Source organism: Candidatus Accumulibacter phosphatis (genome assembly GCF_012939955.1).
Taxonomy (GTDB): domain Bacteria; phylum Pseudomonadota; class Gammaproteobacteria; order Burkholderiales; family Rhodocyclaceae; genus Accumulibacter; species Accumulibacter delftensis.
Map to the genome: position 1 here is coordinate 115,344 of NZ_SPMY01000025.1, position 56,114 is coordinate 171,457.

The following is a 56,114-nucleotide window of genomic DNA, read 5'->3' on the forward strand; positions in this document are numbered from 1 at the left end:
TCACTGTGTTCTGCTCGCCGGCATGTGGGTCGTGACCATTGGCGAGTTTCGTCCGCGGGAGCTGGTTGCCTTCGATTTCGCCAAACGCGGGGCGATGTTTTCCAGCCTGCTCAGCATCGGTTTCCTCTACAACCTTGGCATCTGGGCCGACAAGTTCATGTTCTGGTTCTTCCCCGACACCTCGGAACCGATCATCGGCGCCCTGCGCGCTTCGCTGATCTACGACCTGCCGGTTTTTCTCGCCTACCTGTCGATCATCCCCGGCATGGCGGTATTCATGTTGCGTATCGAGACCGATTTCGTCGAGTACTACGACAAGTTCTACGGTGCCGTACGCAGCGGCGGTTCGCTGGAATACATCGAGGACATGCGCGACGAAATGGTCTACTCGATCAAGCAGGGGCTGGCCGAAATCGGCAAGATCCAGACCCTCGCCGTGCTCGTGACTTTCGTCGCCGGGCCGCTCCTGCTGAAGGCTCTCGACATTTCCGAGCTTTACTTGCCGTTGCTCTACATTCAGGTCATCGGCGCCAGCCTGCAGGTCGTGCTGCTGTCGGTGCTCAACATCTTCTTCTATCTCGACCAGCGCCGCATCATCCTGCTGCTCTGTGCGGAATTCCTGCTGCTCAACATCCTGCTCACCGGGGTATCACTATGGTGGGGAGCGGCGCTCTACGGCTACGGCTTCGCCCTCTCCGTACTCGTCACCCTGGCCACCGCCCTGGCACTCCTCGACCGCCGCCTGAGCCGGCTGGAGTACGAAACTTTCATGCTGCAATGATTGGTCCCGGCGTGAGGGCATGCGAAGCTTGGCGGGAGTTGGGAGATGGGAGTTGGGAGTTGGCTAGGCGTTTCATGCGTGGGCGAAAGCGTGATGTCTTGTCCGAGCGCCGGATGCGGGAAATCCGCCTGTCCGCTTCGACGAGCAGGATGTGGAAACGGACCGACGGCCAGACTACTTGGGCACCGCCAGACGAAAAGGGGCGGCAACCGACAAGTCGGACCTACCGCTACCGCGCCACATCTCGACCCGCTTTAATCGGCTTTAACGGTCATGACACGTGGAGACACCCCAAATCATGAAAGTCATGACCGTTTCCCTCTTCCCCTGCCCCTTCTCCCGCAAGGGAGAAGGGAGTTTCGTGAGTCGCATACGCGACTTTCACATTAATCCGTTAGGGCTAAGGTTTCCTGCGTAGCTCATCGATAAGGCGATGAACGCCAGCTGAGAACTTATCGACAGGGTTTTGCTGGTAATGGTGGTCCATAGAGGAAATGAACGCTTGGCCTTCACTCTCCTTTTGGTCTGGACCGTAGTAGTCCACAGCTGAAATGTAGCCCAACGTGAAAGCTCAGGGGCGCTGCGCGGCTTTATCGCGCAGCGTTCTCTGGAACGACGGGTTCGGCCACATAGCTATGCGCTACGGGAGTGGCGCGATACGTATTGACGCAGCACACCATCCATGCGTGATTGCCAGCCTTCGCCCGTGGACTTGAAGTAGGCAACGACCTCGGGGCTGTAGCGCACCGATATCAGCAGCTTCTTGTTTTCGGACTTTGGTCGCCCACGCAACGACCTCAAGGGAACCATTGCCTTTAGCTGAGTCGGTGTGAGCGGCTGTGCATCGGGATCGCTTTTTGCTGCCGCAGTAATGGCCTTGTCTTCAGCTGCGGTAGGCATGCGAATGACAGGTCGTTTAGAGACTTTCGACATAGTGCTTTACCTCACGACGATTGGCGCGGCGAAGGCTAATGATTCTTCGCACATTGCCACGATCTACAAAGGCCACGTAGTACAGGATTTCGGTGTTCGGAGCGAGCGCGATCAATCGCATCTCGTTGTACTCGAACCGTTGATCAACCCACATCAGCGCGGCTTCCCAATCGAGTTCGACCGCCATGAGCAAGGACACGCCGTGTTTCGCTTGGTTTGCCTCATCCTTGGCTGGATCGAATTCGATACGCATGCATTACTGTAGCTACAATAATTGTGATTGTCAAACGGGCGGTGGTGCGCGCTTCTATGGGGCCGAACGAATAGCGTTTATCTACCGCCGCAGAAGCGCCCGGTTCGACCGCTGGCGGGTCGCGGCAGATAAACCTTGTTGGACTGAACCGCCGCGCTGGCGGTCGTTATGGGGATTGTAAGGCCGGACGGCCCGAAGGCAATTGTTTGGCATGAAGCCGCCGGGCGGCTAGCTGCCCAACGATAGCCGGCAAAGCTGGCGGAAGATCGACAAGCCGAAGCGCAGCGGGTAAACCCGGGACTCCTGGCACCGATCGGCCGCCAAAAAGGCGAACGACGCTGCGGATGGCAGCGCCACCCGATGGTTTCGGAAGAGAGAAACCGACGCCGATCATCGCGGCGGTCCGCGCGGATTCCGGAGGTTACGTTCTGGCAAGAGGATCGCGACCACGCGAAACTGCCCGATCTTGCAATGCGGGCAGCGCGCGTGCTCGATGTGCGCCACGCGTTGCATGAACTCGTCGACCGACTCGATCACCGCTGCCTGCGGTGGTGGTACAGCGAGCGCGACACGTGCCGCAGCCAATGCGACCTTCTTGCGCGCGGGCGACAGCAAGCCGTAGTGCCGGATACGCTTGAAACCAGCCGGCAGAACATGTTGCAGAAAGCGATCGATAAACTCGGCGCCCGGCACGCGTAGCGTTCGCTTCTTGCCGCTGGCAGAATCGGCGCGGACCCGGAAAAGCACGTCGTTGCCCTCGATACCGACGATCCGCTCGTTGGAAATGGCCACCCGGTGCGTATAGCGCCCGAGGTAATCGAGAACCGCTTCCGGGCCGCCGAGCGGCGGCTTGGCATAGACCACCCAGTCGTGAACGTACAGTCGTTGTCGCAGACGTTGCCAATCGGCCGGCATGGCGACCAGCCCGGGCAAGCGCTCGGCGCTTCGCAAGGCCTCGAGTCCGGCGACGAACTTGCCGCGAAAGACGCGCGACAGCGCGCGCACCGGAAACAGGAAACCCTTCTTCGGCGAGATCCATTCACCGCTTGCCGCCAGCGCCCCGCCGGCTACCAGCGCATGCAGATGGACATGTCGGCCGAGATCCTGCTTCCACGTGTGCAGCACCAGCGAGAACGCCGACACGCCGCCCAGATGTCGCGGGTTGGCGGCGAACTCGGTAAGCGTTGCCGACACCGCGGCGAACAGCGTCTCATAGAGCGGCCGTGGTGCGGCGGCAATCAGGCCATTGAGGTCGTGCGGCAGCGTGAACACCAGGTGAAAGTAAGGCACGGGCAGCACTTCACGCCGTCTTGCGGCGACCCAGGCCTCCTTCGCCCGGGTCTGGCATTGCGGGCAGTGCCGGTTCCTGCACGAATGATAGACGTGCCGGGTCGTCCCGCAGTGGTCACAGGTTTCGACGTGACCGCCGAGGATCGCCGTGCGGCAGGCCAGGATCGCACGCCAGACACGGGCTGCCCCGCGCGCCAAAGGCTTACTGGCGAGGTAAGCCTGGCCGAAGGTGGCCAACACCCCGGCCAGGCCGGCCGCTTTCACCGGCGTCGGTCAGGTGGGCGTGAGCAGTTCGAGTGGTGAGGTGGTACCGGTCAGGCGCGTGCGCGCCAGATGAAAGTAGCGCATCGTCGTGCTGACGTGGCCGTGTCCCAGCAGACGCTGGATGGTGTGGATATCAACGCCGGCTTCGAGCAGGCGGGTGGCGAAAGCGTGCCTCAAGGTGTGGATGCCGCCGCCCTTGGGCAGACAGGCGGCATCGCGGAGCGAGCAGGCGCTGGACGGTCTGGTCGTAAATCCGACCATCGCCTGCCCGGTTCGGGAAAACCCAGCGCTGCGGTCGGAAGGCGCGCCAGTACAGCCGCAACGAGTCGAGCAAGCGCGGCGAGAGCAGCGTGTAGCGATCCTTGCCGCCTTTACCCTGGCGGACCTTAATGCACATTCGGTCCGGTGCGGATTCGATGTCGGACAGTTCCAAAGTACAGACTTCGGAGAGTCGCAATCCGGCGGCGTACACCGTTTCCAGCAGCGTGCTCTCGCGAAGGGTCTTGCAGTGCGCGAAGAGGCGCGTGACTTCGTCGCGTGACAAGACCAGCGGTAGCCGCTTGGGTACCTTGGCCATCGCAATGTCAAAGCTCGCCGTTTCTCGCCGGAGAACGGTGCCAAACAGAAACCGAAAAGCACAGGCCGCCTGATTGACGCTGGCGTACGCCGGCTTCTTGTCGGTGATCAGATGCAGGAGGTAAGCTTGGATCGCCGCAGCATCCGGTTGGTCCGGCGGCCGCCGATCGTATTTGGCCAGCCCAAGAACACACGCGATATACGATTCGCGCGTGCGGTCGGCAAAGCCGCACAACAACATGGCATCGTTCATCCGCTGGCGTAATTCAGTCATCTCGTTCTCCTCATCAGGATCGGGAACATTCCCAATGACGAAGATTGCATCGATGACGATCAGCACAAACAGTTGCGCCTTCTCAGGACTAACGATCATTGCCGAGCGGGCAGCCACCCCGTATCATGAAACATATTGAGGCGCGGTCTCCTCGCCGACCAAAGTTAGAGGCACCAGGGGTGGTGCTTTACAGAGGCATCAGAGCGGGTCCGCCCGGCTCTTTTCCTGGCATCGCGACGTCATCGTCGGCGATGCTTTTTTTGCGCCCGACGGTTGCGTTGTTTCACATTAACGGTCATGACATGTCGAGACACCCCTGATGATGAAAGCCATGACCCGTTTTCCCCTCTTCCCCCTGACCCTTCTCCCGCGAGGGAGAAGGGAGTTTCGTGAGTCGCTTGCGCGACTTTTTACATTAAACACGCGGCAGATTAGGCATGCGCGGGAACGCTGAACGTTGTTACCAGCGGACGCCCTGGCGCAGGGATGGGAAACTGCGACAGATACAGTTCCGTAGCCTCTTGCAGGTTGGCGATAGCCTCTTCAACGGTTTCACCTTGCGTAGTGGTACCAGTCTCAGGATTCAGGGCAACGTAACCGCCTTCTTCGGCAGGAGTAAGTACCGCGGTCAGTTCCATGGTTTGACTCCGGTGGGGATAGCGTAATTGTCGCTCATTCCGGGTAGTGGTGCCCAACGTAGAGGTGATCGGCGCTGCGCGGCCTTATCGCGCAGCGTCCCTTGGAGCGCACAGTTGGGCTATTGATTAGCATTTAATCCGACCCTGGCCCCTTTTCCGCTTTTCTGAGCCTTTTGCTCGCTCGCGCGGCTGCTCAGTCGCCGCGCAGCTTTCGCGACAGATTGAAAAGCCTCCACTTCATCGGCCCGATGGCTTCGGGCGAGGTCGCACCGTACAAGCGCGAATCGCTGACGGCCGCCGTCCGGTGAAAGAGCGTCGCCTGATAGTCGGGATTGGCGAGCATGCGCTCGAAAGCGCCGCGGCTCGGATACTGCATGATCAGCAGCTCGTCCCAGCGCTCTTCGTCGGGTCCGATCAGGTTGGCGGCCAGCGCACCCCGCCACATCGGTACGCCGCCGACCGCGTTCACCAGCGGAATGGCGAGTTCGGTGTAGCGTTCGTACGCCTGTTTGCCGGTCAGCTTCTCGCTGACCGTTCCCGGTGGATAGTCGGCCCATTCCTTGTAGAGCAGCAGGTTGATCAGGGCGAACGGCTGAGCATCGGGTAGCGCGGCCAATTCGTCCATCGCGCCTGCATTCAAATCACCTCCGTCGAAAACATTCTTGGCCATGCTGTGCTCCTCAGATGTGGGTTTGGAACGTCGCCAAAGCGCTCACGGAAGGCAATCGCCCGCGCATCGCGGCAGAGCAAGCGCCTTGGCCCCAACCACCGCTGATCGCTGCGGCTATGGCGATTGTAAGCCCCGATCGCGCACGGTCAATCGCCTTCCCGGTGCCGCCGGGCAAATTGGCGCCCGCAGACCGGCGCTGCTTGATCGGCAGCCTTTGCCGATCGCCTGACGCGTGCTTGACGAACGACTTCAGCACGGCGACGAATGAAAGCAGCGGCCCGCGAAACAGGCGATCGAAAACCGGCGACGTACCACCGTTTTGGCAGCAAACAACTCAGAACAGATCTTCAGGAACCGGGTTGGCGCGCTTGGGCGCTGACCTCGCCTGCGTTCACTTGGTCACCGCTTTCGGGCGGCACGGCGATCGCCGCTGCGAGTTCCTCTGGCGGCGCAGGGTGGGGGGGCGCTTCGACTTGCAGAGCGCACTCGGCCGCGCCCGGCACGGTGCCGACCAGCGCGCCATCGTCTTCGTTCGAGGACGTGCGTCATGCGCGCTGGCCTGCGCTGGCCGCAGCGCTTGCTGCGGCGTCGTGTCGAGCACTTCACGGGCGTGCCGGAGCAAGGCCAGTTCGTCGCGGGGAAGATCGGGAAGGGCGTTGAAGTCTTCCATGCACACGTCCAGCCCATCGACGATGTTGAAATGTGCTTGCGCGAAGAGTTGGCGCATCGCCTGGCGTTTGAGCGCTTCGGGCACTTTGGCGTGCAGAAAGACACTGAAGTCGTCGGCCAGTGAGAGGGTGGCCGGGTCAGGCAGGGGAATTTCTTCAAGCGCTAGCGGCGCCCGAGCCGCCACCGGCTCCCCGCGCTGCGTGATCCAGCGATTGCCCGCGACCGCCTGGCGGGCGAAGCACACCGCCAGGCGCAGGGCCTCGGCTTCGGCGTCGGCTACGATCTCTTCTCTCATTACCTCTTCCATTTCATTCTCCGCCGGCTGTGCGCGGCTATCCGGGCTAACGGTCATGACATGTCGGGATACCCCGGATCATGAAAATCATGACCGTTACCCCCTCTCACTTGCCGTGCGCATTCCGGCTTGCACGCCGGAATCGTTCGCCGGGCAGCGAGCATGCTCCCTGAATTCCCCGCCTCACCCCGGCCCTTCTCCCGCGAGGGGAGAAGGGAGGTTCGTGAGTCGCTGGCGCGACTTTCGCATTAAGATGCCGCTTCTATGTAAAAGCGCCCGCCCATGCGGCGGCGACGCCGTGTTGACCCTACTCCGCCATGCGTGCTGAAAGCGCTGCTGTTTTCGAAATCCCGCTGAGCGATGCGCCGGACGCAGCGCGGCTGTCGCTCACCCGTGCGCAACGCCCGGCCACGGCCAGCGCCATGGTCATCGATCACCAGGGCCAGTCGCGCGTGGTCGAGGTGCCTGGCGAAAACGCCCTGACGGTGTACCTCGACAAGCAGGAAATCGTCACCCTGATGACTCTCGGTCAGGCGCCGGAGGCCTTGATCATGGGCTATCTGCGCAACCAGCGACTGGTCGAATCGCTCGCCGATCTGCTTAGCGTGCACGTCGATTGGGACGTTGGCGCCTGCGCGGTGCACACGCGCCAGGGCCGGGGCAGCGAACTGGCTGCACGCACGGCCACGCGCATGGCCAAACGCACGGTCACCACCGGCTGCGGGCAGGGAACGATGTTCGGCGACTGGCTCGACGAGCTGCAGCCGCTGCACAGCGAGGCGACGCTGGCGGTGAGCACGCTTGATGCCGCACTGGCGCGGGTCCTGGCGCTGGACACCGTCTACAAGCGCGCCGGTTCGGTGCACGCCTGCGCGCTGCTGCGCAACACGCCCGCGGTGCCGCTGGTCTATCACGTCGAGGACGTCGGGCGGCACAACGCGGTCGATGCCATCAGCGGCCTGATGTGGCTGGACGAAGAAGGCGGGGCCGACAAGATTTTCTACACCACTGGCCGGCTGACTTCGGAGATGGTCATGAAAACGGTGCAAATGGGCGTACCTTTCCTGGTCTCGCGCTCCGGTCTGACGCAGATGGGGCTGTCGATGGCGCAGGAAATGGGCATCACCCTGGTCTGTCGTGCGCGCGTCGGTCGCCATCTCGTCTACTCGCATGGCGAACGCATTAGGCGAGGCGGCGCATGAACCTTGCCCCGATCCCCATCCCGACGATCCCGACGATCCCGATCATCGGCCTGATTCTCGCCGGCGGACAAGGCCGGCGCATGGGCGGCGTCGACAAGGGCCTGGTCGAACTCGACGGCCGGCCGATGATCGCGCAGGTCATCGCCCGCCTGCGCCCACAGGTCGATGTGCTGCTGATCAACGCCAACCGCAACGCCGACACCTACGCGGTGCTCGGCGCGCCGGTCGTCGCCGACCGCCACGCCGGCTTCGTCGGCCCGCTGGCCGGGCTCGATGCGGGCCTGCACCACGCTGGCGAAGATGATCGCGAGGCCTGGGTGCTCACCTGCCCCTGCGATTCGCCGGCCCTTCCGCTCGATCTGGTGGCCCGTCTGCACCGTGCCGTCCTGGCCGCCGGGGCCGATGTGGCCATGGCCCGTGCCGACGGGCAGTTGCAGCCGGTCTTCCTGCTGGCGCACACGCGCAGCGCCGCAGCGCTGGCCGCGTACCTGGCCGGCGGCGAGCGCAAGATCGACCGCTGGGTGCTGGCCCAGAAACACGTGCTGGTGGACTTCGACGGCTGCCCAGAGGCCTTCGCCAACATCAACACCGCCAGCGAACTCGCGCAACAGCAGAAAAAGTGAGGCCGCCGGGCCGGGATAGCAGACTTTGATCAACGCCAACTCGCGCCAGGCAAGGCTGCAGAGGACCGTCGAAAAGACCTTGTGGCCAGTGATGCGGGCGGAATTGCACGCCGCCGGAAAGCCGGAAAAGGCACGCAGGGAACTCGCGAAATAGCGGCTGGCGTGGAATGTTGGCGGGCAAAAAACGCTAGTTTTGACTTCCCGCGCGGTGCGTCTTGCCAAAGGCCGATATACTTCGCCTTGGCGGTGTGCTCTTTTTGAGCACTGAAAACATATCCAGCAAGGCAGCCGTGCCCGCGGCGCAGACGGTCGGCGCATCGACTGAGTTTGCACGCTGGCGCGTCGCCATTCACAGAGGGAGGTCTTGGCATGACGGGCATGACGGAACAGACAATGTGGCTGATCGGTGGGGCGGCAGTGTTTGTCGCGGCCTTAATCGGGTTTTTCGTGGGCCGCAGCCCGCTCGGTGGAAAAACCAAACAAGTTGCGCTTCTGGAGGCGGAAGTGTCGCGCCAGCAGGAAGAAATCGCCGGTTACAAGCGTGATGTCGAGTCGCACTTCGACAAGACCGCAACTCTCGTCGCTTCGATGGCCGGCTCTTACAAGGACTTGTTCGAGCACCTGTCTTCAGGTTACGAACAGCTTTCGAGTGGTTCCGCGCGCCAACTTTTCCGCGACCGGGTGGTGGGTCTGCTGGTGGGCAATGCGGGCGCTACGGCGGCCACGGATGTGACTCCTTCGGACAGGGTATCCGCTGCGCTTATCGCCGCTGGCGCGCAACCGCTTGAACGCGCCTCGATGGGGCAGGCTGAGGGTGCAGCAGCCGAATCCGAGCTGGAAAAGGCCATCGCAGCAGCCACTACTGAGGGTGCTCCGGCGCAGGCCGCGGAGAAGAGCAGTAGCGCAGGCTCGGCAACGCCAGCGGCCAATGCGAGCAAGCCCGATGGCGAAGAGAAAGCAGCAGCGGAAGAGCCGGCCGAGTCTGCGGAGAAGGCGGCTGGAGCTGCCGCTGAAGGTGGCCAGAAGGGCGCCGGGAAGGATGCCGGCAAGGGTGACAGCTCCGCCAGGTCGTGAGTTTATTGCGCTCCCGCGCTCGCTCCCGCTCTCGCTCCCGCTCTCGCTCCCGCTCCTGATCCCCGGGACAGGAAGCGCAGCCGCCCGGGAATCGCCATGCGGGTGAATGAGTGAATGGGTGAATGGGTGAATGCGCGAGGAGCGCACAAGCCAGCCGCTCAATGACCACGCCCGGCACGGGCCGGGCGCGTTCGTCACCTGCATGAGGTCGAAGATGCGCTCGCTGCGCCTGCCGCTCAGAGGCTGGAGATGAAAACCACCAGCACGCCGATCGGGGCCACGAAGCGGGTGATCAGATTCCACAGCACGAAGCCGCCGCTGCTCAGGCCGAGTTCTTCGCGCACGCTCTCGGCTTTGAGGCACCAGCCGACGAAGACGATGGCGCCGAGGGCAGTCAGTGGCAGCAGGAACTTGCTGGTCATCTTGTCGAGCAGGTCGAAGATGTTGTTGCCAAAGATCAGCACATCGCTCCACAGGTTGAACGACAACAGCGCGGCGATGCCCAGCGCCCAGGTGGCGACACCGGCCACCAGCGTCGCGCCGATACGGCTCAGGGGGGTGCGTTCTTCAAGCAGCTCGACCGAGGGTTCGAGCAGCGAGATGGCCGAGGTCAGCGCGGCGAAAGTGAGCAGTGCGAAGAACATCACGCCGAGAAGCAGCCCGCCAGTGACCTTGCCGAAGACCAGCGGCAGGGTGACGAAGACCAGGCCCGGTCCGGCTGCCGGGTCGAGTCCGTTGGCAAAGACGATCGGGAAAATCGCCAGCCCGGCAGCCAGGGCAATCACCGTGTCCATGATCGCCACCGTGCGTGCGGCGCGCAGCAGGTCCACCTGCTGCCCGAGGTAGGAACCGTAGGCAATCATGATGCCCATGCCCAGTGACAGCGTGAAGAAGGCGTGGCCCAGCGCCGCGAGGAGGACCGCGCCGGTGAGTTTGGCGAAGTCGGGCGCGAACAGATAGGCGAGTGCCTGCGCAAAGCCGTCGGAGGCTGCGCCGTAACCGACCATCAGCGCCAGCAGGATGCCCAGAGTCGGCATCAGGATGCGCGACGCGCGTTCGAGGCCGCCGGCAACTCCCATCGCCACCACCCCGACGGTCAGCCCCATGAATACCGTGTGCCAGGTCAGCAAAGTGCCGGGATCGGCCAGCATGTTCGAGAAGGCGGCGTCCGCCGTCTCCTTGCCCATGCCGTTGAAGCTACCGCTGCCGGCATCGATCAGGTAGGACAGTGCCCAGCCGCCGATGACGCTGTAGAAGGAGAGGATCAGGAAGCCGGCCAGGGTACCGCTGACGCCGACCATCACCCAGGCCTTGCTGCGGCCGTTGCTGCGTGCCAGGTCGGCCATGGCGTTGATCGGGTTCTCCTGCGCGCGCCGGCCGATCAACCACTCGGCGACGATGATCGGCAGGCCGATCAGCGCAATGCAGACCAGATAGACGGCGACGAAGGCCGCGCCACCACTCTGCCCGACCATGTACGGGAATTTCCAGATATTGCCCAGGCCAACCGCTGAACCCACTGCGGCGAGCACGAAGCCCATGCGCGACGACCACTGTCCGTGGTGTCCTTTCTTCATCACTGACATGTCTCTCCTTCAATGTGAAAGTCGCGTAAGCGACTCGCGAACCTCCCTTCTCCCCCTGCGGGAGAAGGGCCGGGGGTGGGGCGGGGAATTCAGGGAGCATGCTCGCTGCCCGGCGAACGATTCCGGCGTGCAAGCAGGAATGCGCAGTGCAAGTGAGAGAGGGACGGTCATGACTTTCATCATCCCGGCTATCTCGACTGTCATGACCGTTAGCGCTTGAAGCGCTCTTCGGCAAGCGCGTCAGCCACTTCGCCGGTAGGCCGTGCTTCCTTGTCGGCACGTTCGAAAATCTCCAGCAGCGTGGCGTGGATACCTTCCAAATGACGCAGCAGGGCAGGGCGGTCGAAACCGATCCTTTCGTGATAAATGTCGATGATCCCGCCGGCATTGATCACGTAGTCCGGCGCGTAGAGGATGCCGCGGCGCATCAGCTCGCTGCCGTGGCGCACTTCGGCCAGTTGATTGTTGGCGGCGCCGGCGACGATGCTGGCGCGCAGCTGCGGGATCGTCTCGTCGTTGAGAATGGCGCCCATGGCGCAGGGGGCGAAGACGTCCACGTCGGCGGCGTAGATGGCTTCCGGGGCCAGCGCGCGGGCGCCCAGCTCCTCGCGCGCACGCACCAGGTTGTCTTCATGGATGTCGGCGACCCACAGTTGCGCGCCGGCGTCCGTGAGCTGGCGGGCGAGGTCGAAACCGACGTTGCCGACACCCTGGATGGCGACCCGCAGGCCGTCGAGTGAATCACGGCCGAGCTTGCGCTTGACCGCTGCCCTGATGCCGAAAAAAGTGCCGTAGGCGGTGGCCGGCGAGGGGTCGCCGCTGCGCATGCCTTCGGCCTCGTGCGACGGCTTGTCGATGATGCCGGCGACGTGCGGCGTGCGTTCGGCGAGATATTTCATGTCGGCGACGTTGGTGCCCGAGTCCTCGGCGGCGACGTAGCGGCCGTTGAGCTGGTTGAGCGAGCGCGCGAAGGCGTCGAGCAGGGCCGGCGTCTTGTCGGTGCGCGGATTGCCGATGATCACCGACTTGCCGCCGCCGAGCTGGAGGCCGGCCAGGGCCGATTTGTAGGTCATGCCGCGCGACAGGCGCAGGACGTCGCGGATGGCATCGTCTTCGCTGGCGTAGTGCCACATGCGGCAGCCGCCGAGCGCCGGGCCGAGATTGGAGTTGTGCACCGCGATGATGGCTTTCAGGCCGCTGGCGTCGTCGCTGCAGAAAACCACTTGTTCGTGATCGGCAAAATCACGCAGGGAAAAAACGGACATGGCAAATTCCTTCGTTGTTGGTGAGGGATGGCGCAATCCCACCGCGGTCGCTCGTGGCGACGCGGGCGGTGGGGGGCCAGCTGCTGAAGCGACTGTCGATCAGGCCGAGACTTTGCTCGCCGGGAAGTGCGGCATGCGCTGCACGCCCGGCAAGCTCTCGCCATTGAAGCGTGCGAGCAAACTCTTCTGCTGCGCACGGGCGTGCTCGATATAGCGTTCGCGGATGTGGCCGAAGCCACGCACCTGCTCGGGCAGGCTGGCCAGTTCGACGGCCAGTTCGTGCTTGCTGGTCGTCAGTCCGGCGAGCAGGGTTTCGATCAGTGCCTCGTAGTCGGCGATCAACTGACGATCGAGCTTGCGCTCGGCGCTGCGCGCAAAAATGTCGAAGCGGCCGCCGCGCAGGTGCTTGTAGCCGGCCAGGATACGCATCGCCTTGAGCATCCACGGGCCGTAAGTGCGCTTCCTGAGCTGCCCGGTGGCCGGGTCCTTGCTGGCCAGCAGCGGCGGTGCGAGGTGGAAAACCAGCTTGTAGTCGCCTTCGAACTGCGCCTCGACGCTCTTGAGGAAGGCGCTGTTGGTATATAGCCGCGCCACTTCGTACTCGTCCTTGTAGGCGAGCAGCTTGTAGTAGCCGCGGGCGACGGCTTCGCGGAGCAGCGAGATTCCCGGCGTCAGCGCTTCTTCGGCGGCGCGTACGCGCTTGAGCAGCGCCAGGTAACGCTCGGCGTAGGCGGCGTCCTGATATTCGGTGAGTTGCTCCTGGCGGCGGGCAATCAACTCGTCGACGCTGGTCGACAGGCGGTGGTGGTCGGGTATATATGCGGGTTGCGCGGCTTTGACCACCGCCGCCCTATCGACTGCCGCGACGCGGCCCCACTGGAAGGCCGTGCTGTTGGAAGCGACCGCCGCGGCGTTGATCTCGATGGCGCGCAGGATGGCCGCGCGTGACAAGGGCACCAGGCCTTTCTGCCAGGCGAAACCGAGCATGAACAGGTTGGTGGCGATGGCGTCGCCCATGATTGCCGTCGCCAGTTGCGAAGCTTCGAGAAAATCGGCGCTCTCGCTGCCGACGGCGTCGGCAATGCGCGCCTCCATGCCGTCCTGCGGGAACTGCGGGTCCGGGTGGGCGACGACGTCACCGCTGCGCGCCTGTGCCGCAAAGCCGCGCACGAAGTCGCTGGTCGTGCTCTGGTCACGGTTGATGACCACGCGGGTGTGGCCGGCGCGCATCTTGGCGATCGACTCGTCGCTGGCGGCAACGACCAGGTCGCAGGCGATGACCGCGTTGGCTTCGCCAGCGGCGACCCGCGCCGCGTAGAGTTGCTCCTGGCGGTCGGCGATGCGCACATGCGACCATACTGCGCCGCCTTTCTGCGCCAGTCCGGCCATGTCGAGGACCAGCACGCCCTTGCTTTCGAGGTGCGCGGCCATGCCCAGCAGGGCGCCGATGGTCACCACGCCGGTGCCGCCGACGCCGGTGATGAGCATGCTCCACGCTTCGCCGTGGCGGGCAATGCCGGCTCGGGCAGTTGCGCGAAGAGGGCTTCGCTCGGCGTCGCTGCCTGGCCTTTTTTCAGTGCGCCGCCTTCGACGGTCACGAAACTCGGGCAAAAGCCCTTGATGCAGGAGAAATCCTTGTTGCAGGCCGATTGATCGATGGCTCGCTTGCGGCCGAACTCGGTTTCGACGGCGACCACCGACATGCAGTTGGATTTTTCGGAGCAGTCGCCGCAGCCTTCGCAGACCAGATCGTTGATCAGCACCCGCTTCGCCGGATCGGGAAACTTGCCGCGCTTGCGACGGCGGCGCTTCTCGGCGGCACAGGTCTGGTCGTAGATGATTGCCGTCGTGCCCGGCACGCTGCGCAGTTCGCGCTGCACCGTGTCCAGCTCGTCGCGATGGCGCACCGGCGTACCCGACGGCAGCGCCAAGGCACCGCTGTACTTCTGCGGCTCGTCGGTAACCACGACGATGCTCCTGATGCCCTCGGCAGCGATCTGGCGGGCGATGATCGGTACGCTCAGCGGGCCGTCGTGCGGCTGCCCGCCGGTCATGGCGACGGCGTCGTTATAGAGAATCTTGTAGGTGATGTTCACCCCGGCGGCGATTGACTGGCGGATGGCGAGCAGGCCGGAGTGGAAATAGGTGCCGTCGCCGAGGTTGGCAAAGACGTGCTGCGTGCTGGTGAACGGTGACTGACCGACCCAGGCGACGCCTTCACCGCCCATCTGGCAGAAGGTCTGCGTCGATTCCGGCGACAGCCAGGTGGCCATGTAGTGGCAACCGATGCCGGCCAGCGCGCGCGAGCCTTGCGGAACTTTGGTCGAGGTGTTGTGCGGACAGCCCGAGCAGTAGTGCGGAATGCGGGAAATGGCGCGGTTCGGCTTGGCCAGCGCGGCTTCTTTTTCTTCCAGGAAGGCCAGGCGCGCGGCGACGCGCTCGGAGGTGTAGTAGATGGCGATGCGCGCGGCGATGACGCGGGCGATCATCGCCGGCGTCAGCTCGCCGGCCGCGGGGAGCAGCCATTCCGAGTGCGGTAGCGACCATTCCCCTTTCTCGTCGAACTTGCCGATGACACGTGGTCGCGCGGATTCGCTCCAGTTGTAGAGTTCTTCCTTGATCTGGTATTCGAGGAACTGGCGCTTCTCCTCGATGACCAGGATCTCTTCCAGCCCTTCGGCGAAGTGGCGAATCCCTTCGGCCTCCAGCGGCCAGACCATGCTCACCTTGTACAGGCGCAGGCCGATTTTTGCCGCTACGGCGTCGTCGATGCCGAGGTCTTCGAGGGCCTGGCGCACATCGAGATAGCTCTTGCCGCTGGTGACGATGCCCAGGCGCGCGTTCGGGCTGTCGATGATCACCTTGTTCAGCTGGTTGGCACGGCAATAGGCCAGCGCGGCGTAGAGCTTGTGGTGCAGCAGGCGCTTTTCCTGTACCAGCGGCGGATCGGGCCAGCGCAGGTTGAGTCCGCCGGCGGGCAGCTTGAAGTCGGCGGGAATGACGGTTTCGACGGCGAAGGGGTCGACATTCACCGCGGCCGAGGTCTCGACGGTGTCGGCGAGCGCCTTGAAGGCTACCCAGCAGCCCGAGTAGCGCGACAGCGCGAATCCGTGGATGCCCAGGTCCAGGTATTCCTGGATGTCGGCGGGTGCCAGCACCGGCATCATCAGCGCCTTGAAGACGTGCTCGGTCTGGTGCGGCAGCGTCGAGGACTTGGCCGCGTGGTCGTCGCCGGCAATCGCCAGCACGCCGCCGTATCTCGAGCTGCCCGCGGCGTTGGCGTGACGAAAGACGTCGCCGCTGCGATCGACGCCCGGCCCCTTGCCATACCACATGGCGAAAACGCCGTCGCAAGTCGCGTTCTGGTCCAGCGTGACCTGCTGCGTGCCCCACACCGCGGTCGCTGCCAGGTCTTCGTTGAGCCCGGCCTGGAAGTGGATATGCAGGGGTTCGAGAAATTTCTTCGCGCGCCAGAACTCGTGGTCGACGTTGCCCAGCGGCGAGCCGCGGTAGCCACTGACAAAGCCGGCGGTGTTCAGCCCGGCGCGTTCGTCGCGCGCACGTTGCAGCATCGGCAGACGCACCAGCGCTTGTGTTCCGTTGAGGTAGACGCGGCCGCTGGCCAACTGATACTTGTCATCCAGTGCGACGCTGCGCAGTGCGCTGTGTTCGCTGTGTTCGCTATCGTCAGCGTTCTTCGGCGATGCATCCATGTGGCTGTCTCCTCGATGGACGGGTCATTCTGATTTTGAGAGATGATAGGAAATCGTTGTGCTATTGTAAAATCACAAAAACGCACGCGAGATATCAGAAAATCAGATGACAAGCGACGTCACCCTGCGCCAGTTACGCTATTTCGCGGCCGCTGCCGAGAGCGGTCAGTTCTCGATGGCGGCCGCGAGCCTGTTCGTTTCGCAGTCGGCGATCACCAACGCCGTCCTCCTCCTTGAAGACCGGCTGGGGGTCAGATTGTTCGATCGCAAGCCGCACGGCGTCGCGCTCACTGCCGAGGGGCACAGCTTCTATCAGCACGCGCGGCACATTCTCGACTCGCTGCAGGACGCTCTGCGCGAACCGCGCTTTCGCATCAACGATCTGCACGGCGCGATCCGCATCGCCGCCACCTATTCCGTACTCGGCTATTTCCTGCCGCCGCTGTTCGCCCGTTTTCGCGCCAACTACCCGGACATCGATTTCGACCTGCACGACATCGGCCGGCGCAAGGTCGAAGCGGCGGTGCTCTCCGGCGACCTGGAACTGGGAGTGGTGATCCTCTCCAACGTCGAGGATCGTGAGCGTTTCGGCCACCACGTCCTGATGCGTTCACGACGTCAGCTGTGGGCCGCCGCCGGTCACCCGGTGCTGGAAGAGCCTTATCCCGCGCTGGCCGACGTCGCCCGTCAGCCCTACATCCTGCTCACCGTCGACGAGGGCGAGGAATCGAATCGCCGCTACTGGACCGACAACGGCCTCAGCCCGAACATCGCTTTCCGCACCAACGGTATGGAGGCCCTGCGCGGCCTGGTGGCGCACGGTTTCGGGGTGACCATCCTCAGCGACATGGTCTATCGCCCGTGGTCGCTAGAAGGCAAGAAAATCGAAGCGCGCCCGATTCTCGATGCCATCCCGCATCTGGAGGTCGGCTTGATCTGGGCGAAAGACGCGGCGCTCGCCGAGCCGGCCGAAGCACTGCGGCAGTTTCTGATCCAGGCCTGCGGAAACTGATTCGAACGGCTCACCGACCGTCAGCCGGCTCGCAGGGCTGATTCGATCAGGGTTCTGGCCAGCCGCAACTCTGTCGGGCGCGAAATTCGATGAGATTGGCTTGGAGGCGGTCGCAGAGAGCCATCAGTTCGTCGACTTTGGCGACGATGCGATGCTGTTCGGCGACGAGAGGGAGTCCGAAGCGGAACGTGAACAGCTTGTCGGATTGACGCTTGCATGTTCCGTGCGTGGCGCGTTGTACCAGAGCAAGAATGCAAGAATGCAAGAATGCGCGTCTGGACGCCATTCGGTGCCCCGGCGATGAGGCCGAGGTGCTCGAGCAGCTGGGCGCTCATGTGGATGCGTCTTCCAGCAGCGCGATCTGGCCGAAATGCGCCGCCTTGTCGTAGTAGCGCCGGTCGGCGGTAACGAAGGTGGCGTCCGTCTCCAGGGCAGTGGCGTGGTAAAGGGTGTCGAACAGGTGGTGGTTGAGAGTCTGCGCAAGGTCGATGGCGCGGCGGTATACGGTAGTGGTGTCGATGAATTCGATGCCTTCGAGGAGGCTGAGGTCGTCGAGGCTGTCGGCAGCGAGTGTCGGCGCGCGGCGGACCATTACGCCGGCAATCTCGGCTTTCCAGTGCGCGGGCTGCGCAAACGACACGTCTCCCGCTTTCAGCTGGAGGAGGAAATCAAGCGCTTCGAGCGTGTCGGTTTCGTCGCCGGCGTCGGGCAGAAACCACTTGACCGCGACGCTGGCGTCGATGACCAGACGCTTCATCGCCGCGGAATTCCGTGTGTGGCGTCGGGTTCGCCGCGATTTTCATCACGCAACTGGAGAATTTCCGCTGTCGAGGTCGGCACGGCCGTCAGCCTGCGCAGCAGGATGCGCTTGATCGCTTGATCGCTCTGCTGCTTGCGTTCTTCCCTGGCGATGGCTTCATCGAGCAGTTGGGCGACGATGGAGCTCTTGTTCCTGTCGGCGAACATCCGGTTGAAGCGCTCCTTGATGTCGTCGGGGATGCTGAAGTTCATGGTGGCCATGACGCCCTCCGGTTGTTGATATCTTCAACAATCAGGGTAGCGCTTGCCGAAGCGGACGGCAAGCGGGGCGCGCATTTTAGTCACCACGCGCGCGGCTTTGATCACCAGTAGAGCTACGGTCTTGGGCAAGTCCTGATTCATCGTTTGCACTTTCCAGTCGAGCTCGCTGTTGTGTTCATGAATCCGATTGACACGACGATTGGCGCGCACCTAGGATGGACCAAATTCACGATCAGGCGCGGTATCCTCAGCTATGACAAATCCTGGACAACTGCAGCACTTCATCAATGGTCATCGGGTCCCTGGCGGTGATTCGCGCTGGGGCGAGATCTTCAATCCGGCCAGCGGACAAGTCACGGCGCGGGTGCCGCTGGCCAGCGCAGAGATCACCGGCAAAGGAGTCGCTGCGGCCGCCGCCGCCCTCGCTGAGTGGTCGGATACACCGCCGCTGCGGCGTGCGCGCGTGCTCTTCAAGTTTCGTCAGCTGCTCGAGCAGCACCTCGACGAGCTGGCGGCGATCGTCACTGGCGAGCACGGCAAGGTGCTCGACGATGCCCGGGGCGAGATTATTCGCGGCATGGAGGTCGTCGAGTTTGCCTGCGGCATCCCGCAGCTGTTGAAGGGTGAATACTCCGACCAGATCGGGAGCGGTGTCGACAGCTGGTCGCTACGCCAGCCGGTCGGTGTCTGCGCCGGCATCACGCCCTTCAACTTTCCGGTGATGGTGCCGATGTGGATGTTTCCTGTGGCGCTGGCCTGTGGCAATACCTTCATTCTCAAGCCTTCCGAACGTGATCCGTCGGCCAGCCTGTTCATTGCCGATCTGTTGGCGCAGGCCGGGCTGCCACAGGGCGTGTTCAACGTCGTGCATGGCGACAAGGAGGCGGTCGATGCCCTGCTCACCGATGCACGTGTTGCGGCGGTCAGTTTTGTCGGCTCGACACCGATTGCCGAGTACATCTATGCGACGGGAACGGCCAACGGCAAGCGGGTACAGGCGCTCGGCGGCGCCAAGAATCATATGGTGGTGATGCCCGACGCTGATCTCGAGCAGGCGGTCGATGCGCTGATCGGCGCCGCCTATGGTTCGGCTGGCGAGCGCTGCATGGCGATCTCGGTGCTGGTCGCGGTCGGCGCGGTCGGCGAGCAGCTGGTGCCGGCGCTGGCCAGGCGCGTGCATGCGTTGAAGGTCGGTCCGGGCACTGATCCGGGCGTGGAAATGGGGCCTCTGGTGACCCGGCAGCATCTCGACAAGGTGCGTGCCTACGTCGATCTGGGAGTTGCCGAGGGGGCAGTGCTGCTGGTTGATGGGCGCGACCTGCGGCTTGCCGCTCACGACGAGGGATTCTTTTTGGGCGGCTGCCTGTTCGACCGCGTCTCCCCCACCATGCGCATCTATCGCGAGGAGATCTTCGGGCCGGTGCTGTGCGTCGTGCATGTCGCCGATTTCGAGGCCGCCGTCGCGCTCATCAATGCCCACGAATATGGCAACGGCGTGGCGGTGTTCACGCGTAGCGGCAATGTCGCCCGCGAGTTCGTGCGTCGCATCGAGGTCGGCATGGTCGGTGTCAATGTGCCGATTCCGGTACCGATGGCTTTCCATAGTTTCGGCGGCTGGAAGCGTTCCCTGTTCGGCGACCATGCGCTCCATGGCCCGGACGGGGTACATTTCTATACCCGCCTGAAGACGGCGACTGGTCGCTGGCCGCAGGACATGGCGAGTGGCGCCAGTTTTGTGATGCCGACGCATTGACTGCTGCCGCCGCTCGGTCGCACAGACCGGCCGGGAAGGCCGCGATGCTGCTGCGCAGTTGCCGCAAGAGACGACCGGGGAGATGCGTGAATCTCGAACGCGACTTGCCAGCGATTGACCAGGGCGCCACTTTCGGCAAACCCGCCGGGTGTGGACTCTGCGGGCGCCGTCGCTGGCGGTGGTCCGCATCGGCAACGCCGCTGGGCGGGCCACCATGAAAGAGTTCGCCTGCCAATACGCCTTTCTGCGCTTTCGTCCCTTTTCTGAAACGGGCGAATTTGCCAACGTGGGCGTCGTTCTGATGGCCGCCGAGGCCGGCTTTTTCGACTTTCGCCTGCTCAAACGTTACGGTCGAATCACACAGTTTTTCTATCCCTTCGACCGCGAGGTGTACCTCAACGGGCGCGAGTTGTTCAAGGAGGAACTGCAGCGTTTTGCCGGCCAACTGCGCTCTGACGCGCTCGATGGCGGCAGGCGAGCGCCGAATCTGCTTTTGGCGAGCAAGCGCTTCGCCGAACTGGTCCGCCCGCGCGACGCCATGTTCCACTTCGACCAGCAGCGGCTCATTCTCGCCGCTGACCCTGAAGCCAAGCTCGACGCTCTCTACGACCACTACTGCGAGCGCAATTTCATGAGCAGGGAGTTTTGACCCCTGTCGGTAGTGACCGGTTTTCGTTCGAGCGGCCGCAGCGCATGCGGTACTCGGCTGGTTCTGGCGGTGGCAGCGTCGGCGTTTCTCTGCTAACGTAAGCAGCTTGTGTATTTCCATGCCGATTGAGGAGAGATGTGCTGATGAGACCGAAGCGTTTTCGGATAGTAGTGATCGCTGCTGCGCTCCTGCTGCTTCCTTTTTACAGTGGCGCGCAGCAGGTCAGCCCTGCTGAGGGCCAGGCCAGCGCGACTGCTGCCACTTCCGTAAGCCCTGCCGCTCCCGCAGCGCAGGCGGTAATTGAACCCGAAGCCATTGCTGCGCTCAAGCGCAGCAGCGAATTCCTGCATACACTGAAGTCATTCAACATTCGGGTCGATGCCAGCACCGACGAGGTCCTCGATAGCGGCCAGAAAGTGCAGTTCGGCTCGTTCGCCAATATCTCGGTGGTCAGGCCCAACCGCTTGCGGGCGGACGTGATCGACGATGAGAAGCAGCGCCAGTTCTACTACGATGGCAAGACGCTGACGGTGTACGGCAAGCTGGTGAACTACTACGCCTCGGTGAGCGCGCCCAAGACCATCAAGGAGATGTTGGCCTTCGCGGAAACCAAGTATGGGCTGGAGTGGCCGTTGGCCGACGTGCTGGCACCGGAGTCCCTGGCGGAAAATGTCAAAGCGGCCTTCTTTGTGGGCCAGAGCCGCGTTGGGGGTGTCCTCTGCGACCATTATGCTTTCCGTCAGGACGAGGTCGACTGGCAGATCTGGATACAGGAAGGCAGCAAGCCCTTGCCGAGAAAGATCGTCATTACGAGCAAGAACGAGGAAGGGGCGCCGCAGTACGAGGCGGTGTTGAGCTGGAAACTGTCACCCAGGCTGGGCGATCGCGTGTTCCGTTTCGTTCCGCCCAAGGGCGCCAGCAAGATCGTCTTTCGCGAGCTGGAAGTCCAGCCGGGCAACGAGAAGTGAGGTGAGATGATGAGCCAAGTCCAATCGAAAAAACGCTTTTCCGGTCGCTTTTCGCGTGCCGTATTGATGTCGCTGCTGGCTGTGGGCGCGCATGATTTCTTTGCTGCTTCGGAGGCCTTTGCGCGCGGGGGCACACACACCAGCGTCAACCGCAGTGCCAATGTGAACCGCAATGCGAACGTCAATCACAACACCAATGTGAACCGCAATACGAACGTCAATCGCAACACCAACGTGAATGTCAACCGTAACGTGGACGTCGATGTGAATCACCGCGGTGGCTACCACCCGGTAGGGACGGCAGTGGCGGTTGGGGCTGCCGTAGCAGTGACCGCCGTGGTCGTCGGCTCGATAGTTAACACCCTGCCGCCGAGTTGCGTACCCTACGTCTATGCCGGCATGACTTACCAGCAATGCGGCGGGACCTATTACCAGCCGCAGTATGCAGGCAGTTCGGTGACCTACGTGGTGGTTAACCCGCCCTACTAAGGACGCCTCACAGCTGCCGGGCGAAACTGTTCTGGCGAAGTGCGCGGGAGAAAGCTCGGGAGGAAAGAAGCTACTCTCTACTCTCCGTGCGGAACCTACCAGGCTGCCCCTGCCGATGCAGCGCTGCAGCCTGGTGCGCTTTCTGGCCCCTCTGCTCGGCCTGGGAGTCCATAGCCGGGATTCGGGAGGCAGCGCGTCCGTCAGTTCATGTTTGTCAGGATTGCCAGGCCTCGCCTTAACGCCGCCCACCAAAACGGCCGCCGAAGCCGCCGCCAAAACGGCCACCGAAGCCACCGCCGCCAAAGCGGTCGCCGCCGCCCCAGCCACCGCCGCCAAAGCGATCGCCGTCAGCGAAGCCGCCAGCGCTATAGTGGCTTTCAGCGTTGCTGCGCGCCTGCTGGTTAGTATCGGCCCAGGAGGTGTCGCCGCCTGCCGATTGCCAGCCGCCGGAAGCGTGTTGTTGCCAGCCGCTGTCGCTGTTGCGGTAGGCGCTGCCATCTGCGCCCGCGTAATGGTTGCCCATCACGCCGCTCGAGGTGTAGCTCTTGGTCTGTCCGGTCTGGGCATCGTAGGCCGTAGTCGTGTGCTGCGCGCCAACGCCCTCAGGGCCCGCCGTGGCGGCGGCGGTTTTCGAGATCGAGCTGCCGCCCGGGCCGCTGGCCGAGGCGCTGGAGGCGTACGAGCGCTGCCCGGTTTCGGTGTTGTAGGTGCCGCCGCGTGCGACATTGCCGCTCGTGCCGCCGGCGGTGTTGACGGTTCGGTCGTAAGCGCGCTGTGCCTGGCCGGTGTTGGGGTTGTAACTGCGACCGGCGGCGTAGGCGCCGCTGCTCCCGGTGCGCGTGTTGTTGTAAGTGCCGCGGGCGGAGCTGCCGACCTTTCCATCATCATTGGCGTACCAGCTTCGCGACCCCGAATAGACGGTGTTTCCCCAATGACCATAGACGTCGGCGCTGGTCGAGCCACAGCAGGGATAGCCCCAGTAGCCGGGGTGGTACCAGGCGCCGCCCCAGTAGGGTGCCGCCCAGGCGGCAGTTGCCAGACCGAGGCCGTAGCCATAGGCAAAGCCCACATAGGGGTTGTAGATGGGGGCCGCGGCGAGGCCCCAGGTGTAGGGCGCCGCATACCAGACGGAGCCGATCCAGGGCGTGTAGTAGTAGCCGGTGCCATAGACGACAACGCCGTCGGAGCTGACCACGTTGCCCAGGTAGCCGGGCGTATAGCCGACGTAGACGACCTCCTTGCTGGCACCATAGACGTGCACGTAGGTCACGTAGTGCAGCGGCGAGCTGGTCGGAATGTCATAGATCACCGGTGGAACGCTGCTGGCGACGAACCACGGGCCGGTGAGGCTGCTGGCCGTAAACCAGACGCCTGCCTGGACAGCGAAATAGCTGCTTGGCGTCACCTGGATGATCGGTACTTCGGCGTTGCTGACGTAGCGCAAGGGCGTGGCGTCGATGGCCTGGAACTGCGGTGCGCCATCAAACACCGGCGTGAATTTTGGCCCATTGCTCAGCGGCACGTTGGCGGTGTGCGGAATCGAGTTGGCAATCAGAGTTTCCTGCGCCTGCGGTGTGCCGGCCACCGAGGCGAGAACGACGCCAGCCGGTGCGCTCCCGGGGATGCGGCTGAAGTCGGCGGGCAAGGCATTCGCGGCCGTGTAGGTCCACGGGCCGGACAAGGCCGAGGCGCGGTACCAGCGTCCTGAGAGGAGGGTGTAGTAATCGTTGTTGGCGGTATTCACCAGCACGTCGGCAGTCGTGTTTTCTGCCCACAGCAAGCCGGTGCCGGTGATCGGCACGAAGTTGGGCGGCCCCTTGAAGACGATCAACTCAGCGGGTACCTGTCTGACGTAGAGCGTTGGTACGCCGTTCTGCAGTGTTGGTTTCGGCTCGGCTTGCGGCCCCCCGTCAAGCAGATCGACGTGGCCTTCCTTGGCCAGTTTCTGCGCCAGTTCGTTGAGTTCGTTGAGTTCCTTGGCGCCGGGTGGTTCGCCACTGGCCAGGGTCCACGGGCCTTCGAGTGCGTCTGCCGACAGCCAGCCGTCGAAGACATGCAGGTACCAGCGGCTCGCGCCGCGGCTGCGAACGATCAGCGCCTGGGTGTTGATCACGCGCTCGAAGTGCGTATCGGCAAGGGGCCGTATCGCCGGCGAGCCATCGATCGGCACCAGGATGGCCGGCGAATTGCTGACGATGACCTGTGGTGGTTGATTATTGACCTGCGCCGGCCGCGCTTTCACGGTGCCGGAGGCCGCCAGTTCGCCGGCGAGCAGTGGCAGCGACATGCTGGCCATGACCGTCGGCAGTTGCGTACGCAACTGGCGCAGGACATCGAGTCCGTGATCTGGGAGCGTCGGAAAGCTGGCCCGGCTCAGGCTGAGGTCTTCCAGTGCGACACTTTGTGTGAGGCGATCGACGCCAGTGCGTGCGCTGCCCCAGATCACCCCGAAAGCTGGTTCGCTGGCCGCTGTTTTCTTCACCGCGACGGCGGCACGGAAGTTGAGCGTGTTGCCTTGCCAGCTGTCGACCTGCGGCAGGTAGACCAGCGCCGTGGCTCCGGCAATTTCGGCCTGGCGTGGCCAGCCATCGCTGCCTGTTGGCGGCGCCGCTGGCGGCTGCGCGGCAGCGCCCGGAACTGGCGGAACGGGCAAATTGCCCCACGAATCGGCGCTTCTTAGCGCACCGTCGAAGGCGGACTCCGGGTTCAGGGGAAGCGCATTACTCATCCCGGGGTCATCCGGAAAAGGCATCGACTGCTGGTTGGCACAGCCGATCGGGCCGGCCATGATAACGCCGATCAGGCACGCGAGAAGACGGGGTTTCGGTAGTTTGATGGTCATGGCGTTCCTCTGCGGGGGCCGTAGATCAGGAGTTGGAATTGTGGCGGCGTAGTATGGATTGGCATGCTGGCAGGGTCAATTCGGGGTTCGCGTGCGCAGGGTTTGCGGAGCGCCTCGCGAAGGCGTGGCGTGCGTCGGCTCGGTGCTCGGGAATCCAGGCTCAGAGCAGTGGGCTGAGTACCTGCACTGCATTTTCCAGGCGGCGGCGCCAGTCTGGCCGGCCGCGCCAGCGCGCCAGCTGCAGTGCTTGCGATTTGCTCTCGTACTGGCTTTGCATGGCGCGTGCCGTGGCCGCGAATGCAGGGTCGTAGGTGAGCATCGAGACTTCGAAGTTCAACTCGAAGCTGCGCAGGTCGAGGTTGACCGTTCCGAAGATGGTGATCTCTTCATCGACGACCATGCTCTTGGTGTGCAGCAGGCCGGCACGGAAACGGAGAATGGTGATGCCTACTTCCAGCAGGTCCTCGACGTAGGCGTTGCTGGCGTAGCGGACCAGCGTCGAGTCGATTTTTTCGGGTACGATGAGGATCACCCGTACGCCGCGTATGGCGGCCGAGCGCAGCGCCGTGAGCAGCGTTTCGCTGGGAATGAAATAGGGCGTCGTCAGGACGATTTCGCGCCTGGCGGCATAGAGTGCGGCGACCAGCAGTTGTTCGATGTGCTGCGTGGACGACTGTGGTCCGGAGGGGAATATCTGCACGTGGCTGTCACCGGCAGGGGCCAGTTCGAGGGGGGGGCGGCGGCGCGAAGGGGGTTCCGGTCTGCAGGGCGGTGAGCGAGAGTGAAACCGATTCCAGTATCCACGCCGCCGGTCCTTCTATGCGCACCATCGCGTCAACCCACTCGCCGACGCCGGCGTCCTGTTTGAAGAAGCGGGGGTCGGCGATGTTCATGCTGCCGGTGTAGGCGATGCGGCGGTCGATGACCGCGATTTTGCGGTGGTCGCGGAGGTCGAAGCGGACAAACAAGGCGCGTAGCGGATTGACCGGCAGGATTTCAACGATGTTCACGCCCGCGTCACGGAGTCGGCCAAGTGCTTCACTCTTGAAAAAAGAGCGGCTGCCGAGTGAGTCCATCAGCGTCGAGCAGGGGACGCCGCGTTGCGCCGCGCGGACCAGCGCGGCGACCAGATCGTCCACAAAGCCGCCCGAGCTCCAGATATAGAACTCCAGATGGACCGAGCCGCGGGCAGCATCAATGTCGGCGATCAGCGCGCGCATGATCGAGCTGCTGTCGGTCAGCAGTTGCAGGCGATGGCCTCCCATCAGAGGCAGTCCGGCCGAGCCGGTGGCAAGCCTGCTGACGCTCTCCGCACCGGTACTCAGCACGCCGGGGTCGACCAGGGTCGACGCCGGGATGTCCTGCGCCCAGAGCAGCAACTGCGGTTGCATGGCGATCGCCCGATCCATCCAGGTCTTGCCGAGACGGCGTTCGCCGATCAGGAGATACATCAGGACGCCGACAGCGGGAATCGTAATCACCAGCAGCAGCCATGCCAGTGCTGTTCCGTGCGAGGTCCGCCGGGAAAAGATGCGCAGTGAAACCGCTATCACGGCGATCAAGTGCAGGACAGTGAGAAGATCGAAGACCATGCGGCGGAGTATGAGACGCTCGCCCCTGTGCGGTCAACAAGCCGTCTCCGCGCGACGCCCGATACGGCGCTGCGTCCCTGCTGCCGCCAGAAGGTGATCGATCATCTGTGCTAATCTGCCGGCGTTTGTCGGGTCGTGCTGTGCAATCTCTGTCGTCAGCCAAGCCGAGGCAGGAGTTGCACAAGATTCGCCAGGCCGTGAGTTGGGCCATCAACAAAGGAGAGAGGCACCATGAGAACTGCTGATCGCTATCGATTGTGCGTGGCGCCGGCTGTCCTGCTCGCCTGCCTGCTGGCGGCTGCCAGTGCGGTCGCGCAGGGCAACGCTGTCGTTCCGGATCCGGTCTTGTCGCCGGGCGCCATCGCGCCCGACCCGGCACTCTCTCCGGAACAGATGAACCCGCCACCGGTGCCGTCGGTCGACGCGGTCCGACCAGACGCGGCACTGTCGCCGGAGCAGGATCAGGGCGGGACGGTGCTTTCTCCGGATGCGGTCGCTCCCGACGCCGCACTGTCGCCGGAAGAGACCACGGAGGAACCCGCCCTGTCACCCGATTGACTGCAAGTAACGGCAAGGACCTGACGTACAATACCGCCTGCCATGCAGGTCAATAACCCCAAGGAGGTGTCTAGATGTTCCAGAAAGTTTCGTCCTACGTTTCGACCCTGGTGCTGGTTCTGGCACTCGCCGCTTGCGCCACACCCGGAGCACAGCCGGGTCAAATGGAAATACGCGCGGGCGTCGTCGAACAGATCATTAATACCGAGTTGTCCAGCGATCACCATTCGGGTATTGGTGCTGTCGTCGGCGGCCTTGCCGGTCTCGGAGTCGGCAGTCTGATTGGTGCCGGCACCGGTCGCGACGTGGCGATGGTCCTGGGTGCCGTGGGTGGTGCCGTCGCCGGTCACGAAATCCAGAAGAAGTACGACAAGCCGATTCCGGCACAGCAGGTGATCGTTCGCGTTGGCAGTGGTGTACTGGTGTCGGTGACGCAGCCTGTCAACCCCGCCATCGGCAAGGGGCAGCGCGTCTTCATCGAAGGCAGCGGCGAGGACGCACGCGTCGTTCCGCGTTGAGCGTGAATTGACCGTCGGGTGTCGGCCTGGCACGCCGGTCGACACCCCTGATTCAGATCCCGGATAAATGACCATGCCCTTTCCTGTCGCGAAACCTGACGCGTCTCGTTACGAACGAAGCTCGGGGGCCTTCCTTTTGCCTGCCAGGGCGATTGCCGGTGCTGTGCTGAGTGCGCTGCTCATTGGCGGATGCGCGCCCGATGCTTTTCTGCCCGACGCCCCGTATGAAGACTTTCTCAATCGGGTTCAGAGCAAATGCCTGTATCAGAGGATCGGCAACGTCGAAATCACTTCCGACTTCCTGCAGACGCCATATTTCCTGGACCTGACGTCGCGCTTCTACAACGGCGAGATCCCCCAGGCAGCCTTCGTCGAGAACCTCCAGGGAGCTTATTCTGCAGAGCCCGGTTCGCCGGGCGTGAACTGCCTGCTTGCCCAGATGCCGTCGCAGGGCGGGCCCGTGCCACCGGCGATGGGTGGTCCGCTACCGCCGGCGATGGGCGGTACGCGCTAGTCCGAGCAGTGCATTGGCGGCACTAGCTGCCGCCCCCTTGACGATCCGCATCGGCCGATTCCGCCGATGCGCTGGCGAAGCGGCACTCGAGCACGACAGCCTCTGACGAATTTTCCGGCTGACAGAGCACGCACAGAACAATGAGCAAACGATCCAGAACGAATCCCGGCGCGCCCGCCACGCCTCCCGCCGCCTTACCTGCAGCCCCAGTCGTCAAGCCGGCAAGACCGAAAACATTCTTGCTGGTCGTGGGTCTGGCGCTGCTGCTGGTCATTGCCGCAAGTATCTTCATCGCCATGCGTCAGGATGCGGCGCAGCCGACGTCGCAGGCACCTGTCGCGCCGCTTGCCACCTCGGAGCAGCAGCCGTCACGCTTGCCATTACCTGTTGCAGCGCCTGCTGCCGCCAGCTACGTCGGGGCAAGCCGCTGCCAGAGCTGCCACGAGAGCGAATTCAGGGCCTGGAACGGTTCGCACCATCAACTCGCCATGCAGGACGCCACGGCAGCCACCGTGCTCGGTGACTTTGCCGATGCCAGCTTCAACTACCAGGGTGTCGCGTCGACCTTCTTCAAGAGCGCCGATGGCCAGTTCATGGTGCGTACCGATGGCCCCGACGGCAAACTCAGCGACTACCCGATCAGCTACACCTTCGGCGTCTATCCACTGCAACAGTATCTGATCGCTTTCCCCGGCGGGCGCTATCAGACGCTGCCGATTGCCTGGGACGCGCGGCCGAAAAGTGAAGGCGGGCAGCGCTGGTTCCACCTCTATCCCGAGCAGACGATTGACCACACCGATCCGCTGCACTGGACCGGCATCTATCAGAACTGGGCGCTGCAGTGTGCCGAGTGCCATTCGACCAATTTGCGCAAAGGCTACGATGCCGCCAGCAACACTTACCACACCACTTACAGCGAAATCAACGTCGCCTGCGAGTCCTGCCACGGCCCCGCTTCGGCGCATGTCGATTGGGCCAGCAAGGCCAAGCCCCCTTACGCCGCGCAGGACGACAAGGGTTTGCCATCGCTGAAGAGCCGCTGGAACGAGGCCTGGAAATTCCCCGCCGAGGGCGCAAAATTCGCCGTGCGTGCGCAGCCGGCCGACCCCGCGGGCATGAACAGCTGCGGCGCTTGCCACTCGCGTCGCTCGACCCTCAGCGAAGGCGGCAAGGCCGGCGCGGTGCTCGAAGATAGTCACCGCCTGGCGATGCTCACCGCGCCCAACTACCACCCCGACGGGCAGCAGCGTGAAGAAGTCTATGTCTGGGGCTCTTTCCTGCAGAGCAAGATGCACCAGAATGGCGTGACTTGCATGGACTGCCACGAACCGCATTCGCAGAAACTGCGCGCCGAAGGCAATGCACTGTGCACGCGTTGCCATCTGGCCAGCGAGTTCGACGTGGCCAAGCACCATCAGCACCAGGCCGGCGGCAAAGGTGCGCAGTGCGTTAGCTGTCACATGCCGAGCCAGAACTACATGGTCGTCCACGCCCGGCCCGATCACAGCCTGCGCATACCGCGCCCAGACCTCTCTATCTCGCTGGGCAGCCCAAATGCCTGTACTCAGTGCCACACCGACAAGCAGCCCGACTGGGCAGCCACCAGCATGGACAAATGGTACGGCAAGGCCTGGCGTGAGCGCCCGCATTACGGCAGCACCCTGCACGCTGGCGAGACGCAAGGTGTGCGCGCCCTGCCAAGGCTGCTGGAACTGGCCAGCAGCCCGGCAGCGCCGGCCATCGTCAGGGCCACCGCGGCGACCCTGGCACAGCCCTACGTCAATCCCGGCACGCTGCCGGCTACGCGTGCGCTGCTCCAGGATGCTGATCCCTCAGTGCGCATCGCCGCTCTCGGCATGCTGGCGCCGGTCGACCCGCTGAATCGCGTGCTTGGCGCTTCCGCCTTGCTTTCCGACCCGGTCCTCGGCGTGCGCATCGAGGCCGCAAGTCTCCTCGCCGACGTGCCCGATAGCCAGATCCCCTCGGCTCGGCGCGCAGCACGCGAAGCCGCCTTGCAGGAATACGAGGCGGCGCTGAAGCTGGAGGCCGACTGGCCATCGGGTAATGTCAATCTCGGCAACCTGCGCTTGCGCCAGGGACGTGTCGACGCGGCTGTCGCTGCCTTCCAGAGGGCGATCATGCTCGATCCGCAGGCGGTCGGCGCCTATGTCAATCTGGCCGATACCTGGCGCCAGCAGGGGCGCGAGTCGGAGGCCGAAAAGATCTTGCGCGATGGTCTCGTGGTGCTGCCACGCAACGCCGACTTGCACCACGCCCTGGGCCTGCTGCTGACCCGCAAGGGGGAGAGCGCCGCGGCGCTGCAGGAATTCGGCGAAGCCGCCCGGCTGGCGCCGGACAACGCGCGCTACGCCTATGTAAAAGCCATTGCCCTGCACTCCGCCGGCAAGCGCGCCGAAGCCCTGGCGCTGCTGCGCGCCGCCAATAAACGTCACCCGAGTGATCTCGAGATCCTCAGTGCGCTGATCTCGATGAATCGTGAGGCGGGCGACCGGCGGGCGGCACTAAGCTACGCCAGGACAGCCGCCGAGCTTCTGCCCGACGACCAGAGCGTGAAGCAACTGCTGAGCGAGTTGGAAGGCCGTTAAGGCGATTGCCGGAAACGAACGTACCAGATTGCGCCGGATTTTCGGTCGGCTTCAAGGCGCGACAACAGGCGCATAGTCGAACTATGTAACTGTTTTCGTAACACAGAAGACGGGCGAGAAGACAAGCAAGATGGTATGTTCTTTGACAGAAATCGCCGAAGACCATTCGATCAATTTCTTCAGCCCTTAGCCGACTTCCCATCGCCTGGCCCATTACCGCTTTTATGTGCGCCATTAGGCATTGTGGAGAGGCACTCATTTTTCCTCCACATTTGCTGCTCAGAATGTCTCCATTGGCCGGCCGATGGATGTCTGCCAAAGCACAGGAGCGATCTGATGATAAATGTAAGACAAATTTTGGCGCGCTCAAGCTTGATGGCTGCTCTCGCGTGCTTTTCCGGCCTGCTTTTAGCGCAAGCGCCTGAGGGTCAAGGGGGGCCGCGCAAACCGCCGCAGGAAGCACTTGATGCCTGCAAGTCATTGAGCGCTGGCCAGGAGTGCGGTTTTACCTCCCCGCAGGGAAGCGTCAAAGGTTCCTGCTGGGCTCCCGAAGACAAACCGCTGGCGTGCAAGCCGAAGGATGAGCCGAGCCGCGGATCCCAAGCAAAAAATCAATAAACAGCCTGATACGGGTCGTCGTACAGGATTGAAAAGGAGTTCATCATGAGCAGCATTGGCAGTGTTGGCAGCAGTAACAACAGTTTCATGATGCAGAGCACGAGGCAACGCCCGGATACGAAGAGCATGGCCGGGGAGTTGTTCGCGCAGTTGGACACATCCGGGCAGGGTTACCTCCAGAAGTCAGATCTTCAGGCAGCCTTCGACAAGATTTCTTCCACCTCCAGTTCCTCGTCAAGTGCGACCGGCACTTCATCGACGGTTGATGAACTATTTTCAACACTTGACACGAACAGTAACGGAAAAGTCTCCAAGGAAGAATTCACCGATACTCTGACAAAACTTCAAAACGACCTGGAGCAGCAATACCAGGACGGTCGTATGCAGAAGGCGATGCAGGCGGGTGGGACAGCGGGGATGGAGGGGATGGGCGGCAGGCCGCCACCGCCGCCGCCACCCGGCGACGGACCGAGCATGAGCAAGGACGAACTGAGCAGCACCCTCAATGAAATCGGCACGTCCGACAGCCGAAGCACTCTGCTGTCCGCTATTCTCCAGAGCTTTGATCAGGCGGACAGCGACGGCGATGGCGAAGTCAGCTTCCAGGAAGCGATGGCCTTCCAGCAGTCGAGCGGCGGCGCCAGCGGCTCGGCTGCGACGGCGTCCATCGATGCCAGCCTTGGCGCTGCCTCGTCAGCAGCGGCGAGCGGCAATTCCGAGGCCAAGGTCATGATGCAGATCATGAAGTTGATGCAGGCCTACAACATTGGCAATGAGCAGAGTCAAGACGGCAGTCTGCTGGCTTCGCTGTCGGTTTCGGCGTAGCCCGTGCGAAAGTCGCGCCAGGTCATGACCGTTGATACGGCAATTTCTGTGGGACTACTTCGGAAACATCAACTGCACCTGGAAGCGCAGTTGCCAGTTGGCGGCATTGTCCGGATGGGCGACATTGTAGTAGGCACTGAGCTGGGTGTTTACAGGTAGTTTGCCGAAGTGGAAAATTTTGCCGACGCCGCCGCCCAGCGGCACCGTCCAGCGCTGGCTGTTGTCGGCCTTCCAGTCGGCGGTGACGATAGGCGCCGAGGTGAGATAGATGCCGCCTTCGAAGTTGTAGTTCAGGAAAGGCTGGAGCAGGAAGTTGTTGTAGCTGGCGTCACTTCCCGAGCCGACCGACCAGACGTTGTTCGCCAGGAAGCCGTACACCCAGGGGTCGCCTTTCTCGAGATGGAGTAACACGAACGACGGGCCAAGTCCCCAGTGGTCGTTGCCGAGCGAGTCGTTGCTGTTGGTTGGCATCTGCACGATCGCGCCGGCGCCCCAGATGGCGCCTTTGGGCACGGCAGGCGACAGGAAGGCCGTCAACTGGATGTCGCCGATGCCGTTGGTCCGATCGCCGCCGGGCACGAAAGCGGGCTGCGAAATCACCGGCATGATCGTGCGCGTGATGACGTTCCATTCGCTGTTGACCTCGATCGGAATCACCGGCTGGACGTTGAGAATGTTTTGAGTGCCGTCGCGTGGTCCGACGTTGAAGTTGGTGTTGTTCTGGAAGGGTACGCTGATCAGGTTGCCGACCGGGTTCTGCGCCAGTTTGGCGAGTTCCTCGGCGCTCATTTCGGCGCGCGCCGGCGTGGTGAGTGCCGTCGCCAGGGCGAGGGGGCCGAGAACGCGTCGCGCCGCGCTTGGAATCATCTTGGATTGCATTGTTGCGCTCCTAGCAGTCAGGGTGTCCCGAGGAACAGGTAGAAATTGGAATAGCCGCCGATCGAGCCGGCATTCGAGTAGCCGTAACCCAGGTAGACCGGACCAAAAGGTGTTTCGCCGCCAAGATAAACGGCTGCGCCGGGAATCCAGCCTTTCAGCTCGGTTTCGGTGAACGGCCTGCCGACCTTGGCGGTTTCCAGGGCGGCTCCCAGGCGCAGGTCACCGCGCAGGCCAAGCGGCAGGCGGCCGATGATGCGCTCGGCGCGGATGCTGCCGTAGCTCATATCGTCGCCCTTCAGCTGCCCGACGGCAAAGGCCGTCATGTTGAGCATGCCGCCGAGTTGTCCGAGATCGTAGACCGGGAGCTCTCCGACCGGCGAGCCCTGATACGACAGGCGGCTGGCCAGCACCCAGTCGCCGACGCTCAGGTAGCCGCTGGCACCGGCGTCGAGCCTGCTGAAGCCGCTGGCTGGTGAGTCGAAGTATTTGACGCTGCTGGACCAGCCATTGGTTGGAAAGTAGATGCGGTCGGTCTGGTCGAAATCGAGTCCGGCAAACCAGCCGCCAAAGGTCTTCGACTCCGCCGGCAGGAATGGTGCGCCTGTCTGGATCGTGGCTTTTCGCCAGTTCTCCTGCCAGCCGAGGCGCGCCTGGCCGAGCAGCCCGACGTTGATGCCCGCCGCTACCTGGGCGGCGCTTTGGCTGAGGGCGTATTCGGCGAGTTGGTCGTTGTTCTGGTAAATGCCGGTCGATGTGCTCTGATAGTTGACGTTGGCCTCGACGAAGTAACGCTGGCGCGCGTCAATGGGTTGGTAAAAGTCGGCGCCAATCCCGGTTGTTGACCCGATCTGCACATAACCGAGGAATTCGCCGCCCAGGCTATTGAGCCAGGTTTTCTGATAGGCAGCGCGAATGGCGTAGGTGGAGTCGGTCTGGAAGTTGCTTTCGAGGTTGATGCCAAAGCGCAGGTAATCAGGGCCCCAGCTTTTCTCCATCGGCGTCACACGCAGGATTTCGCGGTTACGCAGGGTGTCGTCCAGCGCATAATCGACCTGCTGGTAGTAGCCGTCGCCATAGGCGCGCATCAGATCGGCATCGAGTTTCACCGGGTCGACGGTGTCGCCCGGCTTGATCTGCAGGTAGCGCTCGACGACTGCCGGGTTGACCAGCTTGAGTCCGGCGATCTGCACCTCGTTAATGCGCGGTGCGGGGCGCATCGGCGGCTGAACCTGGGCGACCCAGGCGGCGTAAGCGGTTTCGCTGACCGCCAGCGTGCGCAGGCGATCGGCGACCGCCTCGGTTGCGGCAACGCCGCGATCAGCCGTTTCCGAACTGCGCTTGAAGTCGCCCGCCGTGATCCCCTCGAGATCGGGCTTGATGTAGATGTCGGTCGGCTTGAGCGTCGCCAGCGAACGGGTGACATTCTGTTCGGTGAGGATGTTGACCATTTGTGCCGAAACGCTCAGCAGGCCGCTGATATCTTCGGCCTTGAGCAGTGGTGAGCCGACGTTGACGGCGATGATGATGTCGGCCTGGCAGCGGGCACGCGCTTCGTCGATCGGCACGTTGTCGACCAGGCCGCCGTCGACCAGTTTCTTGCCATCGGCCTCGACTGGCGCCATCAGGCCGGGAACCGACATGCTGGCGCGCATCGCTTGCGACAGGCTGCCCCGACGGAAGACCACTTTCTCACCGCCGACGATATCGGTGGCAATGATTGACAGTGGTAGCGGCAGGGTCTCGATTTCACGTTCGCCAAGATAGTCGCGAACCAGGGTATTGAAAAACAGCTTGATCTTCTGACCCATGACGATGCCGGGTTGCCCGTTCACGCCTTGCGGACCGACACCCGTTTCCGAACCCGGCAGGAAGCGCTTGTCGTACACTTTTTTTCGGAAGTTCTGCTGGTCCAGTGGTGGATCGTCGCGGAACAGGTCATCCCAGTCGGCTTCAGCCAGCTTGCTGCGCATGGTTGCCGGACTCAGGCCGCTGGCGTAGACGCCTGCGACCAGGGCTCCCATGCTGGTGCCGGCGACACAGTCGACCGGCACGCGCAATTTTTCAAGGACTTCGAGGACGCCGATATGCGCCGCGCCGCGCGCACCGCCACCGCCGAGGACCAGGCCAACGCGCGGCCTGGCCAGTTCGCTGGCGGCCGTTTGCGCGGCAACACCGCCGGCAAAAAGAAGGATTCCGGCGGCGAAGGCCATGCGTCCCAGCCTGACTGCCACGGTCGATTCGAACACGCTTGTACTCACTCCAAACTCCTTGTTTTGATACCCGGTCGACCAAACGCTTGCCGCGAGTCGAAGGCTGCGCGTGCCCCCGTCTCCACGCGGTTGACGCGGCATTTATTGTTTCAGCGGCTCGACGCGAAGGTGGCCGACACCGCCCCGGGTGGCGTGACGGCCAGCAAATTACTGCAGAGCGGTCATCGGCAGCGAGTCGAGAATGGTCAACGCGGCGTGCGCATTCTCGGCTGCATCGCGGCCCAGGCTGGTGAGATAACCGCCATCGACCTGCGTCAGCAGGCCTTTGGCGTGTAGCCGCTCGGCGGCAGCGATGACTTCGGGTGCTGCGGCCTTGTGGATTTTCAGGCCTTGCTGCGGGCTTGCCAGGTCAAAGCGGGCCAGGATGTTCAGTTCATTGACCAGATCGGGCGTGAAGGGCATGGCAAGTCCTCGTTTGGTTACGGCGCGGTTGCGCTTGGGGGCTACATTCTAACGGTCATAGCATGTCGCGACACCATTGACAATCGAAGTCGTGACCGTTTCCCTCGCTGGCGGCGTACATTCCGGCTTGCACGCCGGAATTGTTCGACCGGCAGGGAGCATACTCCCTGAATTCCCCGTCTCACTCCCCTGGCCCTTCTCCCGCGAGTGGAGAAGGGAGGTTCGTGAGTCGCGGGCGCGACTTCCAGGGAAAGGCGACCTGGGCGCCTCACTCTCAGGAACTGCATGAGAGCGTCGAGCAGCCGGCTTTATGGCGTGCCCAGTCGGGGCGTCGGGCGCTGAAAGCGGCGCGTCCCGGCTGCTCGTCGAAAGGGTGGCGCAGGACTTCGAGCAGTTCATGGATCCTCTGCGTGTCTCCCTGTTCGGCGCGCTCGATGGCCTGTTGCGCCAGGTAATTGCGCAGTACGAAGCGTGGGTTGGCCTGATTCATGGTGGCCATGCGGCGCTCTGCCGGCTGCCCGTCGTGGCGCAGGCGAGCGCTATAGCGCAGCAGCCAGCGCGCCAGGTCGGGTGCAAATTGCTGGCGGAGATCGTCACGGTAGAAAGCTTCACGCAAGGCTTCGGGGTCCGCTTGGCCGATGTCGAGCTGCGCCAGCTGGCGGAAGAACCCGGTCATGTCGATCTCGGCCAGGCGCATCAGTTCGAACAGGTCGGCGAGCAGCTCGCCATCGTCCGGTGTCCAGCTGCGCAATCCCAGCTTGGCGGCAAAAGCCGTACAGAACTCGGCCGAATAGACTTCGTCGTAACGATCGATAGCCGCTGCCAGCTCTGCGACTGGCGCCGATCTTGTCGGCTTCTCTGCCTTCGGCAGCAACGGAAGCAGCGCGTCGGCGAGTCGTTCGAGGTTCCAGCGGGCGATTTCGGGCTGGCGGGCAAAGCAGTAGCGGCGGCTCGAGGCATCGGTGGTGTTTGGCGTCCAGCCGGGGTCGAAGTTGTCGACCCAGCCGTAGGGGCCGTAGTCGATGGTCAGGCCGAGGATGGACATGTTGTCGGTATTCATGACCCCGTGGACAAAGCCGACGCGTAGCCAGTGAGCCATCAGGCGGGCGGTGCGCTCGCAGACTTCGTGGAACCACGCCCCCAGCTTTTGTTCGCGTGTGCCCACCAGCGCGGGGAAGTCGCGGGCAATGGTGAAGTCGACCAGGCGCTGCAGCAGTGCGTGCTCGCCGCGCGCCGCCAGCAGCTCGAAATGCCCGAAGCGAGTAAACGAGGGCGCCACGCGGCAGACGATGGCTCCGGGCTCGGCGATCGGATGGCCATCGTAGAACATGTCGCGGACGACGTTCTCACCGCTGCCAACCAGACTCAGCGCGCGCGTCGTCGGCACGCCGAGGTGATGCATTGCCTCGCTGCACAGGAACTCGCGGATCGACGAGCGCAAGACCGCGCGCCCGTCGGCGCGGCGGGCGTACGGTGTCGGGCCGGCGCCTTTGAGTTGCAGTTCGAAACGCTGCCCGCGCCGATTGACCGTTTCACCGAGCAGGATCGCCCGGCCGTCGCCGAGCTGCCCGGCCCATTGCCCGAACTGATGACCGCCGTAACAGCTTGCATAGCCAAGCATGCCAGGCAGCAAGCGGTTACCGGAAAGGGCGCCGAGCATCGCCGGCGAGGCCATGTCCTGGTCGTCGAGATCGAGGTCGGCGGCCACTTCGCGCGAATGGGCGAGCAGCGTCGGTGCCGCGACCGGTGTCGGGGTGACCGGCGACCAGCAGGCGCCAAAGACTTGCCGCGGCTGGTTGCGCTGTTCGCTATCGCCCGGCAGTTCGCGAACGAAGCGGTTATCGAAGTTCAGCATGAGCGCTGCCATAGGCGCTTGCCAAGCCGGTACGGTGGCGGCGATGGCGCATCCAGAATCGACGCCTCACCTTCGCCCATCATCAGCCCTGGCGAACCAGGTCGACGATCTGGGCGCTGTCCAGCGTGCGTGCGCGAGCCTGCATCTCGGGCAGATAGCGGCTCTGCAGGCCCTTGGCTTCAGCGAGCACGTTGTCGAAGCTTGCGCGCAGCATCTCGCTGGAGAAGCTGCGACCGCCGGCATAGTAGCGTCTGGCGACGTGGCCGAGGGCGTAGGTGCTGGCAAAGCTCATTCCCGAGCTCACCGCCTGCTTGCCCAGGCCGCGCAGGAAGCCACCGCCGACCTTGCCGAGCAGGCCGCCAAGCAGCTTGCGTCCGGCCTGTTCGAGATACTGGGAAGTCAGACCGACGCCGAGGGTGGCGAGGAAGTCCTTGATATGCCCGCGGTCGAGCTCGAAACCGTAGGACTTGCCGACGCGGTACACGAGCTTCATTTGCAGCGGAATGATGGCCATCGTCGACAGCGACTCGGGCAGCAGTTCAAGCGCGCCGTTGAGGATCGAGGCCTTGAGAATGGCCTGGTCCATCTCGGCTTCGCTCATCGTCGAGGCGTAGCCGGCAGCCACTGCCTCAGGTACCACGACGGTCCGGGGCGTGTCCGCGGTCGTCGGCGCTGCGCTGTCGCTGGCTGTCGCCACTGGCAGTGCGGCGACCGCTTCCGCCTGCTGGCTGTAGGCACTGGCCTGCTGCTGGTCAAGCGCCAGGGCGCCGCGCAGCTCTTCGAGAAAGGCCTTTTCGGCAGTCGATTGCAGGCCATCGGAGTCGCACACACAGACCGCCATTTCAAAAGCCAGTTGTTGCGTCTCGGGGGTAGTCAGCGCTGCCGCGGCCGATGCTATCGTTACCCGTTTGAGCAGGACATCCTGATAGAGCGCTGCGATATTGATCGATCCCTCGCCGGCCAGGGCGTCGGCGATGCGCTTGATCTCGGCACGTTCGCTTTCGTTCTTGCCGCCGTCGGCAAAAGCGGCCATCAGGCTGAGGGTGAGGATTGCTTGTTGTTGCTGCTGCTCGTTCATGCGCGGTCTCTCTGATCAAGGTGGGAGGTGGGCGGTGGGCACGGCGAGTATCGACAAGTTCCGCGGCACAAGCAAGCGCTGCGCAGCGGTTTTTGGGGGTGGCAGCCGGTAGTCGCCTACGACCGCGATCAGCGCGACTCCTTGATCATTCGCGAATGCTTCGGCTGCACCGGTCGGGCGTTGTATGGGTAAAGGCGCGAAAAGATCCGCAGTTGCTCGGGGGACAGCTGTTGCGTTTGTTTGAGCACCAGCCAGAGGACATCTTCGCTACAGGGGGGGGGTGGTCAGGGACCCAATGTAGGTGTAGTAACTGCGGTCCTCGGGAATCAAGCTGGCGAGATCGATGCCCTGCTCGGGTGGTTGCACGTATTCGTTCTTTTCCAGGGGCAGGTTGTTCCATACACTCTGGATCAGCGGGTTTTCCAGGCCCTGTTCGAGGAGCACGGCGACGACGGCCAGATCGCCGTCCTCCGACTTGTGCACCAGGTGGATGACCATCTCGAAGGATTGACCGTCTACGCGTTCTTCGGACGGTCGGTGAAAATGGAACTGCACCAGATCGTAGGTCTTGCCGAGCAGGCCGATGTGGCTGCCGCCGACATCGACCTGTACCGTGTGGCCGTTATCGATGACGCGAAATTGCGAGGGACGGTAGGTGAAGCGAATCGGCTCGAGATCGACGCGGAAACCGTCGCGGATATCGATCGGCGACTGCCGCTTGCCGTTGGCGCAGGTGGCGTAATCGGGCCGCAGCTTGCCCCAGTTTTCGGGCCGACCCTCCCCTTCGTAGGACCAGGGAATCTGCGCTTGCGCGTAGGCGGCGAGGAGATCCATGGATTCACCCATGCTGCTGCCTGCTGGCGAGCTGGCTGGGTGCGCGTCGGCCAGGCGTGTAGCAGCGACCTGCCTCGGCGGCCGGCGTGCGGCGGCCGTGGTCGATGCGGTGACTGTGGCGGCTGTGGCGGCTGTGGTGGTGGATTGGCGGGTGGGAGCTCGCGTTTCTTCGGGCTCGGTCTTTTCCGCGGCGCGCGTATTCAGGTTGGCTCGTTGCACTTCCTGGCGCACCAGGGCCTCGTTGGCCTTGCGTAGTTCGCCGGCGGCCGCGCTGACTTTCTCGGCGGTTTTTCTGGCCGCCTGGAGGGCGTCGTTTCCTGCTTTGGGTCGGCAGACTTCGCGCAGCAGCTTATCGTCGAGCATGCCAGTACGCACGGGCATTTCGACCTGCACCTTGACCTCCTCTGCACGCAGTAGTTCACCTTCGACCTTGAAGTAGCTTCGTTGCAGAGTGCTGTAGCTGCGCGTCGCGCAGTCGTAACGGTTGACGGCTTCGACGATGCGGTAGGACGAAGAGGTTCTCGGATCAACGATAGGCTTGTCGAGGACGATTCGCCCGCGTGCTTCGGTCTTGCCCTGATCGACTTTCTTGATACTGGCCCGGTCGAGCTCGACGCGCCGGCCCGGTTCGTCGGAAATGAGCTGCCAGCTTGCGGAAGCCGCTACAGGCGCGATGGCCACGAGAGCCATGGCAAGAAGCCTGAGGTCTGAAAGCATGGGGAACTCCCTCAATTCGCGCTATGCATCACTGTGTTCACGGCCAATTCCGATGAAACTTTAGGCGATTTGGCGAGCTGGCAGGCAAAAAAAAACCCTGGCGGGCCGTTTGGCGCCGCCAGGGTTTGCTTGCGTGAGGCTGGTGATCGACTACTTAGTGGCTGGCACCGGAAGCACCAAAGCCGGTCTGGGCACGTACGTACTGGTCTTCGAAAGCGTCACGTTCCTTGGCTGCCCGGGCGCTGCTGTCCGAGACCGAGAAGACGTAGGCCAGGAAGAAGGCGATGGGCATCGCGAACAGCGCCGGCTGCGTGTAGGGGAACAGCGGCGCTGCATTGTGCAGCACGTCGACCCATACCGCTTTCGAGAAGACGACGAAGAGGACCGCGGAAATGACGCCGCCGTAGCCGCCCCAAAGTGCGCCGCGAGTGGTCAGCCCCTTCCAGTACATCGAGAGAATCAGGACCGGGAAGTTGGCAGCGGCTGCGACACCGAAAGCCAGACCGACCATGAAGGCGATGTTCTGCTTCTCGAAGGCGATACCGAGGATGATGGCCAGGATGCCGAGGGCGATGGTCGCCATCCGCGAGACCTTGATCTCTTCCTTGTCGGTACATTCGCCTTTACGGATCACGCGCGCGTAGATGTCGTGCGCGATTGCCGAAGCGCCGGCCAGGGCCAGGCCCGAGACCACCGCCAGGATGGTGGCGAAGGCAACCGCCGCCAGGAAACCGAGCAGCATGTTGCCGCCGACGGCATGCGCCAGGTGCATGGCGACCATGTTGCCGCCACCGATCAGCGCGCCCTTGATGTCACCGCCTTCAAAGTACTCGGGGTTCTGACCGACCAGAAGAATGGCAACCAGGCCCATCAGGAAGATGACGTTGAAGAAGAAACCGACGAAGCCGGAAGCGTAGAGCACCGACTTGCGGGCTTCCTTGGCGTTGCCGACGGTGAAGAAGCGCATCAGGATGTGCGGCAGACCAGCGGTACCGAACATCAGGCCAAGACCGAGGGAGAGCGCCGTCACCGGATCCGAGAGCAGGCTACCCGGTGCCATCAACGAGGCACCCTGCTTATGAACCGCCTGCGCTTTTTCGAGCAGGGTGGTCAGCGAAAAGCCGAACTGTGAGAAGCCGAGAATCAGCACCAGCGTACCGCCGAAGAGCAGCAGGCAGGCCTTGATGATCTGCACCCAGGTCGTCGCCACCATACCGCCAACGGTCACATAGACCATCATCAGGATGCCAACGGCGAAGATGGCGTAGTTGTACTCGAGGCCGAAAAGCAGCTTGATCAACTGCCCGGCGCCGACCATCTGGGCAATCAGGTAGAAGATCACCACCACCAGCGACGACAGCGCAGCCATCGTCCGCACGCTCGGGTCGAGACGGTAGGAGGTGATGTCCGAGAAGGTGAAGCGGCCCAGGTTACGCAGTCGTTCAGCCATCAGGAAGAGGATGATCGGCCAGCCGGCAAAGAACGCCATCATGTAGATGTAGGCGTCGTAGCCGCGGCTGAAAGTCATCGCCGTGAGACCGAGCAGGGTCGCCGCCGACATGTAGTCGCCGGCGATTGCCAAGCCGTTCTGGAAGCCGGTAATGCCACCGCCGGCGGTATAGAAGTCAGCGGTGGACTTGGTGCGGCCGGCTGCCCAGTAGGTGATGCCCATGGTCAGGGTCACGAAGATCAGGAACATGATGATCGCGTGCCAGTTGGTGGGCTGCGTCTTGATTTCGCCTTGCAGGGCGGGGCCCGCGGCCACCGCCAGGCCGGCGAAAGCGAGCAGGGCGAGTGCCGTTGTAAATCGCTTGCTCATTTTGTCTCCTTCTGTGCTTCTTTGATGATTTCGGCCGTCAGGTCGTCAAACTCGCCATTGGCGCGGCGGACGTAAAGGAAGGTCAGAAGCCAGAAAAAGACGAACATCACCATTTCGGCCGTATAGCCGATGGCCCACATCGACCCCTCGGCGATCGGTTGCCCGAGCATCTTGGGATTGAAGGCGACCAGCAAGAAGAAGCCGTAGAAAATAACCAGCACGATGGCTGACAAGGTCCAGGCGAAGCTCCCTCGCTTCTGAACCAGCTGGTCGAACTTCGGATTGCGCCGAATTCGATCGTATATAACACTACTCATTTGTACTTATCCTCCTTGTTTGTCTTGCGAAATAATTGTGAAACCAATTTTCCAGATGTTGACAAGACCACTCCCCTCGGGGCGTCGAATACTAACCTAGATCCCTGCGTGGTTCAATCCACTGCTCTACCGAGTGGTTTTTCCCGCGCAGTGGCTCTGCCGATGAAGGGGGCTGGCGCTGCCTTGCGCCAGACAGCGAAGTTGCAGTGTCCGTCGAGGTCGAGGAGGCGCTGCCGCGGCGTGCTTGGTTCGTGAGCAGCAAAGCTTCGCCGAAGCAGCTGCCATCCGACAGTCCCACGCAGCTGGCGGCCTTGCCGGTACGGCAGTTGCTGATGGTGATACTGCATTGCACAATGACTGGCGAAAAAAAAAAGACTAGAATCGCGCAGAACAATATAAGCAAAAGCGTGCCGTCACGATAACGGCCGTGAATGCACCGGAGGAGACAATATGCCGGAAACTGCGTCGTCGCAAGCGCTGGATACCTTTCCGCGCTTGCTGTTGAAGCATGCCCAAGTGCGCGGCGGCAAGGTGGCCATGCGCGAGAAGGACCTCGGGATTTGGCAGTGCTGGACCTGGCAGAATGTTGCCGACGAGGTGCGCGCCCTGGCCTGCGGCCTTGTCGAAATGGGCTTCAAGCGGGGCGAGAGCGTGGCCATTGTCGGCGACAACCGGCCGCGCATGTACATGATGATGAGCGCCGTACAGTGCCTTGGCGGGGTGCCCTTGCCGCTCTACCAGGACGCCGTGGCCAACGAGATGCTTTTCGTTCTGGTCGACGCGGAAGTCCGCTTCCTGTTCGTCGAAGACCAGGAGCAGGTCGACAAGGTGCTCGAACTGCAGGAGCAGTTGCCGCAACTGCGCCACGTCTTCTACGACGATCCGCACGGCATGCGCCACTACACGCAGCCCTTCATCCACGATGTGCGCGAGCTGATGGAGATGGGGCGGATACACAACCGCAACCATCCCGATCTGCTGACCAGTGAGGTCGCCGCCGGCAGCACGAATGACGTCAGCGTCATGCTGTATACCTCGGGGACGACCGGCAGGCCAAAGGGGGTGTGCCTGACGCACCACGCCTTCATCAGCGCTGCCCGCGGTGGCGCCGATTTCGATCATCTGACGGCCGACGAAGACATTCTCTCCTACCTGCCGATGGCCTGGGTGGGCGACCATCTGTTTTCGTTTGCGCAGGCGATGATCACCGGTTTCACCATCAACTGCCCGGAGTCGGCCGAGACGGTGATGAACGATCTTCGCGAAATCGGCCCGACCTACTACTTTGCACCACCGCGCGTTTTCGAGAACCTGCTGACGCAGGTGATGATCCGCATGGAAGACGCCAGCGCCATCAAGCAGAAGATGTTCCACTACTTCATGGCCGTGGCGCGGCGCAGCGGTGCCGCGATTCTCGATGGCAAAGCGGTGTCCTTCGCTGATCGCGTGCTTTATGGACTGGGCAACTTCTTTGTTTTCGGGCCGCTGAAGAATGTCCTCGGACTGAGTCGCGTGCGCGTCGCCTATACCGCCGGCGCGGCGATCGGTCCCGACCTCTTCCGTTTCTACCGCTCGATCGGCATCAACCTCAAGCAGCTCTACGGGCAAACCGAAACCTGTGCCTACGTCTGTCTGCAACCCGACGGCGAGATCAAGTTCGACAGCGTTGGCAAGCCGGCACCCGGGGTCGAGGTGAAGATTGCCGACAACGGCGAAATCCTGGTCAAGGGTCCGATGTTGCTCAAGGAGTACTACAAGCGGCCGGACGCGACTGCCGAAGCGATCAATGCCGATGGCTATTTCATGACCGGTGACGCCGGCATGTTCGACGACGAGGGGCATCTCAAGATCATCGATCGCGCCAAGGATGTCGGCAAACTGGCCAACGGCGCCATGTTTGCGCCCAACTTCATTGAGAACAAGCTCAGGTTTTTCCCCTTCGTCAAGGAGGCGGTGGTTTTCGGCGATCGCCGCGAGATGGTCTGTGCGTTCATCAACATCGACATCGGCGCGGTTGGTAACTGGGCCGAGCGGCGCGGCATCGCCTATTCGGGCTATACCGATCTGGCCGCCAAGGTGGAGGTCTATGGGCTGATCCAGGAGTCGATCGAACAGGTGAATTCCGAGCTGCTTGGCGAAGGTCCGCTGGCCGATTCGCAGATTCATCGTTTCCTGATCCTGCACAAGGAGCTCGATCCCGATGATGACGAGTTGACGCGCACGCGCAAGGTGCGCCGCGGTTTCGTCGCCGAGAAGTACGGGGTATTGATCGACGCGCTCTACGCTGGCAAGGGCAGCCAGTTCATCGAAACGGCGGTGAAGTTCGAGGACGGGCGGCAAGGCAAGGTTGCCGCCGATTTGGTGATCCGGGATCTGAAAACCTTTGCTATTGCCGGGAGGGCCGCGTCATGAGTCGGCAGATCGGCGAGGTCGTTCTCGACCTGAAACAGGTTTCGCTGTCCTTCGGCGGCGTCAAGGCGCTGACCGACATCTCGTTTGATGTGCGCGAACACGAGATCCGGGCGATCATCGGCCCCAACGGTGCTGGCAAGAGTTCGATGCTCAATGTGATCAACGGCGTCTATCGGCCGCAGGAGGGCGAGATCATCCTGCGCGGTCAGCGGTTCACGAAAATGAACCCCTACAAGGCTGCCCAGGCCGGGATCTCGCGGACTTTCCAGAACATTGCCCTGTTCAAGGGAATGAACGTCATCGACAACCTGATGACCGGCCGCAACCTGAAAATCAGGAGCAACCTGATTCAACAGGCCTTCTGGTGGGGGCCGGCGCGACGCGAGGAGCTCGAGCATCGCGCCAAGGTTGAGGAGGTGATCGACTTCCTCGAAATCCAGCACATTCGCAAGACGCCGGTCGGACGACTGCCTTACGGTCTGCAGAAGCGCGTAGACCTCGGTCGCGCGCTGGCCATGGAGCCGAGCATCCTGCTGCTTGACGAGCCAATGGCCGGTATGAACGTCGAAGAAAAGCAGGACATGTGCCGCTTCATTCTCGACGTCAATGACCAGTTCGGGACGACCATCGTGCTCATCGAGCACGACATGGCGGTGGTGATGGATATCTCCGACCGGGTCGTCGTTCTCGACTACGGCAAGAAGATCGGTGACGGTGATCCGGACGCGGTCCGCAACAATCCGGACGTCATCAGCGCCTATCTTGGCGCCAGCCACTAACGGTCATGAGCTGTCGAGAAACCCCAGATGATGAAAGGGATGACCGTCCCCCCTCTTCCCCCAGCCCTTCTCCCACAGGGGCGAGAAGGGAGGTTTGTGAGTCGCCTACGCGACGTCCACGGTAAGGAGTGATGCGATGGGTTTCTTCCTGGAAACATTGATCGGTGGCCTGATGGCCGGCATGCTCTATTCGCTGGTGGCGCTCGGCTTCGTGCTGATTTTCAAGGCATCCGGCGTGTTCAACTTCGCGCAGGGGGCGATGGTCTTGTTTGCCGCTCTGGCCATGGCCCGTTTTGCGGAGTGGATTCCGGGCTGGTTCGGCCTTGAGGGTTCGTACCTGGGAACCGCCGCAGCCTTCGTCGTCGCCGGGGCCTTGATGTTCGTCGTCGCCTGGTTGATCGAACGCCTGGTCTTGCGCCACCTGGTCAATCAGGAGGGCGCGACGCTGCTGATGGCTACGCTGGGCATTGCCTATGTTCTCGAAGGCGTCGGCAGCAGCCTTTTCGGCAGCAGCATCTATACGATCGACGTCGGCATGCCCAAGGATCCGGTGTTTCTCTTCGAAGGGACTTTCGCAGGCGGCCTGCTGATCAACAAGGAGGATTTCATCGCCGCCTCGATCGCCGCCGTCCTGGTCGGCCTGCTAACCCTTTTCTTCCAGAAGACGACCACCGGGAGGGCCCTGCGGGCGGTGGCCGACGACCATCAGGCGGCACAATCGATCGGCATTCCATTGAACCGCATCTGGGTGATCGTCTGGTGCGTCGCCGGTCTGGTTGCCCTGGTCGCCGGTGTGATCTGGGGTTCGAAACTCGGGGTCCAGTTCTCGTTGTCGACGGTGGCCCTGCGGGCGCTGCCGGTGGTCATTCTGGGCGGCCTGACTTCGGTTCCCGGCGCCATCATCGGCGGATTGATCATCGGTGTCGGCGAAAAACTCTCCGAGGTCTACATCGGGCCGATGGTTGGCGGCGGCATCGAGATTTGGTTTGCCTACGTACTGGCTCTGCTCTTTCTGCTGGTCAGGCCGCAAGGCCTGTTCGGTGAAAAAATCATAGACCGCGTCTAATCGGGGAGCAGGCAAGTGCTATATAGAGAAAACGGTCAGTTCAAGACTTCTTACGCCGCCGATCAGCAGATTTTTCCGATTACCCAGGACCGCTGGGCGATCATCGGCATCCTGGTGTTCGCGTTTGTTGCCGTTCCGCTGCTGGTCGATGAGTACATGTTCCGCGCCATCCTGATCCCCTTTGTAATCCTGTCGCTGGCCGCGCTCGGGGTCAATATCCTGGTCGGCTTCTGCGGGCAGATTACGCTCGGTGCTGGCGCCTTCATGGCCGTCGGGGCGTACGCGGCGTACAACTTCCACATTCGTGTCGAAGGCATGCCCTTGCTCGTGTCGCTACTTCTTGGCGGCCTGACTTCCGCCGCCGTGGGCATCGTCTTCGGGATTCCGAGTTTGCGCGTGCGCGGCCTCTATCTGGCGGTTGCCACCCTGGCGGCGCAGTTTTTCACCGACTGGGTTTTTCTGCGCGTTCCCTGGTTTACGGACAATGCCTCATCGGGCTCGGTTTCGGTTTCCAACCTGCAGGTGATGGGCTGGCAGATCAACAACCCGCTCAACAAGTATCTATTTTGCCTGGCGATCCTGACTGTCTTCGCACTGATGGCAAAGAACATGACGCGTAGCGCCATCGGTCGGCAGTGGATGGCGATCCGTGACATGGATGTGGCTGCCGAAGTGATCGGAATTCGGCCGCTGTTTGCCAAGCTCTCGGCATTCGCCGTCAGTTCCTTCTTCGTCGGCACGGCCGGCGCGCTGTGGGGTTTTGTACACCTCGCCTCGTGGGAGCCGGCCGCCTTCTCGGTCGATCGTTCGTTCCAGTTGCTGTTCATGGTCATTATTGGTGGCCTGGGTTCGATCATGGGCAGTTTCTTCGGCGCGGCATTCATCGTCGTTCTTCCGATCGCGCTGAATCAGCTGCTGCCGGCGATCGGGGACCTGGTCGGTGTCGAAATATCGACCGCTGGCATCTCGCACGCCGAGTTGATCATCTTCGGCGGCCTGATCGTCTTCTTCCTGATCAAGGAGCCGCACGGCATAGCGCGCCTGTGGTCGACCGGCAAGGAAAAGCTGCGGCTCTGGCCATTCCCACACTGAGGCGCGGGTAGCGGGCCGCTTCACATTTGTAATGGAGTTTGTCGCAGGCGCAGGTGTTGTTGCAGGGGTATCGCCATTTCAATAAGAGGAGACACGAATGAACTTAAGCAAGCTCGTACTTACTGCTTCGCTGGGGGCCATCGCCCTGTCGTCGCTGGCGACCGCGCCGGCGGTGGCGCAGCAGGCCAAGGAACAGTACTTTCCGGTCCTGGTGTACCGTACCGGCGCCTACGCTCCAAACGGCGCTCCCTGGGCCAACGGTTATGTTGATTACCTGAAGCTGGTCAATGCGCAGGGCGGTATCAACGGCGTCAAGCTCATTTTCGAGGAGTGTGAGACGGGTTACGCCACCGACCGCGGCGTCGAGTGCTACGAGCGCCTGAAAGGCAAGCACGGCGGTGCGACGACCTTCCAGCCCCTGTCGACCGGCGTTACCTTTGCGCTGACCGAAAAGGCACCGAAAGACAAGATCCCGTTGATCACCGCCGGTTACGGCCGTAGCGAATCAACAAACGGCGCGATCTTTACCTGGAACTTCCCCTTGCTTGGCACCTACTGGGTTGGCGCTGACGTTGCCATCCAGTACATCGCCAAGAAGGAAGGCGGCGTTGACAAGCTGAAAGGCAAGAAAATCGCTCTGGTGTATCACGACAGTCCGTACGGCAAGGAACCGATTCCGGTCCTTGAGGAATTGGGCAAGAAGCATGCTTTCCAGGTGCAACTGCTGCCCGTGGCACACCCCGGCGTCGAGCAGAAAGCAACCTGGCTGCAGATCCGGCAGAGCAAGCCCGACTACGTTCTGCTCTGGGGCTGGGGGGTGATGAATTCGACCGCTCTTCGTGAGGCGCAGGCGACCGGCTATCCTCGCAACAAGATGCTGGGCATCTGGTGGGCGGGTGCCGAACCCGATGTCAAAGACGTTGGTGAAGGGGCTAAAGGCTATAGCGCGCTGACCTTGCAGCATGGCGCCGAGCACAATTCCAAGATCGCCAAGGACGTTCTTGCTGCCTTGCACGCCAAGGGTGAGGGGACCGGACCAAAAGAGGAGGTCGGCGACGTGCTCTATATGCGTGGCCTGATTTCGGCGATGCTCGCTGTCGAAGGGGTTCGCAAGGCGCAGGAGCGCTACGGCAAGGGTAAGGTGATGACTGGCGAGCAGGTGCGTTGGGGTCTCGAGCATCTCGATCTCGACCAGAAAAAGCTCGATGCCATGGGCTTTGCCGGCGTGATGCGTCCGGTGCAGACTTCCTGCCTGGACCATATGGGATCGTCGTGGGTACGCATTCAGACCTGGAACGGCAAAAAGTGGGAGTTCGTTTCCCCAGACTGGTATCAGGCCGACGACAAGACTTTGCGTCCGATGGTCATGCTCGCCTCCGGCAAGTACGCGGAAGAGAAGAACCTGACGCCGCGCACGCCAGAGGAGTGCAACAAGTAATTCCCCGGCGGACTCGTCACCGCGAGTCCTTTGTCAGCCCTTCCGCTTGCGGGAGGGCGGCCCGCTGAGCGAAGAGACGCCATGAGCACTGCCAACATCCTTCTCCGAGTCAATAGTATCGAGGTCATCTACAACCACGTGATCCTGGTTCTCAAGGGCGTTTCCTTCAGCGTTCCCGAAGGCGGCGTCGTGGCGCTTCTCGGCGGCAACGGTGCCGGCAAGACGACGACCCTGCGCGCGGTCAGCAATCTGCTGCACGGCGAGCGCGGCGAAGTCACCAAAGGAACGATCGAGTTGCGCGACGAGCGCATCGAGGCGCTGACGCCGGCCGACCTCGTTAAACGCGGTGTCATTCAGGTGATGGAGGGGCGGCACTGCTTTGGCCATCTGAGCATCGAGGAAAACCTGCTCACTGGGGCCTACACGCGCCGTGATGGCAAGGCGGCTATCAACGAGACGCTGGAAAAGGTCTATTCGTATTTTCCCCGCCTGAAGACGCGCCGCAGCAGCCAGGCGGCCTACACCTCGGGTGGCGAACAACAGATGTGCGCCGTCGGCCGGGCGCTGATGGCCAAGCCAAGCATGGTGCTGCTCGACGAGCCATCGATGGGTCTGGCGCCGCAGATCGTCGATGAGGTGTTCGGCATCGTCAAGGATCTCAATCAGAAGGAGGGCGTGACCTTCCTGCTCGCGGAACAGAACACCAATATGGCGCTGCGCTACGCAGACTTTGGCTACATCCTCGAAAACGGCCGCGTGGTGATGGAGGGTGCAGCCAAGGAACTCGCTGCCAACGAAGACGTCAAGGAGTTCTACCTCGGCCTGTCGTCGGCCGGGCGCAAGAGCTTCAAAGACGTCAAGCACTATCGTCGTCGCAAGCGCTGGCTTTCCTGAACCGCCCGTGGCCTGCCACGTGGCGCTGTCTGCTTCGGCGGCGGCATGGCGGGCTGTCTTCACTGTTTGCTGCGAACTTTCTTATCGTGTGAGTGACAAGCCATGGATTACTACGATTCTCTGGAAACGCGCTCGCCGGCCGAGCGCGAAGCCTGGCTGATGGGACGCCTGTCGCAGCAGCTTGAGCATGCCCAGAGGAAGTCAGCGTACTGGCGCCAGCTGTTTGCTGGCCTTGCCGCCGACAGCATCGATTCCCGCGCCGCACTGGCAACACTGCCGGTGACGCGCAAGAGCGAGCTCGGCGAACTGCAACGCGCGGCACCGCCTTTCGGTGGTCTGCCGGCGACGCCAATGGCCGGCTTGTCACGGGTTTTTGCTTCGCCGGGTCCGATCTATGATCCCGAGGGCCGTGGCCAGGACTGGTGGCGTTTCGCGCGCGTCCTCTTTGCCACCGGGTTCCGGGCCGGCGATCTGGTGCACAACACTTTCTCCTACCATTTCACGCCGGCCGGCTTCATGCTCGAAGGCGCGGCGCAGAAGCTCGGTTGTCCGGTTTTTCCTGCCGGCGTCGGCCAGACCGATATGCAGGTGCAGGCGATTGCCGACCTCAAGCCGGCGGCCTACGTCGGCACGCCTTCGTTTCTGCGCATCATTCTCGACAAAGCCGACGAATTAGGCGCCGATATCAGCTCATTGGGCAAGGCGGTCGTTTCGGGCGAAGCCTTGCCGCCGACGCTGCGCAAGCTGCTCAACGCGCGCGGCATCGTGGTGCGCCAGGCCTATGCGTCTGCCGATCTGGGCCTGATTGCCTATGAGACGCCGAGTGAGGAGGGGCTGGTCGTCGAGGAAGAGGTGCTGCTCGAAATCGTTCGTCCCGGTACCGGCGATCCGGTGGCCGAAGGGGAGGTCGGCGAAGTGGTGGTGACCAGTTTCAATCCGGATTACCCGCTGATTCGCTTTGCTACCGGCGATCTTTCGGCCTTTCTGCCGGGGATCAGCCCCTGCGGCAGGACCAATGTGCGCATCAGGGGCTGGCTGGGGCGCGCGGATCAGACGACCAAGGTCAAGGGGATGTTCGTACACCCTTCGCAGGTCGCGGCGCTTGTCGCGCGACACGGCGAAATTGGTCGCGCCCGGCTGGTGGTCGACAATGCCGGCGGTCAGGATCGAATGACCTTGTACTGCGAGGTCGCGCAGCCCTCGGACGCGCTGCAGGCGGCGGTGGTGGCCAGCATTCGTGAGCTCACCAAGCTGCGTGCTGAGGTAGCTTTCCAGGCTGCGGGTGCCTTGGCCAACGACGGCAAGGTGATCGAAGACCTGCGCCGCTACGAATGAGGCGTGTACTGGCCGTCGTTGCCGGTTCATCGCTGGCCGCGGCGCTGCTCGCTGACGACGCTGCGCCGGCGGCAAGCGCTTTCTCTGCTGCGTCCGCCGGGCCGCAGCTTGGTGACTGCGTGATCTTCAGTGAGGGCGGCGCCGGCCGGCTGCTGAAGGCACCGACCTATTGGCTGAAAGGCTCGATCGCCGCGCTTTCCCGCCAGCGGTGGCAGCTTGATCGCTGTCCACACATCGGCAAACCCGCTGCCGCCCATACCGTAGCCGACCACGCGCGCCTGGCAGCCGCGATGCCTTGCGTCGAGCCGGCTTCCGTGAGCGTTGTGGACACGCTGCCCCGGGAGGTCGAGGTGACGCGCGTGCAGGTGCTGGTCGCCGAATGGGAAACGCCGTGGTCGCATCAGCACGGCACGACAGGATGGCTGTTCCGCGGTCAGTTCCTGGAGCAGACCCTGCGGAAGGGGGCGCTGATCGACATGGATGCGGCCTGGCTAGAGGGCTGCGAGGGCGAGCGATGAGTGGCGCACCGCTGCGCGGGGTGCGTGTTCTTGATCTTAGCCGTCTGCTTCCCGGGCCAGTAGCGAGCTTGCATCTGGCCGACCTGGGCGCCGATGTTATCAAGATCGAAGATCACGGGCCTGGCGACTACGCGCGCTTGCTCGGCGAGGGTCCGGCGGGTGTCAGTGCTTTCTATCGCAGCGTCAACCGCAACAAGCGCGGTCTACGCCTCGACCTCAAGCAAGAACAGGGGCAGGCAGTCTTGCTGCGTCTGGCGACTACTGCCGACGTGCTGGTCGAGAGTTTCCGGCCCGGGGTCAGCGACCGGCTCGGCATCGGCTATCCGGCGCTGCGCTCGATCAACCCCAAGCTGGTCTATTGCGCGATCACCGGTTATGGCCAGAGTGGACCGCTGGCGATGGCCGCTGGGCACGATCTCAACTACATTGGCCTGGCCGGCGTCCTCGATCAGATTGGTGTCGATGGGGGGCCGCCAGCGATCCCCAATCTGCAGATGGGCGACTTGTTGGGCGGCGCGATGAGCGCCGTGATGGGTATTCTCGCGGCCTTGTTCGATGCTCAGCGCAGTGGCCAGGGTCGCCTGGTCGACGTGGCGATGAGCGACGCGGTTCTGGCACACAACCTTTTTCCGCTGTTCGCGATGCAGAGTGCTGGCGGCCTGCCCGAGCGCGGGCGCGATCTGCTTACCGGAGCTGACCCTGGCTATGGGGTGTACGCCACAGCGGATAGTCGCTACATGGCTGTCGCGCCGCTCGAGAAGAAGTTCTGGGACGTCTTCTGTGCGGCACTGGAACGCCCTGACTGGAAGCCCCTGCACGCTGTGCGCGGCGCGACCGCGCTTGCCTTGCGCGCGGAAATAGAGACCCTCTTTGCGAGTCGCACACAGGCCGACTGGAGCAACTTCTTTGCCGACATCGATTGCTGCGTGACGCCGGTACTCGCGGTGGCGGAGGCTCTCGAGCATGCGCAGTTTGTTGCGCGTCAGATGGTGGTGCACGCTGACGGCGTTGTCCAGTACGCGCCGCCGGTAAAGCTCTCGGGCTGGGTTTTTGCGGTCGAGCGCGCCGCGCCCGCTGCCGGCGAGCACGGCGAGGAGATCCTGCGCGAGGCGGGGTTTGCGGAGAGTGAGATCACCGCGATGCGCGCGGCGTCGATCATCTGACGCCGCGGCCCGGCCGGCACGTGCTGCCCGGCTTTTTTCCGCTTAGGGTTTCTTCGCCTCGTCGTCGCTTTGCCCAGCCTGTTGCGCGGCGGCCGCAGCCTGCTTCATCTGTTCCTGCATCTGCTGCATCATGGTCCAGGGCCACATCGCCGCTTGCTTGAGGGCGTCAGCGCCGCCTGCCGCACCGAGCAGTCCCGGCTGCGCGTCATCGCTTCCGCCAGCGGCACCAGGCGTGAAATTGGCTCCCATCTGGCCCATTGCGCGCACAGCGTTGAGCGTCACACATTGCATTTCGAGGCCCTGGATTGTCATTTGCAGCATCGACAAATTCATTTTCAGCCAGCTCTCGACCGCTTTAAGATCCCTGACCTTTTTCTCGATTTCCTCAACGTCCAGCGTCGGGGTGATCATGCCCGGCAAGGAAAAGCCCATATTGCCAAACATTTTTTTTTGCGAAGCTCATCGGATCGCTTAGAGAATCGTTACTGGACATTTTTTTTCGGCTCCGGTGGTGATGGAATCGGTCATGTTAGCAAAGTTTCACCGTCTCTGGGGTGGGGCGCCGATTGTTGCGAATCGCTGCTTGCTGGCAACCGTAGCGGCCGAGCTCGGTGTGCGCATGAAGCGTCGCCCCGGCGCGCTCACAGGCGGTAGCAGAAAAGTTGCGTATGGCACGCGTCGTCGACTTCGATGACCTGCTCGGCGGCGACATCGGGCACCGCGAAGCTGTTACTGATGAACAGCGTTCCGGGGCGCATTTCCCGCTGCGCCTTCTCCCAGAGGGCGGCCATCGGAACCGGCGAGAGGAAGGCATAGACGACGTCGTAGGCGCTCAGTTCGGTGCGCCAGAGGTCACCCCAACGCCAGTCGCAGTTGGCTAGCCCGGCCATGCGCAGGCGTCCGCAGGCCCAGGCCGCTGGGGCATTCTCGACGCCGGTGAAGTGCGCATCGGGCCGCTGCCGGGCGAGCGGACCGAGTACGCTGCCGACGCCGGCGCCAAGGTCGAGAAAGCGCATCTCGGGGATCTCGCGGGTCAACGTGGCGAGGGCTGCCGCGGTGGTGGCGTTGGACAGGAAGAGCGGTATCTGGCCACCTAATGCGCCGCGATAGACGAGTAGCAGCACGAAGAACAGCAGTAGGTACCAGCCCGGGTCAATGCCGATCATCGAAGCCGACCACGCCAGCGGTACGAAGAGCGTGTGGATTAGCCGCCACCACCAGGCCTGACGCGTGAGAGTGGCGAAAAGCAGTGCGGTGGCGCCTATGGCCAGAGCGGTTTGTGGCCACGGCAGCGGCTCGTTGCGCAGTCCGTAGTATGGCCAGGCCAGTGACAGCACGGCGAGCGTCGCGGCGAGTTGCAGGGCCAGTTGACGAAGTTGCGAGCCAAAGACGGGCGGCACGGCGTCAGTGGATTCGGGTGCGGGTGAAGACAAGCTCTTGCTCCGGAGGATTGGGCGCTGCGGTGGAATGTCGGCAGGGCTGCATGAGCGCATGGCCCGCGCTGCCGGCCTGCTGGCTCAGCTGGCCGTGCCGGGTGGCAGAACCTTGCCTGGGTTGAGCAGATTCGTCGGGTCCAGGGCTGTCTTGATGGCGCGCATTACGGCGATCGCCTCTGCGCCGTGTTCGCGCACCATGAATCGGGTCTTGCCGATGCCGATGCCGTGCTCGCCGGTGCAGGTTCCCGACATCGCCAGCGCCCGCTCGACGAGGCGTTCGTTGATCCATTCGGCGGCGTGCATGTCGGCCGCGCTGGTCGGGTCCACCAGCACCACCAGGTGAAAGTTGCCGTCGCCAACATGGCCAAAAAGGGCGATCGGGATCGACACCAGGGAGATGTCTTCGTTGGTCGCCTGGATGCACTCGGCGAGCCGGGAAATCGGCACGCAGACGTCCGTCGGCAAGGCGCGGCAACCTGGTTTGAGCTGCAGGCACGCGAAATAGGCGTCGTGGCGGGCCTGCCACAGGCGCGAACGGTCCTCGTTGTGCGTCGCCCAGGCGAACTCCTGGCCGCCGAAACCGCCGGCAATCCCCTGCACGATCTGCGCTTGTTCGCTGACCGCCGCCGGGCTGCCATGGAATTCGAAAAACAGTGTCGGTAGCTCGCGCAGCGTGGTATGGCTGTGGCGGTTGACTGCCGAAATGGTCAGCGCATCGAGCAGTTCTATGCGCGCCATGGGCACGCCCAACTGGATGGTCTGGATCACCGTGTCTACCGCTGCCTCGACATCGGGAAAGGCGCAGACCGCCGCCGACATGGCCTCGGGGATCGGATGCAGCTTGACGGTCAACTCGGTGATGATGCCCAGAGTCCCCTCGGAACCGATCAGTAGGCGCGTCAGGTCGTAACCGGCCGACGACTTTCGCGCCCGGCCGCCGGTCTTGATGATTTTCCCGTCGGCCAGGACCACCGTCATGCCCAGCACATTGTCGCGCATGGTGCCGTAGCGCACGGCGTTGGTTCCCGAGGCGCGTGTTGCGGCCATGCCGCCGAGCGAGGCATCTGCACCTGGGTCAATGGGAAAGAATAGCCCGCTGCCCTTCAGGGATGCGTTCAGCTGCAGGCGCGTGACGCCGGCTTCGACCGTGGCGTCGAGATCTTCGTTATGCGTGGCCAGGATGCGGTTCATCCCGGCAAGATCGATGGTGATGCCGCCGTGAATCGCCAGGACATGTCCTTCGACCGAACTACCAACGCCATAGGGGATGATGGGCACCTGCTGCCGATGGCATAGCCTGACCACGTCCGCAACTTCTTGCGTGCTGCGGGCAAAGAAAACAGCATCGGGCGGAGCCGCTTCGTGGACCGACTCATCCCGTCCGTGCTGCATGCGAATCGACTCGCCCTGCGAGAAACGCGAGCCGAAGTGGTCTTTCAGGGTCGCCACGAGATCCTCAGCGAGAGGCGGGTGCTTGGGTAAAGGACTGTTCAGTGAGGGGCTCATCGCGCCAGGAGGATCCTTTTTTTTCGTGCTACGGAAAGGGACGCAAGCGATTTTACGCCCTTGAGTACGCGAAAGTGTCAAAAGAGCTGTACGCGGCCTTTGCTTCTCGTCTATAATCTTGCGCTGCTCGAAAAACAATTTGACAGTTATTTTCCCAGGTGCCAGAATCCTGGGTTCTGAGCTGGAGGGATACCCAAGTGGCCAACGGGATCAGACTGTAAATCTGACGGCTCT

At 62.8% G+C, this 56,114-nt stretch carries 49 protein-coding genes, 1 tRNA gene and 2 pseudogenes (2 of these 52 cut by a window edge); 24 read left to right on the forward strand and 28 right to left on the reverse strand.

The window, feature by feature from the left end:
• On the forward strand, window positions 1-781 hold the 3' portion of the coding sequence (gene pelG, locus E4Q23_RS09830; RefSeq protein ID WP_169066474.1) for an exopolysaccharide Pel transporter PelG. 590 nt of this gene lie to the left of the window's left edge; only the last 781 of its 1,371 coding nucleotides appear in the window; the start codon falls outside the window, past its left edge; its stop codon occupies window positions 779-781.
• A 633-nt stretch (window positions 782-1,414) separates the two neighbouring features.
• Here the strand turns inward: pelG and E4Q23_RS09835 are convergent.
• From E4Q23_RS09835 to E4Q23_RS09865, 7 genes and pseudogenes are all read right to left on the reverse strand, one after another.
• The gene (locus E4Q23_RS09835; RefSeq protein ID WP_169066475.1) at window positions 1,415-1,714 is read right to left on the reverse strand and encodes a BrnA antitoxin family protein; all 300 of its coding nucleotides are present in this window, start codon (window positions 1,712-1,714) and stop codon (window positions 1,415-1,417) included.
• Window positions 1,698-1,967: a BrnT family toxin gene (locus E4Q23_RS09840; protein WP_169066476.1), complete on the reverse strand. Its 270-nt coding sequence runs from the start codon at window positions 1,965-1,967 to the stop codon at window positions 1,698-1,700. The genes E4Q23_RS09835 and E4Q23_RS09840 overlap by 17 nt, the downstream gene beginning before the upstream one ends.
• A gap of 390 nt (window positions 1,968-2,357) precedes the next feature.
• Window positions 2,358-3,521, reverse strand: a complete 1,164-nt coding sequence (locus tag E4Q23_RS09845) for an IS91 family transposase (RefSeq protein ID WP_423753336.1) — start codon at window positions 3,519-3,521, stop codon at window positions 2,358-2,360.
• Between the two features lie 9 nt (window positions 3,522-3,530).
• Window positions 3,531-4,470 (reverse strand): annotated as a pseudogene (locus E4Q23_RS23780) (tyrosine-type recombinase/integrase).
• A 332-nt stretch (window positions 4,471-4,802) separates the two neighbouring features.
• Window positions 4,803-5,009, reverse strand: coding sequence for a type II toxin-antitoxin system HicB family antitoxin (locus E4Q23_RS09855; RefSeq protein ID WP_169066478.1), 207 nt, complete (start codon window positions 5,007-5,009; stop codon window positions 4,803-4,805).
• A gap of 193 nt (window positions 5,010-5,202) precedes the next feature.
• The gene (locus E4Q23_RS09860; protein ID WP_169066479.1) at window positions 5,203-5,679 is read right to left on the reverse strand and encodes a DUF1330 domain-containing protein; all 477 of its coding nucleotides are present in this window, start codon (window positions 5,677-5,679) and stop codon (window positions 5,203-5,205) included.
• Between the two features lie 391 nt (window positions 5,680-6,070).
• The gene (locus E4Q23_RS09865) at window positions 6,071-6,700 is read right to left on the reverse strand and encodes a DUF3306 domain-containing protein (protein WP_336511657.1); all 630 of its coding nucleotides are present in this window, start codon (window positions 6,698-6,700) and stop codon (window positions 6,071-6,073) included.
• 260 nt (window positions 6,701-6,960) lie between these two features.
• Between E4Q23_RS09865 and E4Q23_RS09870 the strand changes: the two genes are divergently transcribed.
• The 3 genes from E4Q23_RS09870 (at window position 6,961) to E4Q23_RS09880 (ending at window position 9,542) form a co-directional block, all read left to right on the forward strand.
• Entirely contained in the window at window positions 6,961-7,845 is an 885-nt protein-coding gene (locus E4Q23_RS09870; protein WP_169066481.1) for a formate dehydrogenase accessory sulfurtransferase FdhD, read from the forward strand.
• Window positions 7,842-8,468, forward strand: coding sequence for a molybdenum cofactor guanylyltransferase MobA (mobA, locus tag E4Q23_RS09875; protein WP_169066482.1), 627 nt, complete (start codon window positions 7,842-7,844; stop codon window positions 8,466-8,468). The genes E4Q23_RS09870 and mobA overlap by 4 nt, the downstream gene beginning before the upstream one ends.
• A gap of 369 nt (window positions 8,469-8,837) precedes the next feature.
• Entirely contained in the window at window positions 8,838-9,542 is a 705-nt protein-coding gene (locus E4Q23_RS09880) for a YhcB family protein (protein ID WP_169066483.1), read from the forward strand.
• Between the two features lie 236 nt (window positions 9,543-9,778).
• Here E4Q23_RS09880 and E4Q23_RS09885 read toward each other — a convergent pair whose 3' ends face one another.
• The 3 genes and pseudogenes from E4Q23_RS09885 to E4Q23_RS09895 all read right to left on the reverse strand — a co-directional run bounded on the left by E4Q23_RS09885 (window position 9,779) and on the right by E4Q23_RS09895 (window position 16,106).
• Entirely contained in the window at window positions 9,779-11,119 is a 1,341-nt protein-coding gene (locus E4Q23_RS09885) for a sodium-dependent transporter (protein ID WP_169066546.1), read from the reverse strand.
• A 218-nt stretch (window positions 11,120-11,337) separates the two neighbouring features.
• A complete protein-coding gene (locus tag E4Q23_RS09890) occupies window positions 11,338-12,393 on the reverse strand; it encodes a Leu/Phe/Val dehydrogenase (RefSeq protein ID WP_169066484.1) in 1,056 nt (351 codons plus the stop codon).
• Between the two features lie 99 nt (window positions 12,394-12,492).
• A pseudogene (locus tag E4Q23_RS09895) lies at window positions 12,493-16,106 on the reverse strand (indolepyruvate ferredoxin oxidoreductase family protein).
• A 106-nt stretch (window positions 16,107-16,212) separates the two neighbouring features.
• Between E4Q23_RS09895 and E4Q23_RS09900 the strand changes: the two are divergent.
• Complete coding sequence (locus E4Q23_RS09900; protein WP_169066485.1) at window positions 16,213-17,118, forward strand: LysR family transcriptional regulator; 906 nt, start codon at window positions 16,213-16,215, stop codon at window positions 17,116-17,118.
• A 331-nt stretch (window positions 17,119-17,449) separates the two neighbouring features.
• Here E4Q23_RS09900 and E4Q23_RS09905 read toward each other — a convergent pair whose 3' ends face one another.
• From E4Q23_RS09905 to E4Q23_RS09915, 3 genes are read right to left on the reverse strand one after another with little or no spacing between them, the layout of a single operon-like run.
• Window positions 17,450-17,875: a type II toxin-antitoxin system VapC family toxin gene (locus tag E4Q23_RS09905; protein ID WP_169066486.1), complete on the reverse strand. Its 426-nt coding sequence runs from the start codon at window positions 17,873-17,875 to the stop codon at window positions 17,450-17,452.
• Window positions 17,872-18,138 carry a hypothetical protein gene (locus tag E4Q23_RS09910; RefSeq protein WP_169066487.1) on the reverse strand — a complete coding sequence of 89 codons (267 nt, stop codon included), beginning with the start codon at window positions 18,136-18,138 and terminating at the stop codon, window positions 17,872-17,874. Before E4Q23_RS09910 ends, E4Q23_RS09905 begins: the two co-directional genes overlap by 4 nt.
• 24 nt (window positions 18,139-18,162) lie before the next feature.
• A complete protein-coding gene (locus E4Q23_RS09915; RefSeq protein WP_169066488.1) occupies window positions 18,163-18,348 on the reverse strand; it encodes a hypothetical protein in 186 nt (61 codons plus the stop codon).
• A gap of 43 nt (window positions 18,349-18,391) precedes the next feature.
• Between E4Q23_RS09915 and E4Q23_RS09920 the strand changes: the two genes are divergently transcribed.
• From E4Q23_RS09920 to E4Q23_RS09935, 4 genes are all read left to right on the forward strand, one after another.
• Window positions 18,392-19,891, forward strand: coding sequence for a CoA-acylating methylmalonate-semialdehyde dehydrogenase (locus E4Q23_RS09920; RefSeq protein WP_169066489.1), 1,500 nt, complete (start codon window positions 18,392-18,394; stop codon window positions 19,889-19,891).
• Between the two features lie 148 nt (window positions 19,892-20,039).
• Complete coding sequence (locus E4Q23_RS09925; RefSeq protein ID WP_169066490.1) at window positions 20,040-20,540, forward strand: DUF3037 domain-containing protein; 501 nt, start codon at window positions 20,040-20,042, stop codon at window positions 20,538-20,540.
• A 143-nt stretch (window positions 20,541-20,683) separates the two neighbouring features.
• The gene (locus E4Q23_RS09930) at window positions 20,684-21,508 is read left to right on the forward strand and encodes a DUF2092 domain-containing protein (RefSeq protein WP_169066491.1); all 825 of its coding nucleotides are present in this window, start codon (window positions 20,684-20,686) and stop codon (window positions 21,506-21,508) included.
• Between the two features lie 9 nt (window positions 21,509-21,517).
• Window positions 21,518-21,997, forward strand: a complete 480-nt coding sequence (locus E4Q23_RS09935; RefSeq protein ID WP_169066492.1) for a hypothetical protein — start codon at window positions 21,518-21,520, stop codon at window positions 21,995-21,997.
• 235 nt (window positions 21,998-22,232) lie between these two features.
• Here E4Q23_RS09935 and E4Q23_RS09940 read toward each other — a convergent pair whose 3' ends face one another.
• From E4Q23_RS09940 to E4Q23_RS09950, 3 genes are all read right to left on the reverse strand, one after another.
• On the reverse strand, window positions 22,233-24,839 hold the full coding sequence (locus E4Q23_RS09940) for a hypothetical protein (protein WP_169066493.1): 2,607 nt from the start codon (window positions 24,837-24,839) through the stop codon (window positions 22,233-22,235).
• A 160-nt stretch (window positions 24,840-24,999) separates the two neighbouring features.
• Window positions 25,000-25,539 (reverse strand): phospholipase D-like domain-containing protein, encoded by a 540-nt coding sequence (locus tag E4Q23_RS09945; RefSeq protein ID WP_169066494.1) that lies wholly within the window; start codon window positions 25,537-25,539, stop codon window positions 25,000-25,002.
• A 7-nt stretch (window positions 25,540-25,546) separates the two neighbouring features.
• The gene (locus tag E4Q23_RS09950; RefSeq protein WP_169066495.1) at window positions 25,547-26,431 is read right to left on the reverse strand and encodes a phospholipase D-like domain-containing protein; all 885 of its coding nucleotides are present in this window, start codon (window positions 26,429-26,431) and stop codon (window positions 25,547-25,549) included.
• A gap of 231 nt (window positions 26,432-26,662) precedes the next feature.
• On the opposite strand from E4Q23_RS09950, the gene E4Q23_RS09955 reads away from it, so the two are divergent.
• The 5 genes from E4Q23_RS09955 (at window position 26,663) to E4Q23_RS09975 (ending at window position 32,070) form a co-directional block, all read left to right on the forward strand.
• Window positions 26,663-26,989 (forward strand): hypothetical protein, encoded by a 327-nt coding sequence (locus E4Q23_RS09955; RefSeq protein ID WP_169066496.1) that lies wholly within the window; start codon window positions 26,663-26,665, stop codon window positions 26,987-26,989.
• 74 nt (window positions 26,990-27,063) lie between these two features.
• Window positions 27,064-27,507, forward strand: coding sequence for a glycine zipper 2TM domain-containing protein (locus E4Q23_RS09960; RefSeq protein WP_169066497.1), 444 nt, complete (start codon window positions 27,064-27,066; stop codon window positions 27,505-27,507).
• A 73-nt stretch (window positions 27,508-27,580) separates the two neighbouring features.
• Window positions 27,581-28,021: a hypothetical protein gene (locus E4Q23_RS09965; RefSeq protein ID WP_169066498.1), complete on the forward strand. Its 441-nt coding sequence runs from the start codon at window positions 27,581-27,583 to the stop codon at window positions 28,019-28,021.
• Between the two features lie 248 nt (window positions 28,022-28,269).
• The gene (locus E4Q23_RS09970) at window positions 28,270-30,627 is read left to right on the forward strand and encodes a tetratricopeptide repeat protein (RefSeq protein WP_336511660.1); all 2,358 of its coding nucleotides are present in this window, start codon (window positions 28,270-28,272) and stop codon (window positions 30,625-30,627) included.
• 663 nt (window positions 30,628-31,290) lie between these two features.
• Window positions 31,291-32,070, forward strand: coding sequence for an EF-hand domain-containing protein (locus tag E4Q23_RS09975; RefSeq protein ID WP_169066499.1), 780 nt, complete (start codon window positions 31,291-31,293; stop codon window positions 32,068-32,070).
• 54 nt (window positions 32,071-32,124) lie between these two features.
• On the opposite strand, the gene E4Q23_RS09980 is transcribed toward E4Q23_RS09975, so the two are convergent.
• The 9 genes from E4Q23_RS09980 to E4Q23_RS10015 all read right to left on the reverse strand — a co-directional run bounded on the left by E4Q23_RS09980 (window position 32,125) and on the right by E4Q23_RS10015 (window position 42,241).
• Window positions 32,125-32,949, reverse strand: a complete 825-nt coding sequence (locus E4Q23_RS09980) for a transporter (RefSeq protein WP_248595355.1) — start codon at window positions 32,947-32,949, stop codon at window positions 32,125-32,127.
• Between the two features lie 17 nt (window positions 32,950-32,966).
• Window positions 32,967-35,207, reverse strand: coding sequence for a patatin-like phospholipase family protein (locus E4Q23_RS09985; protein ID WP_332355287.1), 2,241 nt, complete (start codon window positions 35,205-35,207; stop codon window positions 32,967-32,969).
• Between the two features lie 159 nt (window positions 35,208-35,366).
• The gene (locus E4Q23_RS09990) at window positions 35,367-35,621 is read right to left on the reverse strand and encodes a TIGR02647 family protein (RefSeq protein ID WP_169066500.1); all 255 of its coding nucleotides are present in this window, start codon (window positions 35,619-35,621) and stop codon (window positions 35,367-35,369) included.
• Window positions 35,622-35,895: 274 nt separating this feature from the next.
• On the reverse strand, window positions 35,896-37,476 hold the full coding sequence (locus E4Q23_RS09995; protein ID WP_169066550.1) for a protein adenylyltransferase SelO: 1,581 nt from the start codon (window positions 37,474-37,476) through the stop codon (window positions 35,896-35,898).
• Between the two features lie 82 nt (window positions 37,477-37,558).
• The gene (locus E4Q23_RS10000) at window positions 37,559-38,554 is read right to left on the reverse strand and encodes a YcjF family protein (protein ID WP_169066501.1); all 996 of its coding nucleotides are present in this window, start codon (window positions 38,552-38,554) and stop codon (window positions 37,559-37,561) included.
• Between the two features lie 128 nt (window positions 38,555-38,682).
• Window positions 38,683-38,802: a hypothetical protein gene (locus tag E4Q23_RS23785; protein WP_336511658.1), complete on the reverse strand. Its 120-nt coding sequence runs from the start codon at window positions 38,800-38,802 to the stop codon at window positions 38,683-38,685.
• Window positions 38,803-38,821: 19 nt separating this feature from the next.
• Window positions 38,822-40,105, reverse strand: coding sequence for a carbonic anhydrase (locus tag E4Q23_RS10005; RefSeq protein ID WP_248595356.1), 1,284 nt, complete (start codon window positions 40,103-40,105; stop codon window positions 38,822-38,824).
• Between the two features lie 154 nt (window positions 40,106-40,259).
• Complete coding sequence (locus tag E4Q23_RS10010) at window positions 40,260-41,924, reverse strand: cation acetate symporter (protein ID WP_169066502.1); 1,665 nt, start codon at window positions 41,922-41,924, stop codon at window positions 40,260-40,262.
• Complete coding sequence (locus E4Q23_RS10015; protein ID WP_169066503.1) at window positions 41,921-42,241, reverse strand: DUF485 domain-containing protein; 321 nt, start codon at window positions 42,239-42,241, stop codon at window positions 41,921-41,923. The genes E4Q23_RS10010 and E4Q23_RS10015 overlap by 4 nt, the downstream gene beginning before the upstream one ends.
• A 450-nt stretch (window positions 42,242-42,691) precedes the next feature.
• On the opposite strand from E4Q23_RS10015, the gene E4Q23_RS10020 reads away from it, so the two are divergent.
• From E4Q23_RS10020 to E4Q23_RS10060, 9 genes are all read left to right on the forward strand, one after another.
• The gene (locus tag E4Q23_RS10020; RefSeq protein WP_169066504.1) at window positions 42,692-44,653 is read left to right on the forward strand and encodes an AMP-dependent synthetase/ligase; all 1,962 of its coding nucleotides are present in this window, start codon (window positions 42,692-42,694) and stop codon (window positions 44,651-44,653) included.
• Window positions 44,650-45,432, forward strand: coding sequence for an ABC transporter ATP-binding protein (locus E4Q23_RS10025; protein ID WP_169066505.1), 783 nt, complete (start codon window positions 44,650-44,652; stop codon window positions 45,430-45,432). Before E4Q23_RS10020 ends, E4Q23_RS10025 begins: the two co-directional genes overlap by 4 nt.
• A gap of 136 nt (window positions 45,433-45,568) precedes the next feature.
• Window positions 45,569-46,498, forward strand: coding sequence for a branched-chain amino acid ABC transporter permease (locus E4Q23_RS10030; RefSeq protein WP_169066506.1), 930 nt, complete (start codon window positions 45,569-45,571; stop codon window positions 46,496-46,498).
• Between the two features lie 15 nt (window positions 46,499-46,513).
• On the forward strand, window positions 46,514-47,590 hold the full coding sequence (locus tag E4Q23_RS10035; RefSeq protein ID WP_169066507.1) for a branched-chain amino acid ABC transporter permease: 1,077 nt from the start codon (window positions 46,514-46,516) through the stop codon (window positions 47,588-47,590).
• Window positions 47,591-47,687: 97 nt separating this feature from the next.
• A complete protein-coding gene (locus E4Q23_RS10040; RefSeq protein WP_169066508.1) occupies window positions 47,688-49,028 on the forward strand; it encodes an ABC transporter substrate-binding protein in 1,341 nt (446 codons plus the stop codon).
• A gap of 81 nt (window positions 49,029-49,109) precedes the next feature.
• A complete protein-coding gene (locus E4Q23_RS10045) occupies window positions 49,110-49,922 on the forward strand; it encodes an ABC transporter ATP-binding protein (RefSeq protein ID WP_169066509.1) in 813 nt (270 codons plus the stop codon).
• Between the two features lie 102 nt (window positions 49,923-50,024).
• Window positions 50,025-51,257, forward strand: a complete 1,233-nt coding sequence (locus E4Q23_RS10050; protein WP_169066510.1) for a phenylacetate--CoA ligase family protein — start codon at window positions 50,025-50,027, stop codon at window positions 51,255-51,257.
• Complete coding sequence (locus E4Q23_RS10055; protein WP_169066511.1) at window positions 51,254-51,775, forward strand: hypothetical protein; 522 nt, start codon at window positions 51,254-51,256, stop codon at window positions 51,773-51,775. The genes E4Q23_RS10050 and E4Q23_RS10055 overlap by 4 nt, the downstream gene beginning before the upstream one ends.
• Window positions 51,772-52,938: a CaiB/BaiF CoA transferase family protein gene (locus E4Q23_RS10060; RefSeq protein WP_169066512.1), complete on the forward strand. Its 1,167-nt coding sequence runs from the start codon at window positions 51,772-51,774 to the stop codon at window positions 52,936-52,938. The genes E4Q23_RS10055 and E4Q23_RS10060 overlap by 4 nt, the downstream gene beginning before the upstream one ends.
• A gap of 42 nt (window positions 52,939-52,980) precedes the next feature.
• On the opposite strand, the gene E4Q23_RS10065 is transcribed toward E4Q23_RS10060, so the two are convergent.
• The 3 genes from E4Q23_RS10065 to E4Q23_RS10075 form a co-directional block, all read right to left on the reverse strand.
• Window positions 52,981-53,349 carry a PhaM family polyhydroxyalkanoate granule multifunctional regulatory protein gene (locus tag E4Q23_RS10065; protein WP_336511661.1) on the reverse strand — a complete coding sequence of 123 codons (369 nt, stop codon included), beginning with the start codon at window positions 53,347-53,349 and terminating at the stop codon, window positions 52,981-52,983.
• Window positions 53,350-53,579: 230 nt separating this feature from the next.
• A complete protein-coding gene (locus E4Q23_RS10070; protein ID WP_211203706.1) occupies window positions 53,580-54,371 on the reverse strand; it encodes a class I SAM-dependent methyltransferase in 792 nt (263 codons plus the stop codon).
• Window positions 54,372-54,455: 84 nt separating this feature from the next.
• On the reverse strand, window positions 54,456-55,880 hold the full coding sequence (locus tag E4Q23_RS10075; protein ID WP_169066513.1) for an FAD-binding oxidoreductase: 1,425 nt from the start codon (window positions 55,878-55,880) through the stop codon (window positions 54,456-54,458).
• 183 nt (window positions 55,881-56,063) lie between these two features.
• Between E4Q23_RS10075 and E4Q23_RS10080 the strand changes: the two genes are divergently transcribed.
• Window positions 56,064-56,114: transfer RNA gene (locus E4Q23_RS10080), tRNA-Tyr, on the forward strand (it continues 34 nt past the right edge of the window).

Bases quoted from the DNA above. Each gene is read 5' to 3' on its own strand.
- E4Q23_RS09835 (WP_169066475.1), bottom strand. From the start codon at position 1,714: ATGTCGAAAGTCTCTAAACGACCTGTCATTCGCATGCCTACCGCAGCT.
- E4Q23_RS09840 (WP_169066476.1), bottom strand. From the start codon at position 1,967: ATGCGTATCGAATTCGATCCAGCCAAGGATGAGGCAAACCAAGCGAAA.
- E4Q23_RS09855 (WP_169066478.1), bottom strand. From the start codon at position 5,009: ATGGAACTGACCGCGGTACTTACTCCTGCCGAAGAAGGCGGTTACGTT.
- E4Q23_RS09860 (WP_169066479.1), bottom strand. From the start codon at position 5,679: ATGGCCAAGAATGTTTTCGACGGAGGTGATTTGAATGCAGGCGCGATG.
- E4Q23_RS09865 (WP_336511657.1), bottom strand. From the start codon at position 6,700: ATGACCGTTAGCCCGGATAGCCGCGCACAGCCGGCGGAGAATGAAATG.
- E4Q23_RS09870 (WP_169066481.1), top strand. From the start codon at position 6,961: ATGCGTGCTGAAAGCGCTGCTGTTTTCGAAATCCCGCTGAGCGATGCG.
- mobA (WP_169066482.1), top strand. From the start codon at position 7,842: ATGAACCTTGCCCCGATCCCCATCCCGACGATCCCGACGATCCCGATC.
- E4Q23_RS09880 (WP_169066483.1), top strand. From the start codon at position 8,838: ATGACGGGCATGACGGAACAGACAATGTGGCTGATCGGTGGGGCGGCA.
- E4Q23_RS09885 (WP_169066546.1), bottom strand. From the start codon at position 11,119: ATGAAGAAAGGACACCACGGACAGTGGTCGTCGCGCATGGGCTTCGTG.
- E4Q23_RS09890 (WP_169066484.1), bottom strand. From the start codon at position 12,393: ATGTCCGTTTTTTCCCTGCGTGATTTTGCCGATCACGAACAAGTGGTT.
- E4Q23_RS09900 (WP_169066485.1), top strand. From the start codon at position 16,213: ATGACAAGCGACGTCACCCTGCGCCAGTTACGCTATTTCGCGGCCGCT.
- E4Q23_RS09905 (WP_169066486.1), bottom strand. From the start codon at position 17,875: ATGAAGCGTCTGGTCATCGACGCCAGCGTCGCGGTCAAGTGGTTTCTG.
- E4Q23_RS09910 (WP_169066487.1), bottom strand. From the start codon at position 18,138: ATGGCCACCATGAACTTCAGCATCCCCGACGACATCAAGGAGCGCTTC.
- E4Q23_RS09920 (WP_169066489.1), top strand. From the start codon at position 18,392: ATGACAAATCCTGGACAACTGCAGCACTTCATCAATGGTCATCGGGTC.
- E4Q23_RS09930 (WP_169066491.1), top strand. From the start codon at position 20,684: ATGAGACCGAAGCGTTTTCGGATAGTAGTGATCGCTGCTGCGCTCCTG.
- E4Q23_RS09935 (WP_169066492.1), top strand. From the start codon at position 21,518: ATGAGCCAAGTCCAATCGAAAAAACGCTTTTCCGGTCGCTTTTCGCGT.
- E4Q23_RS09940 (WP_169066493.1), bottom strand. From the start codon at position 24,839: ATGACCATCAAACTACCGAAACCCCGTCTTCTCGCGTGCCTGATCGGC.
- E4Q23_RS09950 (WP_169066495.1), bottom strand. From the start codon at position 26,431: ATGGTCTTCGATCTTCTCACTGTCCTGCACTTGATCGCCGTGATAGCG.
- E4Q23_RS09955 (WP_169066496.1), top strand. From the start codon at position 26,663: ATGAGAACTGCTGATCGCTATCGATTGTGCGTGGCGCCGGCTGTCCTG.
- E4Q23_RS09960 (WP_169066497.1), top strand. From the start codon at position 27,064: ATGTTCCAGAAAGTTTCGTCCTACGTTTCGACCCTGGTGCTGGTTCTG.
- E4Q23_RS09965 (WP_169066498.1), top strand. From the start codon at position 27,581: ATGCCCTTTCCTGTCGCGAAACCTGACGCGTCTCGTTACGAACGAAGC.
- E4Q23_RS09975 (WP_169066499.1), top strand. From the start codon at position 31,291: ATGAGCAGCATTGGCAGTGTTGGCAGCAGTAACAACAGTTTCATGATG.
- E4Q23_RS09980 (WP_248595355.1), bottom strand. From the start codon at position 32,949: ATGCAATCCAAGATGATTCCAAGCGCGGCGCGACGCGTTCTCGGCCCC.
- E4Q23_RS09990 (WP_169066500.1), bottom strand. From the start codon at position 35,621: ATGCCCTTCACGCCCGATCTGGTCAATGAACTGAACATCCTGGCCCGC.
- E4Q23_RS09995 (WP_169066550.1), bottom strand. From the start codon at position 37,476: ATGCTGAACTTCGATAACCGCTTCGTTCGCGAACTGCCGGGCGATAGC.
- E4Q23_RS10000 (WP_169066501.1), bottom strand. From the start codon at position 38,554: ATGAACGAGCAGCAGCAACAACAAGCAATCCTCACCCTCAGCCTGATG.
- E4Q23_RS10005 (WP_248595356.1), bottom strand. From the start codon at position 40,105: ATGCTTTCAGACCTCAGGCTTCTTGCCATGGCTCTCGTGGCCATCGCG.
- E4Q23_RS10010 (WP_169066502.1), bottom strand. From the start codon at position 41,924: ATGAGCAAGCGATTTACAACGGCACTCGCCCTGCTCGCTTTCGCCGGC.
- E4Q23_RS10015 (WP_169066503.1), bottom strand. From the start codon at position 42,241: ATGAGTAGTGTTATATACGATCGAATTCGGCGCAATCCGAAGTTCGAC.
- E4Q23_RS10020 (WP_169066504.1), top strand. From the start codon at position 42,692: ATGCCGGAAACTGCGTCGTCGCAAGCGCTGGATACCTTTCCGCGCTTG.
- E4Q23_RS10025 (WP_169066505.1), top strand. From the start codon at position 44,650: ATGAGTCGGCAGATCGGCGAGGTCGTTCTCGACCTGAAACAGGTTTCG.
- E4Q23_RS10030 (WP_169066506.1), top strand. From the start codon at position 45,569: ATGGGTTTCTTCCTGGAAACATTGATCGGTGGCCTGATGGCCGGCATG.
- E4Q23_RS10040 (WP_169066508.1), top strand. From the start codon at position 47,688: ATGAACTTAAGCAAGCTCGTACTTACTGCTTCGCTGGGGGCCATCGCC.
- E4Q23_RS10045 (WP_169066509.1), top strand. From the start codon at position 49,110: ATGAGCACTGCCAACATCCTTCTCCGAGTCAATAGTATCGAGGTCATC.
- E4Q23_RS10050 (WP_169066510.1), top strand. From the start codon at position 50,025: ATGGATTACTACGATTCTCTGGAAACGCGCTCGCCGGCCGAGCGCGAA.
- E4Q23_RS10055 (WP_169066511.1), top strand. From the start codon at position 51,254: ATGAGGCGTGTACTGGCCGTCGTTGCCGGTTCATCGCTGGCCGCGGCG.
- E4Q23_RS10060 (WP_169066512.1), top strand. From the start codon at position 51,772: ATGAGTGGCGCACCGCTGCGCGGGGTGCGTGTTCTTGATCTTAGCCGT.
- E4Q23_RS10065 (WP_336511661.1), bottom strand. From the start codon at position 53,349: ATGATCACCCCGACGCTGGACGTTGAGGAAATCGAGAAAAAGGTCAGG.
- E4Q23_RS10075 (WP_169066513.1), bottom strand. From the start codon at position 55,880: ATGAGCCCCTCACTGAACAGTCCTTTACCCAAGCACCCGCCTCTCGCT.